At 47.0% G+C, this 57,671-nt stretch carries 50 protein-coding genes and 1 riboswitch (1 of these 51 running past the window's edge); of the genes, 16 read left to right on the forward strand and 34 right to left on the reverse strand.

The genetic code is table 11. The features are described 5' to 3' along the window. From JOE49_RS00005 to JOE49_RS00015, 3 genes are all read right to left on the reverse strand, one after another. A partial coding sequence (locus JOE49_RS00005; protein ID WP_209940349.1) for a glycosyltransferase family 2 protein occupies nt 1–549 on the reverse strand: 549 nt, incomplete at its 3' end. Beyond that, nucleotides 546–1,481, reverse strand: coding sequence for a glycosyltransferase family 2 protein (locus JOE49_RS00010; RefSeq protein ID WP_023990115.1), 936 nt, complete (start codon nt 1,479–1,481; stop codon nt 546–548). The genes JOE49_RS00010 and JOE49_RS00005, both read right to left, overlap by 4 nt. Next, nucleotides 1,478–2,416 (reverse strand): glycosyltransferase family 2 protein, encoded by a 939-nt coding sequence (locus tag JOE49_RS00015; protein WP_209940350.1) that lies wholly within the window; start codon nt 2,414–2,416, stop codon nt 1,478–1,480. The genes JOE49_RS00010 and JOE49_RS00015 overlap by 4 nt, the downstream gene beginning before the upstream one ends. A gap of 559 nt (nt 2,417–2,975) precedes the next feature. On the opposite strand from JOE49_RS00015, the gene JOE49_RS00020 reads away from it, so the two are divergent. Next, nucleotides 2,976–4,754 (forward strand): M4 family metallopeptidase, encoded by a 1,779-nt coding sequence (locus JOE49_RS00020; protein ID WP_023990117.1) that lies wholly within the window; start codon nt 2,976–2,978, stop codon nt 4,752–4,754. Nucleotides 4,755–5,221: 467 nt separating this feature from the next. Next, a complete protein-coding gene (locus JOE49_RS00025; RefSeq protein ID WP_028541467.1) occupies nt 5,222–7,021 on the forward strand; it encodes a M4 family metallopeptidase in 1,800 nt (599 codons plus the stop codon). 129 nt (nt 7,022–7,150) lie between these two features. On the opposite strand, the gene JOE49_RS00030 is transcribed toward JOE49_RS00025, so the two are convergent. Then, complete coding sequence (locus JOE49_RS00030) at nt 7,151–7,930, reverse strand: WIAG-tail domain (protein ID WP_209940351.1); 780 nt, start codon at nt 7,928–7,930, stop codon at nt 7,151–7,153. A gap of 113 nt (nt 7,931–8,043) precedes the next feature. Beyond that, the gene (locus JOE49_RS00035) at nt 8,044–9,207 is read right to left on the reverse strand and encodes a glycosyltransferase family 4 protein (RefSeq protein WP_209940352.1); all 1,164 of its coding nucleotides are present in this window, start codon (nt 9,205–9,207) and stop codon (nt 8,044–8,046) included. A 205-nt stretch (nt 9,208–9,412) separates the two neighbouring features. Between JOE49_RS00035 and JOE49_RS00040 the strand changes: the two genes are divergently transcribed. Together JOE49_RS00040 and asd are read left to right on the forward strand one after the other, a co-directional pair. Further along, complete coding sequence (locus JOE49_RS00040; protein ID WP_209940353.1) at nt 9,413–10,540, forward strand: YheC/YheD family endospore coat-associated protein; 1,128 nt, start codon at nt 9,413–9,415, stop codon at nt 10,538–10,540. Nucleotides 10,541–10,628: 88 nt separating this feature from the next. Further along, the gene (asd, locus tag JOE49_RS00045) at nt 10,629–11,426 is read left to right on the forward strand and encodes an archaetidylserine decarboxylase (protein WP_209940354.1); all 798 of its coding nucleotides are present in this window, start codon (nt 10,629–10,631) and stop codon (nt 11,424–11,426) included. A 184-nt stretch (nt 11,427–11,610) separates the two neighbouring features. Here asd and JOE49_RS00050 read toward each other — a convergent pair whose 3' ends face one another. Next, on the reverse strand, nt 11,611–12,396 hold the full coding sequence (locus JOE49_RS00050) for a helix-turn-helix domain-containing protein (RefSeq protein WP_209940355.1): 786 nt from the start codon (nt 12,394–12,396) through the stop codon (nt 11,611–11,613). A 179-nt stretch (nt 12,397–12,575) separates the two neighbouring features. On the opposite strand from JOE49_RS00050, the gene JOE49_RS00055 reads away from it, so the two are divergent. Then, the gene (locus JOE49_RS00055) at nt 12,576–13,874 is read left to right on the forward strand and encodes an aminotransferase class I/II-fold pyridoxal phosphate-dependent enzyme (RefSeq protein WP_023990124.1); all 1,299 of its coding nucleotides are present in this window, start codon (nt 12,576–12,578) and stop codon (nt 13,872–13,874) included. Nucleotides 13,875–13,974: 100 nt separating this feature from the next. Here the strand turns inward: JOE49_RS00055 and JOE49_RS00060 are convergent, their stop codons facing one another. Beyond that, nucleotides 13,975–15,252 carry a sensor histidine kinase gene (locus JOE49_RS00060; RefSeq protein ID WP_028541463.1) on the reverse strand — a complete coding sequence of 426 codons (1,278 nt, stop codon included), beginning with the start codon at nt 15,250–15,252 and terminating at the stop codon, nt 13,975–13,977. A gap of 206 nt (nt 15,253–15,458) precedes the next feature. Here JOE49_RS00060 and JOE49_RS00065 point away from each other — a divergent pair, with 206 nt between their 5' ends. Further along, nucleotides 15,459–15,575, forward strand: coding sequence for a hypothetical protein (locus tag JOE49_RS00065; RefSeq protein WP_023990126.1), 117 nt, complete (start codon nt 15,459–15,461; stop codon nt 15,573–15,575). Nucleotides 15,576–15,692: 117 nt separating this feature from the next. Here JOE49_RS00065 and JOE49_RS00070 read toward each other — a convergent pair whose 3' ends face one another. The 5 genes from JOE49_RS00070 to JOE49_RS00090 all read right to left on the reverse strand — a co-directional run bounded on the left by JOE49_RS00070 (nt 15,693) and on the right by JOE49_RS00090 (nt 20,475). After that, complete coding sequence (locus JOE49_RS00070; RefSeq protein ID WP_209940356.1) at nt 15,693–16,916, reverse strand: ABC transporter permease; 1,224 nt, start codon at nt 16,914–16,916, stop codon at nt 15,693–15,695. A gap of 2 nt (nt 16,917–16,918) precedes the next feature. After that, nucleotides 16,919–17,665 carry an ABC transporter ATP-binding protein gene (locus JOE49_RS00075; RefSeq protein WP_013311782.1) on the reverse strand — a complete coding sequence of 249 codons (747 nt, stop codon included), beginning with the start codon at nt 17,663–17,665 and terminating at the stop codon, nt 16,919–16,921. Nucleotides 17,666–17,683: 18 nt separating this feature from the next. Continuing rightward, nucleotides 17,684–19,075: a DEAD/DEAH box helicase gene (locus JOE49_RS00080; protein ID WP_209940357.1), complete on the reverse strand. Its 1,392-nt coding sequence runs from the start codon at nt 19,073–19,075 to the stop codon at nt 17,684–17,686. A gap of 122 nt (nt 19,076–19,197) precedes the next feature. Further along, nucleotides 19,198–19,977: an SDR family NAD(P)-dependent oxidoreductase gene (locus JOE49_RS00085; RefSeq protein ID WP_209940358.1), complete on the reverse strand. Its 780-nt coding sequence runs from the start codon at nt 19,975–19,977 to the stop codon at nt 19,198–19,200. A gap of 39 nt (nt 19,978–20,016) precedes the next feature. Further along, on the reverse strand, nt 20,017–20,475 hold the full coding sequence (locus JOE49_RS00090) for a chemotaxis protein CheX (RefSeq protein WP_023990131.1): 459 nt from the start codon (nt 20,473–20,475) through the stop codon (nt 20,017–20,019). Nucleotides 20,476–20,904: 429 nt separating this feature from the next. Here JOE49_RS00090 and JOE49_RS00095 point away from each other — a divergent pair, with 429 nt between their 5' ends. The 4 genes from JOE49_RS00095 (at nt 20,905) to JOE49_RS00110 (ending at nt 24,514) form a co-directional block, all read left to right on the forward strand. Continuing rightward, a complete protein-coding gene (locus tag JOE49_RS00095) occupies nt 20,905–21,807 on the forward strand; it encodes a LysR family transcriptional regulator (RefSeq protein ID WP_209940359.1) in 903 nt (300 codons plus the stop codon). Between the two features lie 60 nt (nt 21,808–21,867). Beyond that, nucleotides 21,868–22,677: a histidinol-phosphatase gene (locus JOE49_RS00100; protein ID WP_209940360.1), complete on the forward strand. Its 810-nt coding sequence runs from the start codon at nt 21,868–21,870 to the stop codon at nt 22,675–22,677. Between the two features lie 153 nt (nt 22,678–22,830). Beyond that, nucleotides 22,831–23,571, forward strand: coding sequence for a GTP pyrophosphokinase (locus JOE49_RS00105; RefSeq protein ID WP_068941817.1), 741 nt, complete (start codon nt 22,831–22,833; stop codon nt 23,569–23,571). A 370-nt stretch (nt 23,572–23,941) separates the two neighbouring features. Continuing rightward, a complete protein-coding gene (locus JOE49_RS00110; RefSeq protein ID WP_209940361.1) occupies nt 23,942–24,514 on the forward strand; it encodes a TetR/AcrR family transcriptional regulator in 573 nt (190 codons plus the stop codon). Between the two features lie 104 nt (nt 24,515–24,618). Here the strand turns inward: JOE49_RS00110 and JOE49_RS00115 are convergent, their stop codons facing one another. After that, a complete protein-coding gene (locus tag JOE49_RS00115; protein WP_209940362.1) occupies nt 24,619–26,871 on the reverse strand; it encodes a CDC48 family AAA ATPase in 2,253 nt (750 codons plus the stop codon). A 39-nt stretch (nt 26,872–26,910) separates the two neighbouring features. Beyond that, nucleotides 26,911–27,660, reverse strand: coding sequence for a hypothetical protein (locus JOE49_RS00120; protein ID WP_209940363.1), 750 nt, complete (start codon nt 27,658–27,660; stop codon nt 26,911–26,913). A 318-nt stretch (nt 27,661–27,978) separates the two neighbouring features. Between JOE49_RS00120 and JOE49_RS00125 the strand changes: the two genes are divergently transcribed. Next, nucleotides 27,979–28,203: a hypothetical protein gene (locus JOE49_RS00125; protein ID WP_209943719.1), complete on the forward strand. Its 225-nt coding sequence runs from the start codon at nt 27,979–27,981 to the stop codon at nt 28,201–28,203. A 177-nt stretch (nt 28,204–28,380) separates the two neighbouring features. Here JOE49_RS00125 and JOE49_RS00130 read toward each other — a convergent pair whose 3' ends face one another. The 7 genes from JOE49_RS00130 to JOE49_RS00160 form a co-directional block, all read right to left on the reverse strand. Beyond that, nucleotides 28,381–28,989: a GNAT family N-acetyltransferase gene (locus JOE49_RS00130; protein ID WP_209940364.1), complete on the reverse strand. Its 609-nt coding sequence runs from the start codon at nt 28,987–28,989 to the stop codon at nt 28,381–28,383. 51 nt (nt 28,990–29,040) lie between these two features. Continuing rightward, on the reverse strand, nt 29,041–29,781 hold the full coding sequence (locus JOE49_RS00135; RefSeq protein WP_023990140.1) for a metallophosphoesterase family protein: 741 nt from the start codon (nt 29,779–29,781) through the stop codon (nt 29,041–29,043). A 105-nt stretch (nt 29,782–29,886) separates the two neighbouring features. After that, nucleotides 29,887–30,831 carry a metallophosphoesterase gene (locus JOE49_RS00140; protein WP_076295555.1) on the reverse strand — a complete coding sequence of 315 codons (945 nt, stop codon included), beginning with the start codon at nt 30,829–30,831 and terminating at the stop codon, nt 29,887–29,889. Nucleotides 30,832–30,896: 65 nt separating this feature from the next. Continuing rightward, nucleotides 30,897–31,706 carry an AAC(3) family N-acetyltransferase gene (locus tag JOE49_RS00145; RefSeq protein WP_209943528.1) on the reverse strand — a complete coding sequence of 270 codons (810 nt, stop codon included), beginning with the start codon at nt 31,704–31,706 and terminating at the stop codon, nt 30,897–30,899. A 172-nt stretch (nt 31,707–31,878) separates the two neighbouring features. After that, nucleotides 31,879–32,646 carry a succinate dehydrogenase iron-sulfur subunit gene (sdhB, locus tag JOE49_RS00150; RefSeq protein ID WP_023990143.1) on the reverse strand — a complete coding sequence of 256 codons (768 nt, stop codon included), beginning with the start codon at nt 32,644–32,646 and terminating at the stop codon, nt 31,879–31,881. Nucleotides 32,647–32,665: 19 nt separating this feature from the next. Further along, nucleotides 32,666–34,411: a succinate dehydrogenase flavoprotein subunit gene (gene sdhA, locus JOE49_RS00155; protein WP_160789377.1), complete on the reverse strand. Its 1,746-nt coding sequence runs from the start codon at nt 34,409–34,411 to the stop codon at nt 32,666–32,668. A 93-nt stretch (nt 34,412–34,504) separates the two neighbouring features. Continuing rightward, the gene (locus JOE49_RS00160; protein ID WP_023990144.1) at nt 34,505–35,179 is read right to left on the reverse strand and encodes a succinate dehydrogenase cytochrome b558 subunit; all 675 of its coding nucleotides are present in this window, start codon (nt 35,177–35,179) and stop codon (nt 34,505–34,507) included. A gap of 225 nt (nt 35,180–35,404) precedes the next feature. Between JOE49_RS00160 and JOE49_RS00165 the strand changes: the two genes are divergently transcribed. Continuing rightward, on the forward strand, nt 35,405–36,310 hold the full coding sequence (locus tag JOE49_RS00165; RefSeq protein WP_013311798.1) for a LysR family transcriptional regulator: 906 nt from the start codon (nt 35,405–35,407) through the stop codon (nt 36,308–36,310). 4 nt (nt 36,311–36,314) lie between these two features. Here the strand turns inward: JOE49_RS00165 and JOE49_RS00170 are convergent, their stop codons facing one another. Both JOE49_RS00170 and JOE49_RS00175 read right to left on the reverse strand, forming a co-directional pair. Continuing rightward, the gene (locus JOE49_RS00170) at nt 36,315–36,992 is read right to left on the reverse strand and encodes a potassium channel family protein (protein WP_023990146.1); all 678 of its coding nucleotides are present in this window, start codon (nt 36,990–36,992) and stop codon (nt 36,315–36,317) included. Between the two features lie 203 nt (nt 36,993–37,195). Next, nucleotides 37,196–38,536, reverse strand: coding sequence for a TrkH family potassium uptake protein (locus JOE49_RS00175; protein ID WP_209940365.1), 1,341 nt, complete (start codon nt 38,534–38,536; stop codon nt 37,196–37,198). 587 nt (nt 38,537–39,123) lie between these two features. After that, nucleotides 39,124–39,276, reverse strand: a riboswitch (cyclic di-AMP (ydaO/yuaA leader). A gap of 261 nt (nt 39,277–39,537) precedes the next feature. Here JOE49_RS00175 and JOE49_RS00180 point away from each other — a divergent pair. After that, nucleotides 39,538–41,268: a CPBP family intramembrane glutamic endopeptidase gene (locus JOE49_RS00180; protein WP_209940366.1), complete on the forward strand. Its 1,731-nt coding sequence runs from the start codon at nt 39,538–39,540 to the stop codon at nt 41,266–41,268. Here JOE49_RS00180 and uvrC read toward each other — a convergent pair. The 4 genes from uvrC to JOE49_RS00200 all read right to left on the reverse strand — a co-directional run bounded on the left by uvrC (nt 41,237) and on the right by JOE49_RS00200 (nt 46,637). Beyond that, a complete protein-coding gene (gene uvrC, locus JOE49_RS00185) occupies nt 41,237–43,321 on the reverse strand; it encodes an excinuclease ABC subunit UvrC (RefSeq protein ID WP_160790335.1) in 2,085 nt (694 codons plus the stop codon). The two genes, JOE49_RS00180 and uvrC, sit on opposite strands and share 32 nt — an antisense overlap. Before the next feature lie 160 nt (nt 43,322–43,481). After that, nucleotides 43,482–43,799 carry a thioredoxin gene (gene trxA / locus JOE49_RS00190; RefSeq protein ID WP_010347861.1) on the reverse strand — a complete coding sequence of 106 codons (318 nt, stop codon included), beginning with the start codon at nt 43,797–43,799 and terminating at the stop codon, nt 43,482–43,484. Nucleotides 43,800–43,924: 125 nt separating this feature from the next. After that, nucleotides 43,925–44,872: a primosomal protein DnaI gene (gene dnaI / locus JOE49_RS00195; protein ID WP_209940367.1), complete on the reverse strand. Its 948-nt coding sequence runs from the start codon at nt 44,870–44,872 to the stop codon at nt 43,925–43,927. Between the two features lie 247 nt (nt 44,873–45,119). After that, entirely contained in the window at nt 45,120–46,637 is a 1,518-nt protein-coding gene (locus JOE49_RS00200; protein WP_028541451.1) for a replication initiation and membrane attachment family protein, read from the reverse strand. A gap of 344 nt (nt 46,638–46,981) precedes the next feature. Here JOE49_RS00200 and hemQ point away from each other — a divergent pair, with 344 nt between their 5' ends. After that, on the forward strand, nt 46,982–47,761 hold the full coding sequence (hemQ, locus tag JOE49_RS00205; protein ID WP_023990152.1) for a hydrogen peroxide-dependent heme synthase: 780 nt from the start codon (nt 46,982–46,984) through the stop codon (nt 47,759–47,761). A gap of 187 nt (nt 47,762–47,948) precedes the next feature. Here hemQ and JOE49_RS00210 read toward each other — a convergent pair whose 3' ends face one another. From JOE49_RS00210 to JOE49_RS00225, 4 genes are all read right to left on the reverse strand, one after another. Then, nucleotides 47,949–49,115 (reverse strand): ABC transporter permease, encoded by a 1,167-nt coding sequence (locus JOE49_RS00210; protein ID WP_160789619.1) that lies wholly within the window; start codon nt 49,113–49,115, stop codon nt 47,949–47,951. Next, a complete protein-coding gene (locus JOE49_RS00215; protein ID WP_209940368.1) occupies nt 49,112–50,449 on the reverse strand; it encodes an HlyD family secretion protein in 1,338 nt (445 codons plus the stop codon). Before JOE49_RS00215 ends, JOE49_RS00210 begins: the two co-directional genes overlap by 4 nt. A 113-nt stretch (nt 50,450–50,562) precedes the next feature. Next, complete coding sequence (locus tag JOE49_RS00220; RefSeq protein WP_209940369.1) at nt 50,563–51,069, reverse strand: MarR family winged helix-turn-helix transcriptional regulator; 507 nt, start codon at nt 51,067–51,069, stop codon at nt 50,563–50,565. A gap of 136 nt (nt 51,070–51,205) precedes the next feature. After that, complete coding sequence (locus tag JOE49_RS00225; protein WP_209940370.1) at nt 51,206–52,396, reverse strand: NAD(P)/FAD-dependent oxidoreductase; 1,191 nt, start codon at nt 52,394–52,396, stop codon at nt 51,206–51,208. Between the two features lie 237 nt (nt 52,397–52,633). Here JOE49_RS00225 and JOE49_RS00230 point away from each other — a divergent pair, with 237 nt between their 5' ends. Next, nucleotides 52,634–53,638: an NAD(P)/FAD-dependent oxidoreductase gene (locus tag JOE49_RS00230; RefSeq protein ID WP_023990157.1), complete on the forward strand. Its 1,005-nt coding sequence runs from the start codon at nt 52,634–52,636 to the stop codon at nt 53,636–53,638. Nucleotides 53,639–53,800: 162 nt separating this feature from the next. Here the strand turns inward: JOE49_RS00230 and sda are convergent, their stop codons facing one another. Together sda and JOE49_RS00240 are read right to left on the reverse strand one after the other, a co-directional pair. Continuing rightward, nucleotides 53,801–53,944, reverse strand: a complete 144-nt coding sequence (gene sda, locus JOE49_RS00235; RefSeq protein WP_007431918.1) for a sporulation histidine kinase inhibitor Sda — start codon at nt 53,942–53,944, stop codon at nt 53,801–53,803. A gap of 282 nt (nt 53,945–54,226) precedes the next feature. Next, on the reverse strand, nt 54,227–54,883 hold the full coding sequence (locus tag JOE49_RS00240) for a YheC/YheD family protein (RefSeq protein WP_209940371.1): 657 nt from the start codon (nt 54,881–54,883) through the stop codon (nt 54,227–54,229). Nucleotides 54,884–55,100: 217 nt separating this feature from the next. Between JOE49_RS00240 and JOE49_RS00245 the strand changes: the two genes are divergently transcribed. After that, nucleotides 55,101–56,636 carry a Ppx/GppA phosphatase family protein gene (locus JOE49_RS00245; protein WP_160789072.1) on the forward strand — a complete coding sequence of 512 codons (1,536 nt, stop codon included), beginning with the start codon at nt 55,101–55,103 and terminating at the stop codon, nt 56,634–56,636. Here JOE49_RS00245 and ppk1 read toward each other — a convergent pair. Then, nucleotides 56,596–57,671: the 3' portion of a polyphosphate kinase 1 gene (ppk1, locus tag JOE49_RS00250; protein ID WP_028541444.1), read on the reverse strand. 1,033 nt of this gene lie beyond the right edge of the window; the window shows 1,076 of its 2,109 coding nt (coding positions 1,034–2,109); the start codon falls outside the window, past its right edge; its stop codon occupies nt 56,596–56,598. The two genes, JOE49_RS00245 and ppk1, sit on opposite strands and share 41 nt — an antisense overlap.

The raw sequence follows: 57,671 nt of genomic DNA on the forward strand, positions 1-57,671 counted from the left end.
ATAATGTCCGGGGCTGAACCGTTCATCCAGCAATCCGATCCGTTCCATCAGATCGCGCCGGAACAACAAACAAAATCCGACCAACCGCTTGACCTCCTGCCATCTGGAGGGATTACTTGCATTATTCTGCTCCGCATATCTCAGACAACTGGCCAAATCTCCTTCTAATCCGTGTATCTGCTGAATACCGCTGACGTAATTCGTCACCGGTCCCACCAATCCCACTATGCTTTCGCTCTGCAATGCAGCCAACATATTCGATAGCCATCCCCGCGTAACCGTCACATCATTGTTTAAAATAACGAACTGGTCACCTGAAGCCAGCCGGAGCCCCGTATTACATGCTGCTGGAAAGCCTCTGTTTTCAGGAAGACGTATGCTGATCAGCCGCTCGGATGCGCAAAAATCATCCGTTCCGTCATTTGAGGCGTTGTCCACAACAATGATTTCATACGGTGCATCTATCGTATGTGTCCGAATCGCCTCAATGCACGGCTTTAACAGATGCAGGCCGTTATAAGTCGGAATAATGATGCTCGTCAGACTCATTGTGCATTCCTCCCTTTGGCAACGTCTACCCGTGTTGGAACAGGCCCGAGCGGGGAATACCCGGCTACCTGAAACACCGCCGTCAGTGCCTCTGCATGATCACCGACGATCAACTGTTCCATAGCGTTCCCTTTGCCAACATTGAAGGTCCGCTTACGGTTTGTTTTAATGACATCGACAGCATGTACTGCCGCCACGATCATGCCATGCAGAATTGCCATGGCGTGGGCTTTTGGCGGTACGGCAAGCACGGCTGAGCCAAGCTGATCCAGTAAACGCCGAGATAAGGCATGCGGTACGGCAGTCAATGAGCTTGCTCCCAGATCCGGCCTGCGTAGTACGCGATTCAGGAATGCTTTGCACCGTGTCACGCTGTCCTGCTGGGCATAGGGCGGCAAATGTCTGCCCAGATCATTAAGCGCAACATCCGTTCCCTGATCCACCGCGTGGAGAAAAGGTAACAAATCAGATGCTGGAATCGGCAAATCTCCGTCCACGAACAGCACAATATCAGCCTGCGTCATACGCGCGCCTACTGCACGGCCAACATCATGCCCCAGTCGATCCGGCACGTTGACGAGAGTCACACTGGGATGATGTTTGGCTACGGTGGAGCGCGTGCCGTCCGTGCAGCCGTTCAATACGACAATGATATCCGTAAACGGAAGTTTTTCCAGCTCGCCCAGTACCCGGTCAATCGTTGACTCTTCATTACAGGCGCTGACCACGGCCGCTGCCGTTCCCTGTAACACAATATCTCCCGGAACTTCGCGTTCCACAGGCGGAGTCACTTCGGTCATTCCTTTCGCCCGAGGTGTGGGCTTTCTCACCCTACGGCTATGCATTGAAGTCGTCGTTCCTCGTTTTCGCTGAACACGTCTGATCCCCCAGCTCGGTTCTTCACGCTTCCCTCTGCGATACTGTCTACTCACAGTTTCACCTCGTCTCTGATCCGTTTGCGCCCCAAATCCGTATATCCCGCACGCGTTCCCAGACGCGATGTAAGCCAGGCAATGGCATCCAGATGATCCTGAACAATTACATCTGCCAGCGGGTCCTTGCCGTTCTGTTTTTTACGTGTCGCATTTATTTTACCGACAGCTATTCCATATACAGTCACCACTCGTAACCCGGAGGCGATGGACATAGCTTGAAATAAAGGAGGTTTCTCCAAGGGCTTTAGACCTATTTCCTTTAGAGCCTTTTGACTTATGGCGTGTGGAATGCCAGTCATAGATGCTCCCCCTAAATCAGCACGATTCGACAAGATATTCAATACATGCTTTGCCTCCACTACAGGATGTACGGGCGTACGATTCACAGGTCCATGGTAATCATTCAGCACCACATCCGCCCCTGCACATATGGCGTGTATAAACGGCCGGAGTCTAACGCAGGGAATGACGATATCCCCATCCAGGAAAAGCAGGATCTGTCCGGATGCCGCCTCCGCTCCAATACGACGGCCAACATCATGTCCGAGCGGTTCCGGGAAAGAAAGTACACGAGCTCCCGCCGCTGCTGCCACCTTCGCCGTTCTATCGTGTGATCCGTTCTCAACGACGATAACCTCTGTATGTGGATGGACACGGCGCGCTTCGCGAATCACAGCTCCGATTGTTTTTTGCTCATTCATGGCCGGGATAATGACAGATACGAAAAACTTTCCCACTGATGACAGTTCAGATGGTCGCTCTTCTCCGCTCTGTGCCCCTCTCTCCGTGTCGAGTACCTCCCTCATGTCAGGGGCTACCGGATTCTTATGCATGTTCGGCATTCGTAACGGCAGCCACATCTTGGAATGATAGTAAGCGCCGGAATGCCGCCTCCGTTTGATCTTGTATCCAGCTCTTCCCTGCTTCTTCATGCTCCCGTCTCACCTCCCTTCCTGCTGTATAGATGGACAGCATGATTAGGACAGTTCAACATAACCTATGCGGTCCAAAAGCCGTCTGTAACGGCAATCGTGGAGTCTTTTCGACACAGCAATTTTCGACTTTATTTTACAAAACTTATTAATCCTATTAAATAAATGAGTTATTAGGGTCTAAAGAATCATTTTGGATAAATTTGTGACATAGATCTTCTCGTCCGTCATTCTCTGTGCTAATATCAGAGCCAGATGATGGGAGTTCAAAAAATCAACATTTGTTTTTTTTGCATAAGTCATTTTTTTCCATTATCCACCATTATTCTATTTTCTTTATATACGACAGGAAAGGAGGAGTTTGTCACCTTTTTAGGCTACATGCTTCATATTGCAGTACCCTCTTTTCACGTACGCTTCATGAAAAACACTTCGGTATTTCTCTTCATGTTCCATTTTCTTCTATTCCAGACGACAACACGACCTACATAAATGGCGCAATGCCTTATTCAAGACAGGATGATTCATCCTGACATTAATCGAGGAGAGTGAATTTTTAATGAAAAAAGTATGGGTTTCGCTTCTTGGAGGAGCTATGTTATTAGGGTCTGTCGCGTCTGGTGCATCAGCGGAGAGTTCCGTTTCGGGGCCAACTCAGCTTACACCGACCTTTCACGCCGAGCAATGGAAAGCCCCTTCCTCGGTATCGGGGGACGACATTGTATGGAGCTATTTGAATCGGCAAAAGAAATCGTTACTGGGTGCGGACGACTCTAGTGTACGTGAACAATTCCGAATCGTTGATCGCACAAGCGACAAGTCCGGTGTGAGCCATTATCGGCTGAAACAGTATGTAAACGGGATTCCCGTATATGGAGCTGAACAGACTATTCATGTGGGCAAATCTGGTGAGGTCACCTCTTACTTAGGAGCGGTGGTTACTGAGGATCAGCAAGCTGAAGCTACGCAAGGTACAACTCCAAAAATCAGCGCTTCTGAAGCGGTCTACACTGCATATAAAGAAGCAGCTGCACGGATTGAAGCCCTCCCTACCTCCGACGATACGATTTCTAAAGATGTTGAGGAACAAAGCAGTGTAAGCAAAGACACTTACGCCGAAGCAGCTAACAACGAAAAAACGCTATCTACTGATAAGGACGAGCTGAGTCTTGATAAAGCATCTGCCCTGAAAGATAGCAAAATTGAAGCGGTGGAAGCAGAAAAAAGTTCCATTGCCAAAATCGCTAATCTGCAGCCAGAAGTAGATCCTAAAGCCGATCTGTACTTCTATCCTAAAGGGGATGACCTGCAGCTGGTTTATGTAACAGAAGTCAATGTTTTAGAACCTGCCCCACTGCGTACTCGCTACATTATTGATGCCAATGATGGCAGCATCGTATTCCAGTATGACATCATTAATGAAGCGACAGGCACAGGTAAAGGTGTGCTTGGTGATACCAAATCATTCACCACAACTGCTTCCGGAAGTAGCTACCAGTTAAAAGATACAACACGCGGTAACGGGGTTGTGACCTACACGGCCTCCAACCGTCAAAGCATCCCAGGTACCATTCTGACCGATGCCGATAATGTATGGAATGATCCAGCCGGCGTGGATGCCCATACGTATGCTGCCAAAACATATGATTACTATAAGGCCAAATTTGGACGCAACAGCATTGACGGACGCGGGCTGCAACTCCGTTCGACAGTCCATTACGGTAGCCGTTACAACAACGCCTTCTGGAATGGCTCCCAAATGACTTATGGAGACGGGGACGGTAGCACATTTATCGCATTCAGCGGGGACCCCGATGTGGTAGGTCATGAACTTACGCACGGTGTCACAGAGTATACTTCGAATTTGGAGTATTACGGAGAGTCCGGTGCATTGAATGAGGCTTTCTCGGACGTCATCGGTAATGACATTCAGCGTAAAAATTGGCTTGTAGGCGATGATATTTATACGCCAAACATTGCAGGCGATGCTCTGCGCTCTATGTCCAATCCTACCCTGTACGATCAACCAGATCACTATTCCAACTTGTATACAGGCAGCTCCGATAACGGCGGCGTTCATACGAACAGCGGTATTATCAATAAAGCCTACTATCTGTTAGCACAAGGTGGTACTTTCCATGGCGTAACTGTAAATGGAATTGGCCGCGATGCAGCGGTTCAAATTTACTATAGTGCCTTTACGAACTACCTGACTTCTTCTTCCGACTTCTCCAACGCACGCGCTGCTGTGATCCAAGCAGCAAAAGATCAGTACGGTGCGAACTCAGCAGAAGCAACTGCAGCTGCCAAATCTTTTGACGCTGTAGGCGTAAACTAAATCATATACGCTATAATCCTCACATCCCGTCCATAGACCTTTGCCGTTATGCAACTGTTACTTGGCCCTGGCTCATACAATGGACGAAAAAATAGGGGTGCAGTGTACAAGTCTGCGCCCCTTCCCCCCTTATTTATGGCGTCCCCTCAAAGGGGCGCCCTTTTCTTGTTCATCGGGTCCCTTCGATCATTTTCGACTAAATAAGACAAATAAACAGTAAATCAGGGACTAAAGATTCATTTTGGGGTATTTTGTAAAATTAACCTTCTCGTTCGACAACCTCTGTGCTAATATCAGAGCCAAGACGATGAGATTGCAAAAAAATAAACCTTAATATTTTACATAAGGTAATTCTTATCCCATCCTCTTCACGTTTCAAAGGAGCAACAAGACTTACATATATGACGCAAGGCTTCTGCAAACAGGGTGTTTTTACCCCAACATTAATTAGGGAGAGTGAGTATGAATTGAAAAAAGTATGGGTTTCACTTCTAGGAGGAGCTATGTTATTAGGATCTATAGCACCGGGGGCCTCCGCAGCTGAAAATTCTGTTCCCGATCCGACTCAGTTTACGCCAACATTCCAAACGGTGAACTGGAAGTCCCCTTCAACGGTAACAGGCGACAATCTGGTCTGGAGCTTTTTAAATCGACAACAAAAAACATTATTGAGTCTGGACAATACCCACATCGGTTCCCATGTGCGCGAGCAATTTCGTATCGTGGATCGTACCAGTGACAAATTTGGTACAAAGCATTATCGGTTAAAACAATACGTAGACGGAATTCCCGTATTTGGAGCCGAACAGACCATCCATGTAAACAAGTCTGGTCAAATCACCTCTTATTTGGGAGCGGTCATTTCAGAAGATCAACAAGCCGATGCTAAAGAAAATACAACTCCAAAAATCAGTGCTACTGAGGCTGTATATACCGCATATGAAGATGCAGCTATACGGGTTCAATCTCTCTCTTCCTCCGTCCAAATCGTTCCTGAACCTTACGAGGATACAAGTAGTGTAAGTAAAGACACTTACGAAAAAGCATCTAACAATGAATTATCAATCTCTCTTGATAAGGACTCCTTGGATTTGGATAAAGCAGCTGAACTGGAGGACAGTAAATTGGAAGCGGTAGAGCCTGCATCCTCTATCCCCAAAATTGCCAATCTGGAACCAAGCGTGGACCCTAAAGCAGAACTGTATATCTATCCCGATGGAGACTCAACACGTCTAGTCTATGTAACCGAAGTTAATACTTTACAACCCACTCTGCTGCGCACACGTTACTTTATTGACGCTAATGATGGAAAAATCGTATTCAAGTATGACATCCTTAACGAAGTGATCGGCACAGGGCGCGGTGTATTCGGTGATACCAAAACATTTGAAACAACAGCTTCGGGCAAGAAGTATCAACTAAAGGATACGACTCGTGGTAAAGGAATCCTAACTTATAACGTCCACAACACCGAGACGCTCCCCGGCACCCTGTATACAGATTCAGATAACGTATGGGAAGATCCGGCTGCGGTGGATGCCCACGCTTACGCTATCCGCACTTACGATTATTACAAGGATAGATTTGGACGCGACAGCATTGACGGGCATGGCATGGCCATCGCTTCGGCAGTCCATTACGGCGCAAAGAACTACAATAATGCCCACTGGGGCGGCACTCATATGCTTTACGGAGACGGAGACGGCACGTTATTCGCCCCTTTCAGCAGCGACCTTGAAATTGTTGCCCATGAGCTGACACACGGTGTGACCGAGCATTCATCAGGGCTCGTGTATTTCGCTGAATCTGGTGCATTAAGTGAAGCCATCTCAGATATTATAGGCAACGACATTGAGCGTACCAATTGGGACTTCGGCAAAGTCGCTTATACCCCTAATATTAAGGGCGACGCCATTCGCTCCCTTTCCGATCCTGTCAAATACGGTCAAGTCGATCACTACAGCAATCTCTATCCTGATCCTAACAACGAGGATTATGGTGGAGCCCATATTAATAGTGGCATTATTAATAAAGCCTACTATCTACTGGCACAAGGAGGCACCTTCCATGGTGTCAAGGTAGATGGAATCGGACGTGATGCAGCCGTATATATTTATTATAATGCCTTCACCAATTATCTGACTTCCACGTCTAACTTCTCCACCGCGCGTGCCGCTGTGATCCAAGCGGCCAAAGATAGTTATGGTGAAAATTCAATAGCCGTAACCTCTGCTATTAAGTCTTTTGACGCTGTAGGTGTGAGATAAGTAATAAATACAAACTTCCCCGATATTACAAGTTTTCCCCCTTCCCTCTTATGTATACGGCGTCCCACTGTGGGACGCCTTTTTCTAGTATGAAGTTGATTATTGGCAACTTATATTCCTGGCTTCTTATTATTGCCCCATCGCAATCCAAAGGACCAACCCTTCACATATCGGACCTGAGTGTATGCGTTCCACAGTAAGTACTGTTGAATACCTCTGACGTTGTGTGACGGATACCAGCACTCCCGGTATACTCGCACTGGCAGTGATTACATATTGTGTATCTATAAAAGGCTTCTCAAATATAACGCTCACTTCGCCCCTATTCGCTCGTGCGGGGAGATGAAAAGAAATGCTCCCATATTGAGATGAAGCTATATGATCGTCAGAAGCCTCGTCACTGGTCGCTGATTCGTCGTGAATGGCATTCAAGTCTAATTCTTTCTCCGTATCGAAAGCTGGATCGATATCTTGCTCAGGCAAGACCACGCGTTGCTTTGGGCGGTGTCTTCCTTCCGCAATGTGAATACTGGTTATGGAACAATCCAGTAATGAATCTTGCTCTGCCTGATCTTCCGTCGTAATAGACGGTTTATCGTTATCCATCCTGCCTTCCGTATCTGACTCAGGCACAGACAACAGCAGTACAGATGCTCGATTCATCTGCATCGCTTCCTCTAGCGTTTTGGGAAGCTTATGCTTCTTCCATGCCGCTTCCTCTATAGCTTGAACCGAGGTATCCTTCTCTACGGGGGCAGGGACCGTTGCCGTCCCGCGCTGGCTCAGTCTATGACTGCCGGAGGTCGAAGCCGCTTTCTCCTTGTTAACACGGGGTGAGGGAACTGCATTGGAAAGGTTACGCCGCGCTGTTCTTTTATCCTTAGGGCTATGGTTCGTACGATGGTTCATGATGATCGCTCCTTTGGCACAGGAGTGAACCAGCGGTGGCCCCGCTTCATTCACCCGGCTGGAAATCATGGCTAATGCCTATAAGATAGCCTATGCGCGTAACAGCGCCTACGTCACTCCGTTGCGCAGTCCGTTATGATTTGTGCCCAGCGTTGTGCTGAGTGCTGCCATAAAAATCGTCTTCGTACCTCGTCAAGCCCGGCTTCTCCCATCCGTCGTCGCAAGCCAGGTTGCTGGAGCAGCCTGATGATGGCATCGGCCATTTCCTGCTCACCGTGAGACGGATACACAAGCCAGCCTGTCTCGCCGTGTTGTACAACTTCCGGAATACCGCCGATTCGTGAAGCGACCACAGGCACTCCTGCTGCCATGGCTTCCAGATTGACCAGCCCGAAGGCCTCATCCTTCACTGAAGGAACAACGGTCACATCGGCTAGCTGATATAGCGAGGCCAATGCTGGATGCGGAACATAGTCGAGGAATTGCACATGCTTCCCCAACCTTAGTTTATGCATCTGCCGATGCAACGACGCCGTGTACGGCGTGAGGCGGTCATGCCCGTAATAGGCACTACCTGCAATGAGCAGCAGTACGTCCGGGCATGCGCGGACGACATGCCGCAGGGCCTTGAGCAGTCGGTGAACGCCTTTTCCTGGCTTCAGTCTGCCCGCGAATAACACGATTTGGCGGCTTGACCAGCCGAAATCGTCCAATCGCGCCGATCTGGCCGCTTCTGCTGCAGGAGTCCACCTTGGCAGGAAATCGCCAGGATGGATACCCAGCTTGTTTATGACGATGCGTTCCCTGACCGCGTCGGGACAGTCAGAAGCTACGATTGCCCCCAAATACGCACTGTTCACGATAATGCGATCCATCGATGCCAGCAGCCTACCCATCTCCTCCCGTTTGAGGTGGGGCTCCCGGATGAACGTGGTCGAATGCAAAGTCAACACAACCCGACTATCGGGTAAAGCCTCGCGAATTGCATACGCAACTGCCGGACGGTTGTGTACATCTACTACCGCTGGTAACCATCTCTTTAAATCAGCAATCACCTCAGAAATATAACCTGCTCCCCGCTTATAACGCATGCAGGGAATTCCGTCGACATCGCCATGATCAGGTGCCTCTGCTCCCTTTATGCCATAGATCTGCGCTTGGAGCTCATGACTAGCCAGCGGTACCATGTGGGCAATTACCCGCTCCACAGAACTGCTGCGGGGCGAAGGTATAACAAAGGAGCCCGGTGTAACGACTGCTACCTTCGGCCTCTGCATCACCTCACCTACTTTCTGACCCTATTCCAACACTCTTCAACAATCATCTTGTATCATATCGTCTGCCTCCCTGAAAGGTGCCTCGCTTCTAACTTTGGGCTTACCGCAAGGCTAGCGTCCATGCCTGGCCGATCTTTGATACATATGATGGACTAGAATCACAGTATGATCAGTTGGAGTGACTACAAGGAGGGCGGACATACTCATGTTGCATGTCGGCGTCATGCTCAACCCGGCAACCTACCGGGGCATTCCCGCCATGAGGACGCGATATGAATCTATCGCCAATTACGAGGACGCCGGGTTAAGCTACGAGCTCATCCCCTGCTTTCTTCGTCTGGAGGATATTCATATAGCGACCGGAACATGCCGGGCTTTTGTTAAACACGGCAACGAGTATCGGCAGATGACTCTTCCGTTGCCGCCGGTCATCCACAATCGGACTCTCTATCGGCAAAATGAAAATGCTAGCGATATCAACAAGCTTGTACAAAAGGGATTCTATATTTTTAATGAACAAAACCGTTTCCACAAAGACCATATACATGCAATTCTGCAAGAAGACCCTTTGCTACGCATCCACCTCCCCAAAACATTGCAAGGCAACCTTTACTCCATCCATACCTTGATGGAGGAAACCGGAGATGTTGTAATTAAACCCAGTAGCGGTAGCGTAGGTAGAGGAATTATGCGTCTGCGGCATTCCCGCGGAGGCTGGACTTTGCAATGTGCTCATCCGGCTATACCTGAGCGTTGGTCCACACTACGTTTGAATGTTGGGGAACTCCCATTATTTCTACACAAACGACTGCTGCATGTGCCTCATATCGTACAGGAAACCATACCGCTTGCTTTGAACAATAATCGTCCGTTTGATGTCCGTGTGTCAGTTCAGCGCGGATATGGCGGTATCTGGGGTGTGACAGGCATGTATGCTAAAATTGCTCCTTCCCACACCTTCGTTTCCAATGTTGCACAGGGCGGTACGGCCCGTTCCCTACTGGAGGTATTATCACAAACCGAGACGGTTCAGACTTCGAACGCAGTCCGGCTGATGAATGAATTGGAGCGACTCTCGTTACAAATCGTGCACCGACTGGCACAAACCCTTCCCCGTCTCGCCGACGTCGGTCTGGATCTGGGAATTACCCATGAGGGCAAGATTGTTTTTATCGAATGCAACGGTCGTGATCAGCGCTATGGCTTCAGCCAGGCGGGCATGCACAATGTCTGGAAAGAAACATACACTCAGCCGATGGCTTACGCTCGTTGGCTTCTCGAACGGATGCCTTCGTCAGACACCGAACGTTCACCAGGCCGTCCACTGTATTGATTTACGTCACATTCTGTGTCAATATAGTTCAGAGCGGCCGGACAGGTTCCGGCCAAGACGGCTCGGAAATGAACAAGGGGGATCTGTAATGGCAAAACAGTGGCTGCGGCTCATGACGGAGCTATCATCGCGCAAGTGGGTGTGCCGGATTGTAGGCTCCTTCGCGCAAAGCGGTGCAAGCCGACTTTTTATCCCCACCTTTATACGTACGTACCAGATCCAGACGCATGAGGCGGAACAGGAATGGAAGGAATACCGTTCCCTGAACGCCTATTTTACACGCAAATTAAAAGCGGGCATGCGCCCGATTGATACGAACGCCGAGGTGATGACCAGTCCGGTGGATGCACGGATTACTTTCACTGGCCCAATTACGTCCGGCACTCTTTTGGATGTCAAAGGGCAGGACTATACGCTGGAAGAGCTTCTTAACCGCTCTCCGCGTCTTGAAAAATACACACACGGCTATGCTTTTGTACTCTATCTCAGCCCGACGGATTATCATCGCATTCATGCACCAGTATCCGGTACGCTGGTAGAAAAAGAACATCTGCGCGGCAAGGTATACCCAGTGAATGAATTCGGCTTGCAACATATGCGAGCAGTTCTTAGCCGCAATGAACGACAGATTACGTACATTGCCCATGAATATGGTGAGGTGGCGGTCGTCAAGGTTGGCGCAATGAATGTGAGTAGCATCAAATATACGGATGATAAAGCCGTCTCATGGACAAAAGGAGACGATCTCGCCTATTTCGAATTTGGATCAACTGTCGTTTTGCTAACTGAAAACGGCACGTTTGATCCAGACCCCGCATTGAAGCCGGGGGATGCAGTGAAAATGGGACAACGTCTGGGTTGCTTTCGACATGATCCCAAAGCATAAGTGAATTTACCGTAACCGTATTATAGCTACACATATGAGCATCGGGATCGGATGATGCAAAATGCTCATAAAAAAAGGACCCGGCGTAACTGCTCGGGTCCTTTTTGGAATTTATCCTTTATATTCGTTATTCGTTAATCCCATTACGCCTAAATCCGAAACAGCTTGTCCACCGTCCATAGCATTACCGGATCTCAGACGGACTTTTCCCCGTATACTGCTTGAATTGGCGGCTGAAAAAAAAGATGTCACGATACCCCAGAGCCTCTGCCACCTCGGTCACATTCATTCCGGCATGTAGTAATAGATGCTGTGCACGCTCAATCCGCATACTGATAATATGAGATTGCGCGGACACACCCAGCAGCTCCTTGAATTTAATCGAAAAATAACGCGGTGACAGCCCCGCCCGTGCAGCCAAATCCTCAACGCGATGAGGAAGTCCCGGATGCTGACGCACATAGTTGGCCGTTTCCCGAATGACCTCGGTGAGCTGGTTACTGGCCTGTTGCTCCTGAGGCTCCTTGCGGTCCGCACGCAGCAGATGAATCATCAGTTGTTTCAGGATCAGCTTGCCTTCCTCGTCAGCTCCGTAAGCACGCTCCAGACGTAGTCGAACGTATCTGGCAAGCATATGCTCTACCTCGAACGTTTCCTCCAGCATACGGTAGCTTGCAGGGATAAGCTTTGGCTGTTCGATAAGATCAAAATGAATATAGGTAAGTATGAGCGGCTTTTGCGGGTTATGCGTGGCACGGGTATCATCCCCCGGCTTGAACAGGAAGCAACTCCCCTTGCTTACCGGATACGACGTCCCGTTTAAGATCACTATTCCTTCTCCGCTCCATACATAAAATAAATCATAGTTTGGCATCGGCTTCTCGCGTACCTGCCACTTCCAGCCCGGCTCGCACACAATTTTGGCGAAAGCCGACAACAGGATAAACGATGACGCAGATGTATCCAGCAAAATCTGCACCTCCTCTTGTTCATCTTTGGTTGTCCTTTATCCCGTTAATTTATAATATAAGCTCAGCGCCGTCATTAAGCAAAAAAATGCGCTTTTATGTTCCAGATGCTTTTGCGTGACGCTTACCGTGTGTAATGCTATAATATGTAATCAAAATGACTTGGAAGGATGAAACGGGAATGAATCCACTGGCAGCGCAGTTAAACCAAAACATTCAGACAGGCAACGAGCATGTATATCAAATGCTTTCTCTTTTAGGGAAAGAAATTTATTTCCCAAAAGAAGGGATTTTGAGTCAATCCGCAGAAGCAGGGAAGCTTGCTAAAAAGTACAACGCCACGATTGGCATTGCTACTGAAGGCAATGGTCCTATGCATTTGGAGGTCATTCAGGAGAAGTTGTCCGCTTACAATCCCAAGGATTTATACCCTTACGCTCCCCCTGCGGGCAAACCTGAACTTCGTAGTGTATGGCGTGACAAAATGCTGAAGGAAAACCCTTCATTGGCTGGGAAAAATTACGGCCTTCCCGTAGTTACGAACGCGCTGACCCACGGTTTGAGCATCGTTGCCGACCTGTTCACGGATGAAGGGGACGCTGTCATTTATCCAGACAAAAACTGGGAAAACTATGAGCTGACTTTCGGTATTCGCCGTCATGGACGTTTGGTGAATTTCCCGTTGTTCACAGAGGATCAACGTTTTAATAGTGAAGGATTACGCGACGCGCTACTGGCACAGAAAGAATACGGCAAAGCGATCGTTGTGCTGAACTTCCCGAATAACCCAACAGGCTACACACCGGGAGTGGAAGAGGGTAAAGCAATTGTTGCTGCCATCCAGGAAGCCGCGGAAGCGGGCATCAATGTCGTAGTTGTGACGGATGACGCTTATTTTGGTCTGTTCTTCGAGGACTCCCTGCATGAATCACTATTCGGTCAGTTAGCTGGACTTCATCCGAGAATTCTACCCGTCAAAATTGACGGAGCTACCAAGGAAGAATTCGTTTGGGGCTTCCGTGTCGGATTTATTACCTTTGCTTCGGAACATCAGGATGTACTGAGCGCACTGGAACAAAAAACATTAGGGATTATTCGGGCAACGATTTCGAGCGGTCCTCACCCATCTCAAACCTTCGTCCTGGATGCCCTCAAGTCAACGGACTTTGAACAACAGAAGAAAGAAAAGTTCCAGATTATGAAGGGACGGGCTAACAAAGTCAAAGCGTTGCTCGATAGTGGAAAATACGGAGATGTATGGAGCTACTATCCTTTCAATTCGGGTTATTTTATGTGTCTCAAGCTGAACGGCTTGTCCGCTGAACGACTGCGCACACATTTGCTGGAACAATATGGGGTAGGAACAATTGCGCTGGGTGAATATGACCTCCGAATCGCATTCTCATGTATCGAGGAAGAGTATCTGGAAGACCTGTATGACATTGTTTACCGTGGCGCACAAGATTTGTTGAACACCTAATATGTAACAGATTAAATATAGCATCATTAGCGGTATGCCAGATGTTGCGCATACCGCTTTTTAATGGGCTGAACCATTGTGAATGACACTTCGCAACAAACTATCCTTCAGCAGCGAGCAAAGATTTCTGTGCGAGTGGCAGCAGGATGACTACCTCGGTTCCGACTCCGGGCTCACTCTCATAGTGTATACTTCCGTTCATAGCTTCAATGATTCGAAAGGAGACGACCGTTCCCAGTCCCGTTCCTACCTCTTTGGTTGAAAAAAACAAAGTACCCACTCGCTCCAGATGCTCCTGACTCATGCCTTTTCCGGTATCCCTAATATGCAGACATGCCTTCTCTTCCTGAATCGCCAGCTTTATGTATACCCTGCCCCCATCATCCGCAGCTTCGATCGCATTTTTCGTCACATGTATTAACGCCTGTAACAGCTGATTACGATCCATATGTACGTATATTTCATTCCTTAGCTCAGTATACAGTCTTACTCCTTGCTTGGTCGCCATCGGTTTCAAAAGCAAAACAATCTGTTGAACCATGCCAGACAGATCCATCAGCTCTGTGTTCCCAATCTGCGGTCTGGATAAGTTCAGATAGTCGCTAATAATTCTTTCAGCCCGATCGACCTCTGCTAGTGCCAAAGCAATATATCTGCGATTTTTCCCTTCTAGCCCTGACTGAACCATTTGCAGGAACCCTTTAACAACAGTCAACGGATTCCGTACTTCATGAGCCATAGAGGCAGCCAGTTCACCTAAGGTATTCAGATGCTCAGCATATTTAATCTTTCTTCTCATTTCTTCCCGTTCCAAACTAAACTCCATCCAGAAAGAGGAGGCTCCAATGCTTAGGAATTGAATCACACCGAACCAGAGTATTGCCCGGATCAGCTCGACCTCATCCTTATCCAGCCTGCCATTGGCCCAGGAATGTATTAACAAAAATATAAGCATGGCAATATTGGTCCATATACTCATTAGCATATTCATGCCCACCCGAAGCAACATACTATTGAGCTGCATAAACTTTTTTCTTACCAAGAGAGGGCCCAAATAACACAACATCATGCTGGGAAAGCTCACCACCATAGACTCAGGATCTATATACATACGAGCCATCACTATCAGCGTTATATTCAGAAGCCCTGCCTTAGGACCAAAATATAAAACAGAGAGGATCAAAGGAACATATCGGAGATCCCAATATAATCCATACCAAATGTACGAAAACATAAGGCAAAGCACAGAAGACACACCCAACACCCCTCCCATAAGCAACGGGGTATGTTTCCTATGCCGATGATCTGACAAAGCGCTATATACTAATAACGGTACAAACACAAGAAATATGTTCACGAGCAGCTTATCTACCAGCATCTCGTCTTTCCCACTTTCCAAGTGATAATGACTACGTACTTCTTCTATTCTCGATAATACGTGTCTTTTCCTCTATCCTCCCCTACATCTGATGAAAAATATAAGGCGATTCGGCAACACACCTGAGCATTGGCCCACGCAATCTGAAAATCCACTTCATAAGATACGATGTATCCTTTATCACAATGACCGAGAGGAGAATGAGCATGGGAGCAGAAGAAACAAGAGGCGGTTACGGTGGTTACGGCGCATTCACAAGCACAGGAACAATTCTGGTACTGTTCATTTTATTAGTTATCATCAGCAAAACGATCTTTATATAAGCAGACGGATATCTGCACCCACGGCTACGATAGCAGTGAGCTTACAAAAAAAGGCTAATTCGCAGACAGCTCTTGCTGCTTGCGAATTAGCCTTTACTTTATTCACATAGATACACATTACACTTCTTCTTCATCCTGCCCGTCCAAACGCCATTTTTTGGCTTGAGCGCCTCGTAACAGGAACACTACTGCAACTCCCCCAAGCAGCGTGAGCAGTGTAGACAGTAGATCTTCCTTTCCTTTTGCCAGAAAAGGAAGCCACAGAACCACAGCAGCCGGCAACGTCAACCGAACAACAAAGTCGAGAAAAGACGCACGACGACTATGCGCAGGAATCGGATATAACTGAAGCCATAACGAATCCTTGTGATACTGCCTTAGTGAAGTGACCTGTACACCAATGAGGAATATGAAAAATAAATATACTGCAATACCAATCCAGCTAGCATGGGTGATATATATAATTAACAACCCCAGAATTCCAAGCCGAATGACAATACCTGCTGGCTCTGTACGCAGGAACGTCTTAAACAGCAGGTAACGATACGCTCCCCTTCTGTTCCAAGGTATGTTACCTCCCAACCAGGACAGCCAACGACGTGGCGTCACTCTCTGCGTAAGGGCGGGCACATCGACAAACCAGCCCAAAGTGCGCATCACCCGAGCAGCCTGCATACCCTCTGTACGAATCAGCTTTTCCCAAGCCACTAGCAGCTTGACCGGAAAACGCAGAACAAGCACATACACCACACCGACCAATATGATAAATGGCACGCTGTGTAGTGGAGGCTGCCATAGCCATGCGGCTACCATCAGCACAGCCAACACCCACCGAAGCAGACGATAGCCTACACTTCCGCCAATCGATACCATGCGAAGCTCTTGCCAGCCGCCATAGCTGAATAGCAGCTTTAACAGCACGAACAGTAGCAGGGTCAGTAGCAGCGGCTTAGGCGCGGCATCACTGCGAATATACAGCGGCCACACGATAATAGACAGCAATAGCAAACCGAATATTTTATACACCACACCCCGAATCCGGCTGGCCTTAAAATAATCGTGCATCGCGTGCTCCTGTGGACGGAGGAAAACAATATCCGCCGCGTTTAAATACGTACGAAAGCTCGCATGAGCAATCGGAATAGCCACTATAAGCATGATCCAGCGGATGGGCAAATCCGGTGGAGTATGCATCAGCAGCGACGTGTACCATGCGGCAAAGGCAATCAGTGCAAAGCCGAAGACCACCGCCAGACCGCTCTGAATGACATAGCCCAGATAGGGCAGTACCTGTCCCCAGAACGCTACACGTCTTTCTTTATGCAAACGTTGCAAATCCATGCTCATTCCCTGCCCTGTACCAGCTCATAAAATGCATCTTCCAGCGGCATGCCCGGCTTACCCGCCTGTGCAGTCACTTCGTCCAGCGTACCCTGTGCAATGATGGCACCCTGATGAAGTACAATGAAACGATCGCAATAATTTTCAATCGTGGACAAAATATGAGAACTGAGCAGAATGGACGAACCCGAACGCTTCATCTCTAACATAAAGTCAAGCAGGGAACGAATACCAAGCGGGTCCAAACCCAAAAAAGGCTCATCTATGACATACAACGGCGGTCCCGCTAAAAATGCGCACATAATCATCACTTTCTGGCGCATCCCTTTAGACAGGTGCATCGACATACTTCCACTTTTATCCCGCATACGAAACAAGTCCAGCATTTGATCACTACGTGTGCGGAAATCTGCTTCGCTAACTCCGTACGCTCTGGCCGTGAATTCCATATGCTCCATCACCGTCATTTCAGGATACAGCTCTGGAGATTCAGGTACAAAAGCAATGGCTCCCTGATACTCCTCGGGATTTTCATCCTGCTTATGACCCTGCACACGAATTTCTCCGGCCTGCGGTGTCATCAGGCCCAAAATATGCTTCATGGTCGTACTTTTCCCGGCCCCGTTCAGACCGATCAATCCTACCATTTCGCCCGGTTTCACATCCAGCGAAATCTGATGCAGCACCGGGCGCTTGGCGCTATATCCGCCGGTCAGTCCGTTAATTTGCAACACAGGCTGTTGTTCCATGGCTCCCCCTCTTCTCCCTTACTCGTTCGGTTTTGATCCTTTTTCCTTCAGCCATCTTGGTGCACCCTTGTTTTTGCGATCACGCTCACGCTGTGCTTTTCCTGCTTTGGACAAGGCTGCTCCTTTGCTCTTGCCTGGAGCTGAACCGTTCGCGGAATTCCTGCCAAGACGTCCGTTTTCGGTACGAACAGGTGCCTTACGGTTTTCCGTCTGTGCTCCGTCAGACATGGATCTGGCCTCGGATGGTCTTACAGGTGCACGCTTGGCATCCGCCGGACGCGGCACAACTACTCGACCTCCGTGCAACGCACGCTCTGCGATCTCAATGCCCAGTTCACGGGAGAACTTACGCATGATGAACGTTTCACGGTCGGTGACAACCGACGCCACCAATCCTTTGCGTCCCATCCGTCCTGTCCGTCCTGCACGGTGAACATAAGCTTGACTATCCGTAGCCGGGTCAAAATGAATGACCATTTCAAGGCCCTCAATATCCAGACCACGGGCTGCCACATCCGAAGCGACCAGCACTTTGAGCTTGTCCTCGCGGAATCGGGCCAACACGTTGCTACGCGTGACTTTATCCGCATCTCCATACAAGGACGCCGTAGTCAGCCCCATATGCTTGAGCTTGGCTTCAATCTCCCCGATGGCATTGGTTGTATTCACGAACACCAGCGCTTTTCTTGGATTAAAATGACGCACTAGACGGCGCAGCATATCCACCTTATCCCGTTCTTCAGATACAAAGTAATAGTGTTCCAGTCCACTGGCCGTCTTCTGGTCGGGATCAATCCCAATTTCTACATATTCACGCATCTCTCGTTTCGCCAGCGACTGAATCTCATCGTTCAGCGTTGCGGACAGGAATACCAATTGACGATCACGTTGGGCGGTGCCCAATATGTTTGTTACATCGCCTGCTCCGCCGAGCTGGAACATCTGATCCACCTCATCAATAACAATGGCTGTAATATTGTGCATTTTCAACTTTTTCGAAGCGATGAGTTCCCGTACACGTCCTGGTGTGCCCACGACAAGCTGTGGATGATCCTTGAGCTTTTCGATTTGACGTTTGATAGCCGCCCCACCAATCAGACCGAGTACACGGATTCCACGATGCTCTCCGTAGCGCTGACCCTCACGTACAATTTGCATGGCCAGTTCCTGGCTTGGAGCTAGTATCAGCTTTTGTGTAGCCTTTTTCTGTGGATCAATCGCTTGCAACAGCGGCAACAAATAAGCCAGTGTCTTGCCTGTGCCAGTTTGTGAACGCGCCAAAACATGCTTTCCCTTCATTATTTCCGGTATAGCCTCTGCCTGGACTGGCGAAGGCTGTGTAATTTCATGCTCAGTCAGTTTGTCCAACAGATCTTGTTCAACGCCGAGCGATTCAAAATTCAATGTCATGAAAAGGTCCAACCCCTATACGTAAATTCGTTACTCTCCATTATATGCGAAAATAGCCCTGTTACCAAATCACAAAAATAAAAGATGTCCCTCACCATAGCTAATGGCTTACGGGACATCTTTTATTTCTTATTCATCACACCATGACCCAGCCTATCGGTTAGTCTGGGAGCTAACTGATACAGCTTGAGAAAAGGAGATACCCACCGTGGCAGATTAACCTCCTCTTTGCCAAGCTCCATCGCTCTCACGATATGCCGTGCTACCTTATCAGGTTGTAGCATAAACCAGCTTACATTTCGAACATATCCTCCTGAAGGATCTGCCAGCTCAAAAAACGGTGTGTCGATCGGCCCCGGGTTAATCGTCGTTACAGTCACTCCACTCCCGCGCAGCTCTTGCCTGAGCGCATTGCTGAAACCAAGCAACGCATGCTTCGTCGCCGTGTAAGAGGACGATTTGGCTGTCCCGATTTTCCCGGCCATCGATGCTACATTGACAATCTGTCCATGGCCCCGCTCTGTCATTTGCGGCAGAAACGCCTTGATGCAGCGAACAACACCCATGTAGTTCACGTCCATCATTTGTTCAAACTCCGTCAGGTCGGTTTCATTAAAATACTCAAACTTTCCGTAGCCCGCATTGTTAAGCAATATATCGACCCGTCCGTACTGTTCCAATACTCGTGCAGCAACAGCCTCTACCTGCTCCTGGCGGGTGACGTCCAGTTGGATAAGCTCATGCCTGCCGCTGATTCCCGCAGATACTTGCTTCAGTCGCTCCTGCGAGCGTGCTGTTAAAATAGGAATCGCGCCCTTTTCGCTTAACAACTGAGCGCAAAGGGCGCCAATTCCACTAGATGCACCTGTAATCACAACTATCTTGTCCCGTAGTATACTCACGGTCATCCCTCCACATTAAAGAAACTTGCTCCTTTAATATTAAGAGATCATCACCTGAATATCCAGCTCACCGATTCCTTCCACTGTGAGCGGAATATAAAGGGCACGCTGAGGCACAAAAGTGGTCAAGTTTTCTGATTTCATGACCTGCGGAGGCGTAATATCCACGACAATTCCCTGATTGGACAAAATCGTACTGGCATTACCACTAATCATATTGCCCAATTCTGAAATTGCGCTTTTTCCCATCTCATCAATTTCAGTCAACACAAATCCGCCCATCATCGCTGATACCATACGTAGCGCCACCTGTTCATTCAGGCCGAACACAATATTTCCGCTAAGCTGTCCGGTCATCCCGATCATAATCCAGATGTGGTCGTCCACCAGCTCGACATTTTTCACACCAAGATTTCCGGGTGAAGGAGATACTTGGATCAATTGTTCAATGACCCGTCGCGCCGACTCCAAAAAAGGATTTATCACTTCTGCCTTCACGATCAAAGCGCCCCTTTACGATGGGCTTTTAGACATACAACAAAAGTCCCATTTAAATTAGAATTTTTTAATTAAATATTACTGTAAAACGCATCGATCCTCAACAAAATGCTCTCTCTATCACTTATCGACAGCTGCCCGGTAATTTTTTATAGCTAAACCACAAAAAATGTGAATAATGTCCTATATCTTTGCTTCTTACCGGTTTTAGACTGATTATTTTTGAAGGATATCAGGACTTTAGTCTTTATTTCCCAATATACCACACTTTAAGGTGCTCTGCTTCGATTCATTGCCCTTCCTGCTCGAATAACCTATAATTTAATGAAATAAAGCATAACGACGGTTTTACATATGAACCTATGGATTGGCTAAAAATATTCATTCTATACAGCTGCGACAAGATTAAGAAAAGAGAGGAGGAACTTCATGAACATCAGTCAACTTGAAACACTTATCATGATTTCCAAAACAATGAGCTTCCGCAAAGCCGGAGAACTTCTCAATTTGACGCAGCCGGCGGTGTCCGCCCAAATTAAAAGTCTAGAGGATGAGTTCAAAACCATTCTGATTGACCGCAATCAGCCCGTCACCCTGACCGACCGGGGAGCTGTTTTTTTGGAACACGCCGAGCGCATATTGGAGGTTGTTGAGGAATTAAGACAAAAATTGTACGATCTAAACGAAACACCGCAGGGTCACATTGCGCTGGGTACCACAACATCCATCGCTATTCAAATTTTACCGCGCGTGCTTTCCTACTTTCAGGATCAGTTCCCTCTCATCAAAACCTCCATTCAATCCATGGCTTCCTCAATGATTTATCAGCAGGTGGAGAACGGACTTATTGATGTTGGCATCGGCTATCTGATCGAACGTAATCCCAATTTAAGCACTTCGGTTCTGTATTACGATTCCTTCGAACTAGTCGTGTCTCCTACTCATCCGCTGGCCTCACAACCACATGCTACCATTGAAGCCCTTCGGGAAATTCCGCTTATTCTGCTCTCTCCCGATACGGTGGGACGAAAATTCGTGGACGATGTATTTAAAAAGCACCAAATCGTACCTCATGTCGTGATCGAGTTGTCCAGCAGTGAGGAAGTCAAACGGATGGTCGAAATTAATCTCGGTGCTGCCATTATTTCCAGACTGTCGGTCACTTCGGAACTGCGTGCTGGCACATTAAAAATGATTCACATTACCGAATTGGAAGTTAGCCACCCGGTAGGGGTGATTTATAAATCCGGCCGGTATTTAAACTCAGCCATGCAGCAATTTTTAAGCGATCTGAAGGGGATGCCGGAGACGAATTTTATCAGTTCTGAATAACGTAATTCGCTATGAACAACATACGCAATATAAACCTTGGTTACGAAAGGAAGACAGACTATGAAATTTGATCTGCACACCCATCATTTCCGCTGCGGTCATGCAGACGGCAACATTCGGGATTATATTGAAGCAGGTATTCAATCTGGCTTACAAGCGATTGGTATTTCGGATCATTCCCCCTTTCTATGCAGCGAACAGGATCAGGCTTTTCCTAAAATTTATATGGCTAAGTCACAGCTTGCTGAATACGTAGAAGAGGTACAACAGCTCAAAAAGGAATACAAAGGCCGTATTGACGTGCTCCTCGGATTGGAAACGGATTATTTTCCTGATTTCGCTGAATTATATCGTTCCACTCTGGCTCCTTATCCATTTGATTACCTTATTGGGTCGATTCACAATGTCGAAGGGGATAGCATTTTTAACCGTAACCGTTGGAACAAATTAAGCGACGCTCGTAAAATTGAGGTCAAACAAGCCTACTATGCGCTCATTCAGGAATCTGCGCGAAGTGGCATGTTTCAGATTTTGGGTCATATTGACGCAATGAAGGGGAACTTCCCTGCTTTTTCAGACATTCCTGCCGATACAGCCATTGATGAAACCTTGCGGGTAATTGCGGAATCCAATGTGGCGATTGAAATTAACACTTCGGGTAAAACCAAGCTGAGTGGCGGATGGTACCCGTCTGCTTCTATTTTAGAAAGAGCGCACCATTTTGGTGTGGAGGTCACTTTTGGTTCGGATGCCCATAAGCCTTCGCGGGTAGGCGATGATTGGGAAGAAGTAAAGGCAATGCTGAAGGATATCGGCTTCCGGGAATGGGTCTATTTTAAAGAAAAACGTAAAATTCCTGTGGCGCTTTAAAATTTAAGGTGGGAATTACCGCTCAAAATCATTTGAGCTTACGATCGCTACTGCAATGGGATTGTTGGGAATTGTAATTTATATGGTGATAATTCCATTGCAAAGGCGAACGCTTAGCAAGATTATGACATCTATGTGTGAGGAGAATTACATATGCACTTGGAAGATCCTATGGACAAGATCAAAAAGCTAAAGCATGACATCACGCGATTTATGCTAATCTATAAATTTGCGCTGGACGAAATGGAAACCAAGATTGAAATATTAAAACAGGAATTTCAAGCATTGCACGATTACAGCCCTATTGAGCATACCAAATCACGCCTTAAATCTCCTGAGAGCATCATGAACAAAATGCTTCGTAAAAATAGCGAGTTATCCCTGGATGCTGTCAAAAATCATATTAAGGATATCGCCGGCTTACGTATTACTTGCTCTTTTATTTCTGACATTTATGATGTCAGTAACATGCTTCAGAGACAAAGTGACTTGAAGGTGCTGGAAATTAAGGATTACATCAAGAATCCCAAGCCGAACGGTTACCAGAGCCTGCATTTGCTGGTTCAAGTCCCTGTATTCATGTCGGATTGTGAGGAGCTAGTCTGCGTAGAGGTGCAAATTCGAACCATTGCGATGGATTTCTGGGCCAGCCTGGAGCATAAAATCTTTTATAAGTACAACCAGTCTGTGCCCGAAAGTCTGACACGTGAATTAAAGAGCGCAGCAGATTCCGCTAATGCGCTAGATCTCCAAATGGAGCGTCTACATCGTGAGATCAAGGAAATTAAAGACGCTAGAGGTGAAGAGGACTCCATAGAGGAGCTTCGGAAGATTATGATTAATAATCAGCAAATTACGGTGCCGGCCAATTTCTTGAAGCTTCTAGGGGAATAAATGGATAGGCTTCGACGGTGATCCACCGCTATGCGAATGATTTGATCTTACAATCGCTGTTGCAACGGGATTTTCTGGATTATATAAGCCCTTTAAAGGGTAGAATCCCATTGCAAAGGCGAACGCTTGCGCTTCTCCAGATTCAAATCCTTGCTCAGCTGCCAATCGCCTCTTAGCTCTCTTAAGCATATTCCCCCCCTATAAAATCGATTTTCAATAAGCATCTGCAGGCTGATCCAATCACCTTTAAGTGTCTTTAGAAACAGTTTAACTTCTTGTTGGTTGCCGCTATGGATAATTGACAGGGTTAGAATAAAATTTTATACTTTTCTTGCACGGACGACCGAATTTAAATGAAGGGGATTTCTACATGACTGAGGGAGGAAATGGTACATCTGATAAAATACTCGCTGCTGCATTTAAATGTATATCTGCCAAAGGTTATGCTAACGTTTCCATGCGTGATATAGCTGAAGAAGCAGGCGTAGTATTAAGTCAATTAAATTATTACTTCAATAATAAAGAAGGATTATTCAAGGAGCTTCTTAAATCTGTAAAGCAAGAATATTTGAATAATATCGAAAATAAATTACAGAACATAGACACGACTTCAGAAAAGGTATCCTTTTTGGTTGAGTACTGCCAGGAATTGATCAAGGAAAACACGGATCTATACCGTTTGCTACTAGATTTCTTTAATATGGCCATGTGGTCCACATCATTTAACAAAGAGTTAAGCGCCTTTTTTAAGGAAGTTTCGGATGTGATTGGAAAGTACATTGCCAGTGATTATTCGATCAATGAGAATGTACAAGCTTCTCCCAAATTAATCACTCGAATGGTTATTGGCTCGATATTCGGCATTGCCATTCAATATATATTAGACCCGGATGACGAGAAGGTTTTAGATGGCTTGAATATTATTCATGCCGTCATTAAATAACTTTTTACAGAAAGCGTTAAGCCAAATGAGGCCATGTTACGTTCCATTGCAGGGACGAAAGCATGGCCTTTTGGATTGGAGCATATTGACTTTTAAACGTTGGCTTATTCTAAAATCGTCTTGCTGACGAACTTGCCTAAGCCCCTAAGGGCAGTATCAAAATGACGTTGCTCAATATGAAAACGTGAGAACCGTTTTTCGGGATACTGCTCAATAGATTCCTTAATCGCAAGCATAGCTGACCGCTGACAAAGCGCCTCCAGATCAGCCCCTGTCATTCCCTCGGTTACTTTGGCAAGACTGGCAAACGAAACATCCTCCCCCAGTGCCCCCCCTTGGCAACGTACCTGAAGAATAGACAACCGTGTATCATAATCAGGAATAGGTAGTTCAACAATAAAGTCAAAGCGTCCAGGTCTGAGCAAGGCCTTATCTAATAGATCCGGACGGTTGGTGGCTGCAAGTATTAACACCCCCTGCAAGTCCTCTATATTGTCCATTTCCAAAAGAAATTGGCCGACCATACGCTCACTCACCTGTGAACCTCCATCCCCTTTACCACGTGCGGGAACGATAGCATCAATTTCGTCGAAGAAAATGATCGAAGGTGCAGACTGACGGGCTTTTTTAAAAATCTCACGAATTCCTCGTTCCGATTCACCCACCCATTTAGAGAGCAGCTCAGGTCCCTTCACTGAAATAAAATTCACTTCACTCTCCGTCGCTACAGCTTTAGCCATCAATGTTTTGCCCGTCCCTGGAGCACCTGTGAGAAGAATACCTTTGGGGGGTCTTGTATGAGCATACTCAAAACGATCACTGTATTTCAAGGGCAGTTCCACCGCTTCGCGGAGAATATCCTTTACTTCCTCCAAACCACCAATGTCCTGCCATCTCACATCCACAACTTCGGTTGAAACCTGCCGGATCGTTGAAAGTTCAATCTCATTCAAAGCCATATCAAAATGCTTCATGCTGACCTTAATATCGGCAAGTTGCTCACCTGAAAGCTGGGAGTGAATAAAATCAATGCGGGGCAGAGCCTCACGAATGCACACCATAACAGCCTCGCGGCATAGTGCAGCAAGATCAGCACCCAGAAAACCATGCGTCATTGCGGCTACCCGTTCCATATGGACATCATCAGCCAACAGCATTTTCCGAGTGTGAATATTCAGGATCTCAAGCCGCCCTTCCTTGTCTGGAGAATTTATACCAATTTCCCGATCAAATCGACCCGGACGCCGCAGCGCAGGATCAACATTGTTAGGAAGATTAGTAGCCGCAATAACAATGATCCTACCACGCGATGTAAGGCCATCCATGAGGGCAAGAAGCTGGGCGACCACCCGTTTTTCCATATCACCGAGCACGGTATCCCGATTAGGAGCCAACGCATCAATTTCATCGAAAAAGATGATCGCTGCCGAATGCTCCTGCGCATCCTCGAAGATTCTCCGTAGCATTTGCTCCGACTCACCATAATGTTGCTGAATGATCTCAGGGCCGTTGACATGGATAAAATAAACGCCTGATTCTTGAGCAACCGTCCGGGCAATGAGCGTTTTGCCACACCCCGGAGGGCCATACAAAAGCAATCCTCTGGGGGGATCGACACCCAACTGCTCAAATAACTGAGGATAGCGCAATGGAAGCTCCACCATTTCCCGAACTCTGGAAACCTCCTTGCTAAGTCCACCTATATCCTCATAGGAAATCGTTGCCCCTTGCGCACGTAACTTAGTCCCACCTATGATGGATATTACTGTTGAATCATTAAACACAACAACCCCCTCAGGAACCGTTTCTACAACTTTAAAATCAAATGAACGACCAAAAAGCTCCACACATATCCGTTCTCCCTTGAGTGTTGGCAATCCATCGACTACACGCCGATACATCCGAATATCCTCTCCACTTTCCTGCTTTTCTTTTTCTCTTGGACGAATTTTTCTGATGAAGCGTGTGAAAAAGCCTTGGTCCTGATCCTCCTCTATAAAATAGGACTGGGTATGGGAGGATGGAATCAATGTAACGTAACGAGCCGGTGTATGAGTTACCTTGGTAACATGTACCTGTTCACCGATATCCACTCCAACATTTTTCCGCAGAATACCGTCCATCTGAATCTCTCCTTCCCCGGCATCCAGCTCCGAGAGTTTGAGGAGAGCAACATTTTGACGCTTGCCTGTGACAACAACGATATCCCCATGGCTCAGACCCAAACGGACCATATCTGCCTGATTCATACGGACAATACCGTGCCCTTCATTTTTCGTGCGATCCTCTATAACACATAACATGTATGGTTTAACCGGCGTAACTTGGACGAATTCAGGCTCCATTTGTAAGTTCATATCATAACACCTTCACTCTATTAATTTCATAGCTGCCGCTTAGTCAAAATGCTGGTGGCTCACGGCTTGCCCAATGCCTGGCGCAGAGGTAACTTTAGCCCTCTTTAAATCCTTAGCCATATAGTAGCTGACTACAAATGTGAACAAACCATATGAAATAAAGGCAACGTGGTAAGACCAGTAACCATTGAGCGCAAATATGCCTTCTTTAAAATAGGGTAAAAAGGTGAGGGGCAGAAAGGAAACTCCAGTGAATATCGACAAGTAAGCAGTCCAGCGAGGCATAATAGCAGGTTTTTTCTTATCCAAAAATATAAACAAAGCAATAGCAAAGGATTGAATCGTCGTAATCATGTATGTCATATCGTAAGTATACCAGCCTATAAAGTGAACAGCCTTAATCAGCTCTGGATCTGCTGTTCCCGCCATTTCAGCACACCAAACCCAAAGCACCGGGCCAAAGGAGAGCACCCAAGCAGTCAACAGCCCCCCCGTGAGATTCAACAACGACAAGATCGGTGTCTTCTCCCTTTTCCACATTTGTACCGTCAATTGACAGGACCAAGTGAGATAAAACATCCCAAAAAAAGTAGATAAGGATTGCCCTAATAAAATAGTATCGCGGTGCGGGAAATAAAAGTTTGCCACAAGCTCTGCTCCAGTGAACTTCGGATCTGGCGGCGGATAGTTATGTCCCAATATCACCCAGGTAAAACCATAGAAAATGACAAAAGCCGCTCCAGACCACGCACACCACGTTTGAATTCGGTTAACCATACGTTCGTTCACAGTTCTCTCTCCTCTCGGTATAACAGGTAAATCATTTTTGCTGTCCAACATTTAATTCGGACGTACGACCTAATATCAAAAATACAAGATCGTACTAATGATGTCAATACTTAATCTTGAGTACATATTGAGCTGCTAAAACAACCTGTCTAGGTAACTCCCACATCTTTATTCTCACTCTTCTTGGTTTTCAATCATATAACGTGCTGAAAGATCTGTTTGTCCAGTCGTAAAATTGGGTTATTATCGTTTCGTACCCTTTGGGATCATTATTTCGTCTACCTTAACAAAACTAATTCCTAGAGGAGTGATCAACGTATGGGAAAAATACTGGTGCTGGGTGAAACGGCTGCTGGAGGAATCCGAAAACTCCGTTACGATCCTCACACGAGGACAAACAAGCGATCGTTCGGTGACTGTGTTCAACGGATCTGTGCAGATCGTACCGATTCGAAAGCGCTGGCAGAGGGGTATTCGTTTCTTTCCCTACATGAATGGCTTCCAGAGCTGGTAGCCAGCTTGAACCGTTCCTATGAATCATAGGAATCGCCAGTAATCGTAGGTAGCTGCAATAGAAACACAAAAAAAGAGGACCCGAATCATCGGGCCCAGCAACATATATTATTCAAAAGGGGGTCATGTCTGTATTGTACCCGTCCTGTGTTAGAGTTGTTTTGCAGTTATATTTCATCTTTGTAACAAAATATTCCATTGTCATTTCTACGCATAATCCCCTTGGGTCATCGAAAATACCAATACACTCGGTACCACTCCTGAGGGATCATAAGCACCAATGGTACGCAGCAGGCGCATCTTATTTTTAATAAGCACGCGCATGGAAGCCTGATTATCCTCTTGGCAACGACTTTCGATCCGCTTGAGCTTCAAAGATCCGAAACCAAAATTCAGCATTTCTCCTACCATTTCTGTAGCCAGCCCCTGTCCCCAAAAAGGACGATCCAGAATATAGCCCAGTTGTGCCTCACCCGTTCTTTCATTCCATTGCTGAAAAGAGACGATACCGAGCAACGGTGAGGAGGTAAGCTCATTGGATTCACTAAGTAAATTGCTTTCTCCTGTATTTCTCTGATGCCATTCCACCGCAAAATGCAGGGAATCTAGTGAATCAGCAGATATTTTAATTTGCGCAACCAGACGCCGCATTCGTGTATAGACTGGCTTGCGAATTCGATTCACATATTGGATCACCAATGGATCGGATAGGATCCGTTCCAGCGCGGGATAATCCTCCGCTCTTAACTGGCGCAATCGGACTCGACGGGTGTAAAGCTCCGGTAGCCCAAGACGAAGCATTTCTCTGGTCAGCACAATGTTCCCTCCTGCGGATGGATTGGCTTTTAGAAATGAATGTTTCCATACTTAATCCAGGTCCTGAATCCCCCGATAAATTCCTGTGCGCAGCTCTCGAATATAATACGGCAAAGAAGGTACAGCAGCTTCCTCCGCTTGTTTTACCGCCAGTTCTATATCATAAGGTACACGTACAAAATGAATGGAGAAGGACGTAGGCTGCTCCTCTCCCATCTCCCCCTCTAAAATGCAGTAGGAAGCCTGCGTAACATCTAACGGATTCCCGACACTACCGACGTTAAAAAGTGTTTTTCCCTGAAAATGCTGGATAAAAGCATTGTGCACATCACCATATCCCACGACATCCGGAGCAAAAACAACTTTTCCATTTTCTTCTGCTAACGGATCGAACATGGCAAGCCGTTTTTCCGGCTCATCCCATGGCTGCACACGGTGATATACACTTTGCGGCGAGGCATGCACCAGACGGATACGGCGTCCGCTCATTCTGAAATCATAATGAAACGGTAACTGTGCCAAATACTGCACTCGTTCTGCCCCCAAGCGTTCGGCTTGCCAGCTAAAATTGAGATCATCCGTAATACTAACCAGCTCATCCCAATTCCCCCGCACGACCACTTCACAACGTTGACGGACAGCATCCAGAACCTCGCACGGGCTAGGCCCTTTGCCGATCAGATCCCCCAAACAAAACACACGGCTAATGCCTCGGGAAGCAATATCCTCCAGCACCGCCTCACAGGCAGGCCAATTGCCATGAATATCTGAAATGACAGCAATACGATCCATCTGAACCTCACTCCTTTGTCCGAAACGACTACATCTCTACACTACATTCGAGCCATCTTTATGTAGTTCCAACATATATGATAAAGATGAAAAAAAGATCATGGCCTATTGGCCGGATTTTAACGTAATGACACTAAGCTCCGGTCTGCACAGCACGCGAATCGGCAGATGTGTCATGCCAATGCCTCGGCTGACATACAGCGGCATTCTCTCCGTTCCCACATGAAATAGTCCCTGGATGTACTTGCGTCCACCTGGAGGCGGCATCGGCGCTCCAATGACCGGCAAGCGTACCTGTCCTCCATGCGTATGCCCTGACAGTTGAAGATCAAAGGACATTTGCGCCGCCACATCTGCATAGTCCGGCTCATGCATCAGCAGGAGCTTGCACATCTCATCAGGTAGTCCGTGAATGGCACGCTGCGGATTGGGCTTGCCCATGATGTTATCCTCTAAACCGACCAAGGCTACACGCTGTCCCGCAAGCTCTACAATCGCATGCTCGTTTCTCAGCAACGTAAACCCGGTTTTCGGATACAATTCCTGTACTCCGGCTGGTAAGCCTCTATAATCATGATTGCCCAGAATAGCAAATTTGCCAAGTGTGGCGTGCATAGAAGCCATAACTGGAACAGCAGCCTTCATGGATACTGCATAGTCATCCACAATATCGCCTGTAAAACAGAGCAAATCTGGCTTCAGACCTGCTATACGGTCCGCAAGCTCGCGTAGATCCTGCTCATCCATGTGAAAACCCAAGTGCACATCACTAAAATGTACGACCCTGATTCCGTCAAAAGCAGACGGAAGACGAGGGAGAAACAAGTTGAAGCGTGTAATTTCCAAATGATTAGGCTCCCATAAGGAAGCATATCCTCCAGCCAGAAGCGCGGTTCCGGCTGTGGCTAAAGCCGCTTTTTTCAAAAAATGGCGGCGCGAAGGATTGGCTGGTTCATTTGAAATGGAACGCCGCGAAGAACCGGGAGGGATAGCGGACCCCTGATGCGGGCCATCCTGACTCTCGCGGCGGGTGTGCGGCGTCTTCTCCATATGCATTCCCCCCTGCAATCTATTCCTTGATCTCACTTTTTAGAAATTCTTACTGTCCAGAAGCTTTAGCGGTAGTTGGACAACCACTGCTCCGCATAGTCTACCAAATCACGTTGCCTCGCGAAAAAACATGAAGCCTCCCCAATGTTCACCCGCATAAAGGCTGAGGGACAGTCCCGTTCAAAATCAAGTCCCAGCTTCTCAAAGTCATCTGAGGTAATATTAAAATCCTGAAAAGATACCCACGCTTTTGCTCCATCCACCATCATAGGAGCTTGATGCGTGATCACTTCTCGTCCATTATAGGCTGTTCGATATTCCGCCAAATGCAAGGACGTGTTGCTGTCATGTTCGCAGCCCAACAGCAGTACATAGGCATCTGCCTCATACAGCTTTGCCAAGGGCGAATGCTCACCCAGCCCAAAATCAAGCTCATGCGCCTCCAGCAAGTCTGAAGCAGCAGGTCCACGTGCCGCCAGAGAAACATGCGGATGTCCGCTGCGCTTGGTTCCTGGCAGACCACGGAACGTTTCTACAATGACGCCCATCCCTCCGGTCAGCGTCCAGGCCGGATCATAAGCGGGCATTTCCTCGCGTACCAGTTCCCACCATGACTCATCCAGAGGAGGGTTCATCCAAGTCGAGGGATCAGTCAAGTCATGAGACTGTGTCGGCATTACCAGCGTCCCTTCCGGGCCAACCGCTTCGGTTAGCGCGGCAAGAATGGCCGAGGCCCCGCCTGGAACAAAGCGTCCAAAGCTGCGCATCGACGAGTGAACAAGCAATGTCATGCCGCTCTGAACTCCCAGATCCTGTAATCCCTTCATTACATCCGACCTAGTGACAGGTCGATTCGTTATCGGTTGCACAGTCACCTGTCCAGCCTCCTTTTCACCAAAAACGATACACAATACCATAATTATACCATAACTGCTATCCCGCGCTCCTTTCTCCATGTTACCCTCCATCATTCCTGAGCGCAAAAAAACAGGCTTTCTCCAGTTTGAGAAAAAGCCTGTTTGTGCATAACCTATTCGCTGTCTAGTGCTATACAGTCAGCCAGCGCTTGAACATATGCTTGGTCGTTTCCTTGTTCATTTCGGCAATAGAAGTTGTCAACGGAATGCCTTTCGGGCAAGAGCGTACGCAGTTTTGCGAGTTCCCGCACCCTTCCAGCCCGTCGTCCGTCATCAACGCCTCCAGCCGCTCTTCCTGATTCATTTCCCCTGTCGGATGGCTGTTGAACAGGCGAACCTGAGAAATCGCCGCAGGTCCGATGAACGTCGTCTTCTCGTTGACGTTCGGGCAAGCTTCCAGACAGACACCGCAGGTCATGCACTTGGACAGCTCATACGCCCACTGACGCTTTTTCTCTGCCATTCTAGGACCAGGACCCAGATCGTAGGTACCGTCAATCGGAATCCACGCTTTGACCTTCTTGAGCGCATTAAACATCCGGCTGCGGTCGATGACCAAATCCCGAACTACCGGGAACGTGCTCATCGGCGCGATCGTAATTGGCTGCTCCAGCTTATCGACGAGCGCTGCACAGGCCTGACGCGGCTTGCCGTTAATCACCATGGAGCATGCTCCGCATACTTCCTCCAGGCAATTCGACTCCCAGCACACCGGAGCCGTCTCTTTACCGTGGCTGTCCACCGGGTTACGCTGAATTTCCATCAGCGCGCTAATCACATTCATCCCCGGACGATAAGCCAATTCGAATTCTTCCGTATAGGAACTGGCTTTAGGATCAGCTTGACGGGTCACAACGAACTTCACTGTTTTATTCGACTTCACTGCTTGCTCCGACATCTAAATACACTCCCTTCCGTTATTTGTTCTTGGAATAATCCCGAATACGCGGCTTGATCAGCGAAACATCCACCGCTTCATACGAGATTTGTGGTCCTTCCGGTGTCCAGTCCGCAATCGTCGTTTTCAGGAAATCCTCATCGTTGCGATCCGGGAAGTCTGGTTTGTAATGGGCCCCGCGGCTTTCGTTGCGCAATAGCGCACCTTTGGTCATCGCTTCGGCCAGCTCCATCATATTCCACAGTTGCCGTGTAAACGCCGCACCCGCATTGTTCCAGCGCGAAGCGTCATTGATGTTAATGTTAGAGTAACGCTCCTTCAGCTCCTTGATCTTGTGGATCGTAGCTTCCAGCTTGTCATTATAACGAACCACAGTCATGTTGTTCGTCATCCACTCGCCCAGCTCTTTATGAAGAACATAAGCATTTTCTTTTCCGTCCATATGCAAAATACCCTCATACTTCTCCGTCTGCTGATTAACTGCCGCATCAAATACGGAAGTAGCTATATCCCGTGCAGATTTTTTCAAGCCTTTGATATATTCCACAGCCTTAGGTCCAGCTACCATCCCGCCGTAAATGGCTGACAGCAACGAGTTCGCACCCAAACGGTTCGCACCGTGATATTGGAATTCACACTCACCAGCCGCGAACAAGCCCGGTATATTCGTCATCTGATTGTAATCGACCCACATGCCGCCCATTGAATAATGAACAGCCGGGAATATTTTCATCGGGATTTTGCGCGGATCGTCACCGACGAATTTTTCATAGATTTCAATAATGCCGCCCAGCTTTACATCCAGCTCTTTCGGGTCCTTGTGGGACAGATCGAGGTAGACCATGTTCTCGCCATTAATACCCAGTCCATCATCAACGCATACACTGAATATTTCACGTGTTGCAATATCGCGAGGGACCAGATTTCCGTAAGCCGGATACTTTTCTTCGAGGAAATACCATGGCTTACCGTCCTTATACGTCCAAATACGACCGCCTTCTCCCCGTGCCGACTCGGACATGAGACGCAGCTTGTCATCCCCTGGTATAGCCGTCGGATGAATCTGGATAAACTCACCGTTCGCATAGCGTACGCCTTGCTGATACACCGCACCAGCAGCTGTGCCCGTATTAATGACGGAATTCGTGGTTTTACCGAAAATAATCCCGGGGCCACCAGACGCCAAAATAACTGCATCCGCTGCAAAAGTCTTCACTTCCATCGTACGCAAATCCTGCCCGCAAATCCCTCGACAGATGCCTTCATCATCCAGTACAGCCTGTAAAAACTCCCAATTTTCATACTTGGTCACCAAACCAGCAGATTCCCAGCGCCGTACCTGCTCATCGAGAGCGTACAGAAGCTGCTGTCCTGTCGTCGCACCAGCAAAGGCGGTCCGATGATGCTGGGTACCGCCGAAGCGGCGGAAGTCCAGCAGTCCTTCCGGTGTCCGGTTAAACATGACGCCCATGCGGTCCATGAGATGAATGATCCCTGGAGCCGCTTCGCACATCGCTTTTACCGGAGGCTGGTTGGCCAGAAAGTCCCCGCCATAGACCGAATCATCAAAGTGAATCCAGGGTGAGTCTCCCTCACCCTTTGTATTTACCGCACCATTGATGCCGCCTTGAGCACAAACGGAGTGGGACCTTTTGACCGGAACCAAAGAAAATAAATGAACGTGAACTCCCGCCTCTGCCGCCTTGATCGTAGCCATTAGACCTGCCAGACCGCCGCCCACGACAATAATGTTGGATGCTGCCATTTCTGCTCACTCCTTTTTTTCAGGATTTTAACCAAATCCCCTTTTACGTTTAAAAATAGAATCTCAACACGATGTATAATGGATATGACTCATTTACAGTAGCTGTTTAAAAGCGCTGCATTGCACCAAGGCAGTTGCCGTTTCCTGAAATTCCGCGCTGCGGAATGCAAGCAGGGAAGCGATGAAGCCGATAGACACCACCACGAACAGGGTCATACAGATATAAGAAGATACTTTTTGCGCACGCGGTCCCACAGTAATCCCCCAACTGACCATAAATGCCCACAGTCCGTTAGCAAAGTGAAAGGATGCCGAAACGACACTGATTAAATACAAAATGAAATAAACCGGGTTCGTCACAATGCCATGCATAACGCCGCCTAGCTCCTCATGAGTTACTTTACCCAGAGCTACCTGAAAGCGTGTGTCGTATACGTGCCAGATAATAAATACAAATGTAATGACGCCAGAAATACGCTGGAACAGAAAGCGCCAGTTACGTGAATAGCCGAACCTTTTGACATTCGGGTCAGCCTGATAAGCGATATACAAGCCATAAATCCCGTGGAACAGTAATGGCAAGTAGATGAATAACGTTTCTAGCACAATAACCAGCGGCAAACCATTCAGGAAGGCCACGCTGCGATTAAATCCTTCCTTGCCGCCCTCCACCGCTGTGAAGTTCGTCACCAAATGCTCAACAAAAAATAGAGCCAACGGAATGACGCCAAGAAGCGAATGCAGCTTTCTGGAATAAAATCCTCTCATCTAGGTCATGCTCCCTTCTCCCAATAATAGCGTTTTCAATAGTAATATAACATATAAAATGACAGTTCCCGACAGGAAATGTCCAACAAGGTGTCCCTTATAAGGAAAAACAAAAGTGTGAACATCTTGTGTCGCTTTCATGTTACTCCTTTTCGGCTTATAATGGAATTGCAATATACGTATTAATTATTATGTCTTTTTTGCATATAGAGAGGAAGTGATGATTTGTTTGAGGATTTGAACGCTTTTGCCGTCATTGTCGAGCAGTCCAGCCTGAATAAAGCCTCTAAACTGCTGAATCTGTCCCAACCTGCCCTGTCTCGCAAAATTGCCAAGCTGGAGGAAGAGCTGGGTGTGAATCTCTTTGATCGTCGGGGCAAACGGCTCGAAATTACGTCCACTGGCCGATTTGTTTATACATTCGCACTAGAGCAACGGCAACGACAGCTTCGCTTTTTACAAAAGCTGTCCCAGCACAAAAATGAAGCCCAGAGTATGCTTACACTCGGCGCAAGCCTCACGACACTCCAAACGACGCTGCCTACCCTCGTCGAAGCTTTCATGAGCAAGCATCCTCAAACCGAGCTGAAGCTGCTCACCGGTAAAACCCATGAAATCGTCGCCTTTGTACGTGATAAAAAAGCAGACGCCGGTATTGTCGGGTCTGCCATTCATGAAGCTGGACTGCGTTGCATTCCGCTATTTGATGATCATTTGGAGCTTGTTGTTCCCATTGGACATGAATTAACCGTCAAGACAGAAACGGCCTCGATGAAAGATCTGCAAGGATTGCCGATGATTATATTCTCCAAAGGAACCTGGTACCGCAGTCTGACGGATGACTTGTTCCAGCGCAGCGGCATCATGCCGGATATCCGAATGGAAATCGACTCCTTTGAGGCGATTGTACGCCTGCTTCCAACCTGTAAGGCTTCTGCCTTGCTACCCAAATCCTATTTGCGCAGCGAACTGCTGCGGGATAATGGACTCACTGCATTGTACTTGCCCGATTTGAAGGAGACACGCCGAACGACCTCCCTCATTTACTCGGAGACGACCGATCTCGGTCCGACAGCACGACGCTGGATTAGCGAGACACGTGCGTCGTTTGCAGGCTACCGTATGGTGTAGAGGGTTAACCCTCTTCATTAACATTAACAACCTCATCCTCAAAGCGACCGATATTGTCATTCGAGCCGATGATGACCATAATATCGTCTGCTTTTAGCCGATCCATAGCCGTCGGTGCGATCAGGATACCGTTCGCCGTATGAAGCGCCACGACACTACAACCAAAGCGAGTACGGGCATTTAGCTCTGCTAGCGTTTTTCCATTCAGACATGCAGGTACATTGAGTTCCACAATACTGTATTCTTTGGACAACTCCAAATAATCGAGCAAATTAGGCGTGACTAGCTGATGAGCCACCCGGATACCCATATCCCGTTCTGGATAAATGATCCGGTCCACACCGAGCTTCTCTAACGCACGCCCGTGCAGCACAGATATGGCTTTGGCTACGACTTTTTTCACACCCAGCTCCTTCAGCAAAATGGCGGTCAGGATGCTTACCTGAATGTCATCACCAATAGCAACAATGCCGCAATCGAAATTACGGATGCCCAGTGATCGCAATGAGTCTTCATCGGTAGCGTCCGCCACGACAGTATGTGTCAACATCTCACTCATACTGTCCACCACATCCTCATTCCGGTCAATGCCTAGCACCTCGCACCCCATATCCACCAATTGCAAAGCCAGGCTTGAGCCAAACCGCCCCAAGCCAATAACTACAAACTGCTGCGTTTTCATATCTACTCGAAAACTCCCTTATCTGAATCAATTTCATAAATGAGGATTTTGCAAAAATCCCATAAGCGACTTCCAATGAAGAAGATATAGATCGAAATGGTTTAGTTCGTCTATATCTTGACTTCGGAGCGACTGGTATCGAATTTTGCAAAATCCTGAAATGATTAAACCCACGAAATGTATACTACATATCATGAAATGATTCATCCTATAATCATTTTGCCTTCCGGATGACGATATAATTCTTTACCCTTTTTCGGCCCCAGTGCATAAGCTAGCGTGAGTGGCCCCAGTCTACCTGCAAACATCGTCAGGGTAATCACCAGCTTACCTATGACTGTCAAATCAGGTGTAAGCCCCATCGACAGCCCCACCGTACCAAACGCAGACACCGTCTCGAACAAGATCATCAGAAAATGATGATCTTCGGTTGCCGACAAAATCATGGTCACCCCGATCACGAACAGCAGCCCCAGCAGTGTAATGGTCAAAGCCTTGTAAATTCGTCCCTGCGCAAGTCGGTACCTGAACAGCACAATATCTTCACGCCCCCGTATCATCGAAATCACGGCTCCAATGAGCAGCGCGAATGTTGTGGTCTTAATCCCGCCTCCAGTAGAGCCAGGAGAAGCCCCGATAAACATGAGTATGATGATAAAAAACTGCGTAGCCTGCCGCAAGCCTGCAATGTCCAGTGTATTGGCACCTGCGGTACGAGGGGTTACGGACTGGAATAAAGATCCCAGCAGTTTCCCACCCCAATCAAGCGAGCCAAGAGTCTTTGGATTCGTAAACTCAAATACAAAAATCACGAGCGTGCCGACTACAATCAGAGCGCCCGTCATGCTGAGTACCACCTTAGTATGCAAGGACAGTCTCTTGCGCTTGCGATATTCTGCCAGATCCGACATCACTACAAAACCAATGCCGCCTGAAATAATCAGGAACATAGCTGTAAAATTAACAATCGGATCATATACATAACCTGTCAGGCTGCGAAAGTGCCCGAATAAGTCAAAACCAGCATTGTTAAACATGGAGATGGCATGCCAAATCCCAAAATAAATCGCCCTGCCTACAGGCATATCAAACGACCAGCGAATCGCAAATATTGCAGCACATACGCCCTCAATGACCAGCGAGTACAGCAGCACCTTACGAATCAATCCGACAATTCCTTCGACAGAGGTCTGATTCATCGCTTCCTGTAAAATGAGGCGCTCCCGTAAGGAAATCCGACGTTTGAACACCAGCGCGATCAAGGTAGCCATAGTCATAAAGCCCAGGCCGCCGATCTGAATGAGCGCAACGATAACAACTTGACCAAAGGTTGTAAAAAAGGTCCCCGTATCCTTTACGACAAGCCCTGTAACACAGGTCGCGGAAGCGGCAGTAAACAAAGCGTCTATAAACGCAAGTGGCTTTCCTGTTGTATTGGAGATCGGCAGCATTAACAATAAACTACCTATTAGAATGATAATGGCAAAGCCCGCAACGAATATCTGCGGTGGAGAAAGCCGGAGCCAGCTTGCATTGGGATTCATCTATTCATCACTTCTCTCCTACTTGGTGAATTATGAGCATGGAGATCGCTCCGGGTGCAGATTATTCTTCCGATTGCTGTTACCCCCGGATACTTTTCTAATTCTATAAGCCCTTTAATGGTTAAAATCCGGTGATAGCTTATACTTACGATGCGAGCTTTCCTACGGAAAGCTTTCAGGCAAACGCTTCGCTTCTTCAGAACAATTCTGCCCCCTCCGCTACTGTCATCTCATAAAATCACCAATCTCTTTTCAGTTTCTTTCGTCCGTTTCTTTTATAAAACAGAAAAGTATCCGCAAAGCGGGATACTTTTGCCTTTCAATACTCACTACTTCATACCTCACTACCTAATGAAACGTTTGGTGACTTTAAGGCAGGCAGCAGCGCAGCGGTCCATTTGGATCTGGAGAAGCGGTAGCGCTCGCCTTTGAGTCTGAATTTTAACCTTATTAGGGTTTCCTAATTCAATAAAATTCAGAGTCAACAGCGATCGGAAGATCAAATGGAACGCGCAGCGACTTAACTAGCAAACTTTTACACGCACATATACACACAAAAAAAGACACCGGAAAACCGAGTGCCTGACTTGGTCCCTGCTCACAGCCTACGAGGTTAGCTGACGGATTCGGGCAGCACAGTATGCCCTATTTACACATCCAATCCAGCAGGATCGGCTGTAAAATTCACCCCAGTAACATGGTTCCCCCGTTTTCCCATAGAAATTCGGCTCAACTGTATATCATTACCTATGTATTTTATAGGCATTGCCTCAAGATTATAATCCTTCTATATCCAGATCACAAAACCGATTTCGCCGAAAAAACGTGAAATTGGCTTTATTTTGCGAATGGGCATCGTTTAATCGCAGCTTATCTTATTTTATTGGAACTTTAAAGTGCTTTCACTCTATTTTCATGAATATCGCTGGTCTGTTGGCGGGAACCTGTGCAGTATGATATCTTTAATGGATGTTCTTATTTACAGATTAAGGAGGAAACTCATGAATCCTATCGGGAAACCGGTCGTGCTCACGGCCAACTTCAAAAAATTAGGCTTGCTGGGCGGGATTGGCCTGATTTGCTTTTTTATCTTTCAATTGCTTATTCCCTCGCTTAGTAATCCGAGTCCAGAATCAGTAATGAACGCAAAGGTCATCAGCAAACAAGAAGCGGTCATACACGCATTGGACTTTGCCCGCTCCGAGTTGGGCTATACTGAATCACAGCCAGAGGAGCCTGTCGTGACCTATCAGGCCGAAACAGATTTGTACGGTTATTTATCTAGAGAAAAACTGCTTCAACAGTACGACCGTACATGGAAGAAAAATTACCCTTACGAAACCTTTCGGGTTGATCTGCCTGAATCCTCAGCGAAAAGCAAACTGCAAATTCATGTGGATTTATCCACTGGGAAGGTCGTTAGCTTTAAACGGATCACCTCCAGTACCAATTACACACAGGCTGATATTTCTACGGATGAAGAAGCACGTAACAGGCTTATACGTGTAGCTGAGGACGGCATGACGCTTGAAGCCAAGGAGCAGGCGGCCGCAGTATGGGTTAAGCGCTTTGGTTTTAAGCCGTCGGACTTGAAGCTCGCCACCACTGAAAAAGAAGGTGGATTAAAGTATACCGTAGACGATAAAAAAATCGGCGTCTCGGTACTTACATTGGCTTTTACTTTCGAAGACGGTGATGTTCGCTCCTTCTCTCAAAGCTTTTCGGCCCCGTCGTCCTATACCGATTATATCGAAAAGCAAACATTTTGGGCGAATTGGATGACCTATGCGGGTTATGCCCTATTTAGCTTTGTGCTGGGTGTTCTTGCCATTGTGTATGCGTCACTCACCCGACGACATACTTCATTTGTACGCGGCATTGTTCTGTCCGTTATATACTTTATTGCAAGTATAGCTGGGACAATGAACATGCTGCCTTTATTGCAAGCAGAAGCAGGCGGTAAGGGCATGCTTATATTTCTTATGGTGTTCCAGATTGGTGTTACCTTCTTCATGGCAGTAGCGCTCTACTTCTCCTTGGTCGGCGGTGACGGACTTATGCGTCAGGTTGGACTGAATGCATGGCCGCGTGCGAAAGAGCCGGGCTACGGGCTGTATGTGCTTCGCAGTATGTATGTTGGCTACTTGTGGGCCTTTATTTTACTCGGGGTACAATCCATCTTATTCTTTATACTGGAGCGCACATTTAATACATTCTCCACAACAGATGCCACGCAATCCCCTTACAATATGGCTTATCCATGGTTACTGCCGATTATGGCCTGGATGGCAGGTATTGGAGAAGAGACTGTCTACCGTCTGTTTGGTATTCCGATGGTCAAAAAAATAGTGAAAAACACTTTTGTTGCTTGTCTGATCACCACGCTGATTTGGGCACTGGGACATACACTTTATCCAATCTATCCGGTGATTTCCAGACCTATTGAGCTGACTTTTCTTGGCTTGCTGTTCAGTTTTGTGTTCCTGCGTTACGGTTTTATTGCCGCCATGTTCAGCCACGTTATTTTTGACAGCATTCTAATGGGGCTTAGTGTAATGAGTCTGGGAGACACTGTGAATGTGAGCGCTGGTCTATTCTGGATCTTACTTCCAGCCATTGTGGGTTACATCATTTATTGGTTTAGTCCTAAAAAGCCAAATCGAATTATGTTTGAACCTATTAAAAAAGAGGAGCCGTATTCTACGACTCCTCCTCCCGAAGGGCAGCTATAATCTGACGCGCAAGCTTATCCCCAATAGAGAGAGGCCGGAATTCTTCAACGCTGGCCTCTCTTATTTTTTTGAGTGATCCAAAATGCTTGAGCAGTAACTTACGCCGTTTCTCGCCGATGCCTGGAATAGAGTCCAACCGAGAAGTCACCATAGATTTGCCGCGTTGCTCGCGGTGGAACGTGATGGCAAAACGGTGAACCTCGTCCTGAATCCGTTGCAGCAGATAAAATTCTTCGCTATTGCGTGCAAGTGTCACGGCCTCAGAGGACTCTCCCACTAATAGTTGGGAAGTTCTATGTTTGGCATCCTTCACCAGACCACACACAGGAATGAACAAACCCAGCTCATTTTGCAGTACATCGGTCGCCGCCTTAATTTGTCCACGTCCACCATCCACAACGATCAAGTCGGGACGTTCCAGATTTTCCTTAAGCACACGTTCATATCTACGCCGAATAACCTCACGCATCGTTTCATAATCATCGGGTCCCTGCACAGAACGGATCTTATATTTTCGATACTCCTTCTTGGCAGGCTTGCCATCAATAAACACGATCATGGCGGAGACTGGATCGGAACCCTGGATGTTGGAGTTATCAAACGCCTCCACCCGGTGCAAGCTATCCAGCCCAATGGCACGTCCGAGATTGCTTGCAGCTTTGGATGTCCGTTCCTCATCCCGCTCGATCAGCTTAAACTTCTCATCCAAAGCAACACGTGCATTTTCCGTCGCCATGCCTGTCATTTGCTTTTTCAGTCCACGCTGCGGTACAAGTACCTTAACATCCAACCATTCAGCCAGAGCGAGAGCCGCCGTAGCTGGGTCCTCCAGTCCACCGGATAGTTGGGTTTCTGTTTCCTTTATCTCTGCATCTTGGTCACCAACTTGACCTTGATTCGTTGCTGCTGCATAAGCTGCTCGTTCTTCAGCCACCAGCAATGAGTCAGCAGAATGCTCTGTCTCCGTTTGTATCGCTTTGTCATCTGTCTGTCCGGTAGCATCGGCTGTAGGTGCACTGTGAAGTGCAGTTTCTGCCGCAACCGGTTGATCGACATTGACCTGTTCCGCCTGCATCATCTTAGGAGAATCCGGCAGCAATATTTCCTGCGGCACTGCTGGGTTGTCACTATAATATTGCGTCACATAGGACATAAAATCACTGTAAGCCTCACCGTAGAAAGGAAAAGTTGACATATGGCGCTCGATCATTTTACCTTTGCGGACATATAGGATCTGTACACACATCCAGCCCTTATCTACTGAAAAACCGAATACATCTCGATCTTTCGCATCCGATGTGGTGATTTTCTGCTTTTCCATCATCGCGTCGATGCTGATAATCTGATCTCGCAGCTCCTTGGCCCGCTCAAAATACAATTCCTCTGCGGCCTCCTGCATTTTACGCTGAAGATCCTTTTTAATTTCCTCATGTCCCCCGCTCAAAAAGGAACCAATCTCCTGACCAATCTGGTCATACGTTTCCTTCTCGACCTCTTTCACACAAGGCCCCAAACATTGATGCATGTGATAATACAGACACACTTCTTTTGGCATCACACCACACTTGCGTAACGGATACATACGATCCAGCAGCTTCTTCGTCTGATGTGCCGCGTAGGAATTGGGGTACGGTCCAAAATATTTTGCTTTATCTTTCAGAACGCGACGGGTCACCTCCAGCTTGGGGTGTGCCTCGTTCGTAATTTTCAAATACGGAAAGGTTTTATCATCCTTCAATAGCACGTTATAGCGCGGCTGGTACTTTTTAATGAGGTTGCACTCCAAAATGAGCGCCTCCATATTACTGCCTGTAACGATATATTCAAAATCACGGATATCGGAAACCAGTCGCTGCGTCTTGCCGTTATGGCTACCTGTAAAATAGGAACGGACCCGGTTTTTCAACACTTTGGCCTTGCCGACATAAATGATGGTGCCTTCGCTGTTCTTCATCAGGTAACAGCCTGATGCATCCGGCAGTAACGCTAATTTGTGCCGTATGTTTTCCAGCGCCTTCTCCTGATTCTGCAAGTCCTCCGCATAAGGTTTCATTCGCCCGGTTCCTCCTTCCATTCTTAATGACTGCTCAACTAACTACTTATAATATATAGGAATAATACACAAAAACGCCCCCGGTATTTACAACCGGAGGCATTGACCTTTCATGGCCGCTCCACCAAGCCCCCGCGGGAGCATGGGTCACATGCGATGATTATTGGTGTTTAGTAAGCATGCTTTTCAGCGCTTCTTTGGAGTTCAGACCTACCACTTTATCAACAGGCTGTCCGTCTTTGAAAACGATCAGGGTAGGAATACTCATCACGCCGAAACGGGAAGCAGACTCTGGATTTTCATCCACGTTCACCTTCGCGATTTTGACGCTGTCGCCAACTTCTGTGGACAGATCCTCCAGAATGGGAGCGATCATTTTGCAAGGACCGCACCATGGCGCCCAAAAATCAACCAAAACGGTTCCTGTGCCTTCGACTTCTGCGTTGAAGGATTGATCGGACACGTTAACAATTGCCATTGTATGTTCCTCCTTTATAGAAAAGTCAAGATTATTATAACCTGTAATGTCTGTTTCGACACCTTTTAATTATATCACAATAGTCTTTTAATTGTAAGATATCAAAATAGCAGACGGATAAACGCTTACCCCCGCTGATTTTTTCCCTTTACGGTAATGACATCTACAAAAGGACGAATCCGGTCCATCAAGCGTTGTCCTTTGTACATTTCCTCTCCGTCCTTGCTCGTAAAGCTAAGATGCTTCTCCAGCCCCTGCAATGAATAATTGGAAGTATAAAAGGTCGGTTTGCGATTCATTCGGTAATTCAGTATGGAGCCCATCACATGGTCCCGTACCCACGGGCTTAAATTTTCAGCACCAATATCGTCAAATACGAGCAGATCACAATTTTTGAGCATTTCGGTCGTTTCCTTCAGCTTCTGCCCGTCCTGAATCATAGACTTTAAGTCCTCCACAAAATCAGGCATATACACGATCACACCGTTCAGACCCGACAGAGCCAGCTCGTGCAATAGATAGCCCATCAAAAAAGTTTTACCCGTACCAAACGTACCCTCCAGATACAGTCCTTTTTTGGATAGACCCTGACTTTTCGTTTCTTCAATATAACGGAATAGCTGTGTGACGGCAGGCATACGTTGTGAATCTTTGCGCGCAATTTCAAGAGCGTTATATCCCTCCAGAAGGGCGCGTTCATCCACATAAAAGCTTTTAATTCGCTGACGCACCCGTTGTTCATGTTGGGAAGCAACCAACTTCGCACATGGGGTCCGAATGTCCACGATTTCGGCTGTTCCATTCGGATATTCCACGGCCAGCTTACAAAAGTGGCCCTGAAAATCGTTAGGACACCGTTCCAGCCCCGGACAATTGTCGCAATTTCGACGATCCCGGGCATACTGAAAGAGCATGCTCATGTTGAGTCGCAATTGTGTTTCGTCCACATCAGGATGCGCAGCACAAAACTCCTGCACGAGCGGATCATTTAGAACTTGATCGGCTACATTGCGAGTGCGCTGGCGAAACGAAGGGTTCTGCATCTGCTGTAGCAAATCGCCCAGTGATTCCAAGAACGCTCCTCCTTTCTAAAATGTGCAGAGTTATGGGGGAGACGCTTCGCGGATGGATCATTCTTACGATCGCTGTTGCCACCAGATTTTTTCTATCGTAATAGAAATTTAAAGGTGAAAATCCGGTGGCAAAGGCGAACGCTATCGCTTCTCCAGAACGATTCCATCCGCTCCGCTACTGACCGCCATAAAGTCGACATCTATTTGAATTGGCTTCGCTTAATAGTTTCATAAAACCTAAAATTCACTAGACTTTTTTCTGTTTTCCGGATTGCATTCGTTCGGCCAGACGCAGCAGTTCATCCAATTCTTCCTCAGATACAGACTCCTCGGAAGGGTGATCCTGAACGATTGGAATGGATGGCTTGGCTGGCCCGTTATTTTTGGCATATGCGCGGGATCGACCGCCGGAAGGAGAAGCAGAGGACTGTTTTCCTTTTACCTTGGCTTGATCCCTTATATATTGAACGGCTTTTTCGTAAGTGTTTACCTGCTTAAGCAGCATGTTGGAAGCAACGGCCTCGACAAAGTTTCGGTTAATTCGCTGATCGCTCCCCGATACGAGCAGTGACATCAAATAATGGATCAGCACATTGATGACTTCACCGGGCAGCTTATAGCTGATATCAATCTTCTCAAATATATCCAGCAGGTTACCGGGAACCGTGCCGGGGAAAAAGGTTTGCAGCAAACGGCGATAAGGCTCGTTGCGCAACATCATATTATATTGGTGAATGTCACACTTGGCTGTGAATTGTGGTGGAACCTCCACATAAAATTCCATTTCCACAGCCTGTTCTGCAGGCGGCTCTTCAGGTGTGGAAGCTTCTCTTTGGCGCAAGGCGACCACTTTGGCGGCCTGTACCTGCTGTTCCTCCTGACGCTTCCGATCCTGTCTGGAGTGCTGACTAGCCCGAAGCTGAAGCTCGTCAAGCAACAAGTCGCCTGCTTCGGTAAAAATACCATCCTCATCCAGCAAGCGACTAATATCCTGTACAGAAAGGTCAAATTTGCGAACAACGTAATTGACCATGCCTAACTGCTCGTGTTCAAACCGGAGACGCTCCACGTGCTTGCGATTGGCAGATTCACGCGGAAAACGGAGAATAATATCTGCATAATTCAATGCTTCCTCCGATTCTGACGCTAGTGGTCCAGTCTGACGGCTAGTGGACACCTCGGACAGCGCCTGTTCCAGTTCATAATCTATAACATGGGTATTCAATTCAAATAACTCGTAGAAAGGAATCGAAATATTTTCTTTATTATAGGAAGATTGCGACCATTCGCTAGATTCCCTACTCCACAACGATTCTCTCAGAGAAAGCACTGCAAACTTACCGATTTTGTCTCTCAACAAAAGGGTGAGATGCTGCGTTCTGAAAAATTCAGCAGGTGCGAGCGGCGGCTGCATCTCATATTCATACATATAGTCGTCCGTTTCGGGTGCATACAGCCTGGACGTCTGTAATAGACCGACGGCCTCCAGCTTGGAGGTCTGTTCAATCAAATACTTGCGTCCCTTCTCACTCGGCTCCAGTCCCAGTGTCAGAAAAAGGCGACGCTGCTGTTCCAACGGCGAATAACCGACTTGTCCGACTGGCACATGCTGGAACAACAGTCGATACAGACTGACCGCAAATGCGCCTACCATCGGCTGATAGACGCTTCCCAGCATCAATTCATCCAGTGCGCTCAAGCCAAATTCCCGATAAACGCAGTAGCGGTGGTTCTCAGTATAGTGCAGCAGGTTTTTCATCCGCATTCCAACATTCTTCCTTTCCTGACATAACGGTCTCCAAGATGTTTTTCTATTCTATCATACTTGCCTTCTCGTGGGACCAACAAAATAAGGGCAATTGTTCTCCTTTTTGGCAGCCGTATTCGTCTGACTTCTACTTTTTTCGAGAATACTAACTATTTTAAGACTTTGTGACCTGTATCATGGTAAAAATAAAATTCTTCACACTTCTTTCATTGGTGAAAAGCTTTACTTTGAGCTACAATATAATGGTTAAGCATCACGTATTGGATACAGGAATGATATAAGGAAGTACACATATTTCGGCTAAGCTGATTATCATTTACAGACGTAAAGGAGTGTAGATCGTGAGTCAACATCAACCTCAACAAACCCCAGCAACTCCCAACGAAGTAGCCTCCACACTGGAAGGCTGGTATGCGCTTCACGATTTCCGGTCCATCAACTGGACAGCATGGAAGACCGCAGACGATGAAGAGCGCGCCGGAGCACTGGACGAGCTTCAAGAGTTTATGAAGGAATGGAACGTTACCGAGGAAGCGGGTCTGGGCAGTTCAGCTGTCTATACTGTTGTCGGACAAAAGGCTGATTTTGTCATGATGCACCTGCGCGAAACGCTGGAAGACCTCAATAAACTGGAAAATGATTTTAACAAAACAACCTTCGCCAAATATACAACCAAAACCTATTCTTATGTGAGTGTGGTGGAACTAAGTAATTATTTGAGCAAAGATGAAGATCCAATGCAAAATCCACAAATCGTCGCACGCTTGAAGCCTGTATTAAACAAGGCCCGTTATATTTGTTTCTATCCAATGAACAAAAAACGTGACCTGGACGACAACTGGTATATGCTTTCGATGGACGAGCGTCGCACCTTGATGCGCAGCCACGGTTTAATTGGACGCAGCTATGCTGGCAAAGTAAAGCAAATTATTTCCGGTTCCGTCGGCTTTGACGATTGGGAATGGGGCGTAACACTGTTCTCCGATGACGCACTTCAGTTCAAGAAGCTAATCTACGAAATGCGTTTTGATGAAGTCAGTGCCCGTTACGGTGAATTCGGCTCCTTCTATGTCGGCAGTGTGTTAAATGAAGAGACATTTGAAGACATGTTGAAGCTGTAAACCATAAGCGTCGGAACTATGTCGCAACATACAATCAAGGATTCCGCGAACTCCCACTTTCGGGACGACGGAATCCTTTTTTATAAGACCTAAAGCTATAATAGAAGAGAAAAGGCCCCTCACGGGTGCCTGATTAAATCGTATTCTTTATGATTGCCAGGTCATAACCAAGGAATGATATCTCTGATTATTGCAGCACAGGCTCGCCCCCTACGGATGTATCCTCACTTTTCGCCAGCTTTCTTTTCTCCAAAGCGATCAGGATAAAGATAATAAGCAGCAAACCACTTAGTAAGATCAAAAAGCCTCCCAACTCGGGAATAAAATATTTTAAGCTTCCACCTTTAAAGCCCATACCTCTCAAAAACTTGAAATGCCAGGTCAATGGGAGAATGTTACTTACATATTGCAGCGATGGAGGCAGCATAGCCACTGGCAATTGAGCGCCGCTCAGTAAAAACGAAGGCAGTATAATTAGCATGAGGCGTGGGGAAGCTTTTCCAGGATTGGCCGCATTCCACCCTAAAGCCATCGCAAACAAACCCAACGTAATCGTGTAGAGGAGAAATGGAATACTGAGCTGCCATACATTCGCTTCAAAGCGTAGTCCGCCAATTTGCTTGAGCAAACCAATGGACAGGTAAAAGGACACACATCCTACTAACGCATACGGCAACACCCTAAGAATCAAGCTATACGAATGCTGAAGCTCCTCTTTTAATCTTCCTTGCTCCCGCAATCGCGGGACAATTGTCAGTACAGTAGCACCAATCAGTGAAATCATGACCGTATTAATGAACCCCATAACCGAGGTCATCAAAGTAGCATTGGTAGGATTATATAACAGGCGCTGCTGAAGCAGCATATTGGAAGTAAGCCCTGTAACCTGACTGTCACTCATTCCCATACCCTTTAATCCACCACCAGCCAGCATCGCATTTTCCGTCGCCATAATCTCTGTGACTGCCGAGCGTAGATTTCCAGTAGCCTGACCTACCGTATTATCTACATAAAAACCGATGTTGCTCTGAACTCCTTTAATCCTATTTTCCTCCAACCCAGCTGGAAGGTAAATCACCGCAAAAAACTTTTCATTATATAAAAGTAAATTCGGATCGGTTTCGTTCTCTTGCACATGGCGTACATCAATATACTGCGATGCATCTAATTTATTAATAAGCTGTCGGCTATAACTGCTATGATCTAAATCGACTACAGCTACAGAGGCATCGTTAAGCTGATTATTTTTAAAAACAAATCCAAAGGCTACAGCTACTACGATAGGAACGAGCAGCATGATAAAAACCATCTTGCCGCTGATCATCAGCTTCCATTCTTCTATAAACGCCTTCATTTCGTCACAACCTCTACCGTCATTCCAGGCAATAATTCAGATGTGCGCTGGACATCCACCCGTACTTGGAAGGAGCTTATATCCGACAGACCTTTGTCCCGACTCATTCTCATGTTGGTATACTGAGGGGCAGAAGTAATGTACCTCACCTTGCCTTGGACATCTTTATCTAAAGCTACAACGTGCGAAGTCACATTTTCCCCAGCTTTAAACTGTGATATGGAATCCTCGCCCACATAAATATCGTAGTATAGCTGATTGGTTTCAATAACGGCGCCCGTTGCCCCCGTAGAAACGATCTCTCCCATTTTAGGTACAATACGTGCCACTTTACCATCTGTAGATGCCTTCAGCACCATACGTCCGCGCTGCAATTCCAAAGTTTTGAGTTGAACACTCAATGCCTGCTTTTGTTGAGCCAGAAGATCCACATTGTATTCGCTATTCTTAACATCTTTTCGTGTTTGCGAGGTTTGAGTCAAGGCTTCCTTGGCTTTTTCTGTTTTGATACGAGCCTGCTGGCGTTCCTCAGCAGTCGCGCCAGCCTCCATTTTATCCAAAGCGGTTTGCTGCTGAGCGATCCCATTTTTAGCAATGTCCGATTGTTTGCTAGCCGCTGTAATCTGGTTATTGGCAATTTCAACCTGATCCTTAGCTGTATCTAACGCGATTTGGGCATTATCCAGTTGGTTTTTGGCGTTATCCAGTTCTGCTTTGGTTCCAGCTCCTGCATCATATAACGCTTTGATACGGTTGTAATTCACTTTAGCCAAGTCCAGAGCCTGTTGTCTGGATGATACTGTTTTTTGTGCGATTTCCGCATTTCTTTTGGCTGTCTCTACTCCTGTCAGAGCTGCGTCCAACGATTGCTGTGCTGCTTCAATAGCCAGCTTTTGTCTTACAATATCCTCCGCACGTGTGCCTTGGTTTAATAAGGACTCTCCCGCTTGCGCGGCTTGAATGTCCAATTGCCCCTGTTTTTCTGAATTCGAAATTTTCTCCGACTGATTTTGCAACCCGTCTTTAGCCTGTTTTATTTTCACATCAGCCTGTGCGATATCCGTTTTTAATTTCTCAATTTGCAAATCAAGGTCTACAGGATCGAGGGTCATGAGCACATCCCCTTTTTTCACCTGTTGTTCTTCCCTCACCTCAATCGTGTTTACTCTTCCCCCTACGCCCTGAAAAGCAACATTCACGGTATCTGCCGTAAGCAGTGTATTTTTTTGTTGGGCTGCCATACTCACAGCATCCTTGCCGCTCATTGCCATTAGCGTACCCCCGGTACCTAACGCGACAACAAGTAAAACGTACACGATGATCTTTTTGTTCATTACAATAAACTCTCCTTCATGATGATTTAGCCAATGATAGTTAAAAATAATAGTCAAAAACAAATAAGGAGCCTGATAGTACGACGTCTAACTATTTAAGCCGGGAAATTTGATTATTCCTGTTTTATCCGTTCAACACCTGAGGAAAGCTTCTGTAAGAGTGTTGCAAAAAGATCATGATCCTCCTGCGTAAATTCATTCATCAAATCCGAAAAAAGCTGAATGAACAGTGGAATTCTTTCCGTCATTAACTGTTTTCCTTCATCAGTCAAAGAAATCGCGGTCATACGTCGATCCGACAACGTACTTCTTCGGATGATCCCGTCCCGTTCCAGCTTGTCAATTACGCTGGTTACTGTTGAACGTGTAACTCCGGAATACTCAGCCAACTCGGACGGAGTTAATGAATGGTCATACAAATACAAAGGCATTAGAATTTTAAGATTTCCAATAGATACCCCATACTCAGACAGTCTGGAAGACACCCCATTGTACACCTCGTGAGCTGTCTGCACGAAAAGTACTAACGTATTCAACGATCGGGAATCCACATTTGGAAACTTTTCAGTCAATAAATTTATTTTCCTGGGATCAGCATTGATGTTAAAATCAGAATTCAACGTGAAGGTCCCCCTCTATAATTTGTAACCATACTATACGTCGCCATATAGTTATAAGTCAATACCTTTTTTTTGATTACCTCTACTTAAAAAGGTCTCCAAGCTCCTGTATTGGAGTCGTGGAAACCTTTCTGCCTTAGAAAAACCGTCCCTTTTTCAGCACTAGCGGAATCCCGCCAATGATGAACAGATAGCGGATATCTACGATTTTTTTCAACTGTGCTGCGATCCAGCCTTTTATTTTGCGTTTGCCCACCACGGCGACGGCTTCGCCTTTTCCAAGAGAAGCAACCGTCCCTTTGTTGGAAAATACAAACTTGTGCAATTCCTTTTTGCGAAGAGTAGCTGCCAGATTCTTGGCACAAAGGACCCCTTGCTGCATCGCAATTTGAGCTGTCGGTGGATAGGGGCGTCCTTCAGGATTAAACATCAGGGAGCTGTCCCCGATAATGAAAATGTCATCATGTTCCGGTGCACGCAGAAAATCGTCAATTTTCACCCTACCACGCATCACTTCAAATCCGGCTTTCTCGATTAATCCGTTTCCACGGATCCCTCCCGTCCAGACCACCGTGCACGCTTCGATTTTCTCACCCTCACCAACGATTACACCATCCTGCAAGCATTCCTTAATCGGAATTCCAATGCGGAAGGTGACCCCCTTGCGCTTAAGGACATCCATCGCATATTCCACCAGCTCAGGATCGAACCCTGGCAGTGCCGTAGGAGCTGCCTCGACGTTAATGATTTGAATCCGGTTAAAATCGATGTCATACGCTCTAGCCAGCTGTGGCAAACGATCCGCCAACTCCGCTACAAACTCAATGCCGCTGAAACCAGCGCCCCCAACTATAAAATTGAGGCGACCTGGCTTACCGTCATTTTTATACAAGGCCAGCTGGTATTCAATATGCTCACGAATCAGGCGAACCGAGTTAATACTGCGAATCGTCAGCGCGAACTTATCCATCCCCGGAATACCGAATGTTTCGGGCTCCCCGCCTAGTCCGATGACCAAATAATCGTAGGACAGCGAGCCATCCTCCAGCACGATTTTTTTCTCCTTTGGTATGATTTCCTTAACCGTTCCTTTGACTAAATCCACCTTGAACTCATCGATTAGCTGCGCAATTGGAATCCTTGAATGTTCAATCGTATCTGTACCTGCCGCAGGCATATGAAGATGTGTCGTAATATAGTGGTAATCATGACGGTTGATCAGCGTGACATCCGCCTCATTGTGCTTGAGCTCCTTTTGCAATTGCTGTGCCGTCAATATACCGCCATATCCGGCGCCCACAATGACAATTTTGGGAATACTGCTCATGCTTCTACCCCTTCCGATATACATAATCATTAATTGTTCACAGCTGTTCTCTCAAAACGGTTAATTTATACTCACAGAAAAGTCTTCATCAAATATTAACCGCTTTAACTTTGCAAGCGGAACCCAGCAGTTTATAATGATAAACAGTGAATCATGCGTTCGGCGGCTATCTGAACCTCTATGCGGCTGATTCAATATCTACAAATCCCATACTATCCCTTTCGGAGGTGTTTTAGAGTGACAGCTCAATCCACAGGTGCGGAAATCCGCGATCTGATTATTATCGGAGGCGGTCCAGCCGGTATTTTCGCCGCTTTTTACGGGGGAATGCGTCAGGCGTCCGTCACCTTAATTGAAAGTATGCCCCAACTGGGCGGCCAGCTTGCAGCCCTTTATCCTGAAAAATATATCTATGACGTCGCTGGCTTTCCTAAAGTGACTGCACAGGAACTGGTTAACAATTTGGTTCAACAAATGAACCACTTTAATCCAGAGGTGCAGCTAGAAGAGAAAGTCGTATCATTAGAGAAAAAGGAAGAACGCCACTTCATCGTAAAAACAGACAAAGGTGGCGAGTATCATGGTAAAGCGGTTATTATTACCGCTGGTGTGGGTGCTTTCGAGCCGCGCAGACTGGAGCTTCCAGGTGCCGAACGTTTTGAAAAAACGAACCTGCATTACTTTGTCAGCGACCTGAGCAAATTTGCAGGCCGAAAAGTGCTAATTAGCGGTGGTGGTGACTCTGCTGTAGACTGGGCACTTATGCTGGAACCGATTGCAGAACAGGTTACATTGATTCACCGCCGTGACAAATTCCGTGCGCATGAACACAGTGTCGAAAACCTCCTCGCTTCCAAAGTAAACGTTATTACACCAACGGAAATTACAGAATTGCATGGAGAAGACACGATTACCAAAGTCACTCTTGCTCATGTAAAAACCAAAGAAACACAGGAAATTGAAGTGGACGATGTGATCGTTAACTTTGGATTTGTATCCACACTTGGCCCGATTGCTGAATGGGGAATTGAAATCGAAAGTAACTCTATCGTGGTCGACTCTCGCCAGGAAACAAATATTCCCGGCATTTTCGCCGCAGGGGACATTACGACCTATCCAGGCAAGCTCAAGCTGATTGCGGTCGGCTTTGGTGAAGCTCCTACGGCAGTCAACAACGCCAAGGTCTATGTAGATCCAGATGCCAAGTTGTCTCCCGGCCACAGCAGTAACATGAAATTGTAGTGTCTAGTTTAGACTATGACAAAAAAGGGTATTTTACTCCAAATTTGAATCTTTGGAGTGAAATACCCTTTTTTACGGTGTGCCTATTCGTTGCAGTGATTGTCTGTAAAGTCATTCGAACCCTGAATGACTTTACAGTCGCAGTACGAGAGCTTGTCCGGTCTAATGAAGGACTACGGCTGTATTCATCTCTAGATTTCTTTTGTGAATCTCAGCCAGCAACAGTGCAATGAAGTCACATTCAAGTTTAAGCTCGATTGCCATCTGATAGGAATCCAAAAGCATTTCATCCGTCAGCATAGCCATCCTCGACACAACCTTTCCTTTTATTTCAAAATCTATTCTATCAAAATACCAAAATCGGAACAAGCGTTCTGTTATCCACAGTCAATTGTGGAGATCCTGTGTATAAATTGTTGGTAAGTGTCGTTAACCCATATATGTGACAGGGGATAATGTGGACAATATTTATACACAGAATTTTGACGCTCGAACACAAAAAAAATATTTTTATTATTTATATAAATATATTATATTTAGCGTCTTGTTAATAGATTATATTGGAATTTTTTTAAAGAAATCAGAAATTTATTGAGGTCTTGTATTAACCTCTAAAATCCATACCCGTCCACTCTGATCAAGCCCGTAATCAAATCCCAGTTGTCCGATCCCAGGAAATCTTCTTTCCAGTACAGGAATACAGCGCTGTGTAAGTTGAATGATTTCGCGCCGCTTTTGAATAGCAAGCCGCCGGGGATATATCATCCGAAGCGCCTCTGTTCCCTTCAGCAAAGTTCCCCCTTTGCACAGATTTGTAATGACCAGTCCGGGACGAGCATGACGTGCAACCACCGCACGAAAATCCCATGTCTGCCCTTCCTTCACGACTTTGACTCGATAGTCGACAGGTCTACCTTGAATACTTGCCAGTTGGATGCCTTGTTGAATGAGATATGGACGTTGGATTCGGAGCTTATGGATTCCGAATACAAGTGCTCTAAAATGACTGAACCGATGTGTATGCTCCATACGCGTACAGGCGTATCCTCTACGCTCCTTTGCCACACGCATGACTCCGATTCCTCCGCCTCCTTTTACAGGTTTTATAAATACAAAAGCATGCCGCCGCAGCATCATGCGCAATTGATCTTCACTATATAGACAGGTTTCCGGTATATAAACGGCGGTATGTGGATCGTGCAGCAGCGCCTTCGTCTTTAGCCATTTGCTTGCAAGTTGTCTCATCTAACCCTCTCCTTTCGCCGTCAGGTATACTTATACATACTCAACAGGAATGTTCTATTCTTGGATGATTGTCCGCGGCATGTGTCTATTTCGACAAGATCATGGCGAACGGTAGCATGCACCGAACATCACTGATACAATGACAATAATCTACTACCATTTGCACGGAGCAGCGGAAATTACCGGCAAATCGTTTTTTCAACAAGGAGGTCAACTCATGAATAGCAAAATTGGCATCATGGACATTGGCTCAAACTCCATACGTCTGGTGATCTATGAAATGACAGAGACAGGAGCCTATCGAATTGTGCAGGAATGCAAAGAAGCTGCCCGACTGAGCGAAAAGGTTGGGGCCAACGGCCGTATGGAACGGGAGGCGATTCGAAGCATCGCTCCATTGCTGCGCCAATTTATGGCGGTATGCCATATGCACGGGGTTGTCCGTATGCGTGCAGCAGCAACAGCAGCCATCCGCAATGCCACGAATTCGGACGAAATCGTCCAATGGATCGCGGAGGAGACAAATTTAACACTGGAAATACTGAGCGGAGAGCAAGAAGGCTATGCCGGTTTTCTGGGAGTAGTGAACACTATGAATGTGAGTGACGGAATCATTATTGACATCGGGGGTGGCAGTACCGAAATTACGTTGTTCCGCGATCGAGAACGACTGCATACTGTGTCATTTCCCTTTGGCGCCGTCAATATGAATTGGCGCTTTGGACGTGAGGTCAAGAATGGCGAATGGTCTCCTCAGCAGATTGAGGAAATGGAGAGCTTTGTCCGTTCTTCCCTGCAAAATCATGATTGGATCTTCTCCAATCCGGGTCTGCCATTCATCGGGCTAGGTGGAACCCTGCGTACTTTGGCTAAAATCAATCAGAAACGACTGGATTACTCACTTCCTGTGACGCACCATTACGAAATGACGATAGAAGATGTCGATTACTTCTATGGCAGTCTGCCCCATCTGCCCTATGAAAAACGCAAAAAAACAGCCGGCCTGTCCAAGGACAGAGCCGACATCATTGTACCGGGTCTTATTATATTGAAAACGATATTTGAAGCTGCTCAAGGCTCCGCGTATTTGGTCAGTGGAGCGGGTCTGCGAGACGGCCTATTTCATGAGCTGGTCAACGCTGAACAGCCCGTGGTAGCTAATCCGCTTATCACATCCATTCGCAATATCCTTTCGTTTGCTGTCCCGGTTAGCGAAGCGCATGTCAAGCGGGTTAACGAGTACGCCGTCCGTCTTTATGACACATTAGCTAACGGAACCTCAGCTGCTATGGACAAGCGCTTGTTACTGACCGCAGCAACTCTTTACAAGACGGGGGCTGCCTTGAATTATTATCATTTCCGCCAGAATTCCGTGTTCTGGATTTTACATGCAGGCATTGGCGGTTTATCCCATAGGGAAACGGTACTAGCCGCGTTGATCGCGGATTACCATCCCAAGAACCGGACTCCCCGTTTGCTACGCACACATGCCGATATTTTGGAGCCTTCCGACGAGGAACGTGTACATCGGCTCGGCTCGCTGCTCCAGCTCGCGATTGGCATGGATCGGAGTGAGTCGGGAATGATTACCAGCATCAATCCCACTACAGGGGATGACGCACTGCATCTTCGTCTGGAAAGCAAGAGTGAACCCATATTAGAACAACGGGAGCTAGAATCGGTTGCCAAGGATTTCCAAAAGGCATGGAATCTTACATTGTCGTGGTCCATTCTACCTTCTTCCAATTTCTAACCTTCATCGCTTCAGATTGGCTCCTGATGGGAGCCTCTTTGTCGTTTCTGGACACAAATTGATAGCTGCCGTTAGGCATAAGCTGGCGTGCCTTCACATTATCTCTTAACGATAAATGCAGAATATCTGCCAGCATTTCTTTGATCCCGTCATCATAAATCGGGCACATCAGTTCAATTCGGCGGGTCAAATTGCGCGTCATCCAATCTGCGCTGGACAGAAACAACTCGGAATTGCCTCCATTTTCAAAATAAAACAATCTGGAATGCTCCAGGAAGCGGTCTACAATACTGATGACACGTATGTTCTCGCTGAATCCTTCCACACCCGGACGCAAACAGCAGACCCCTCTAATGATAAGATCAATCTTCACACCTGCTTGGGAAGCCGCATATAGTTCATCGATCATCTCCTGATTGGATAAGGAGTTGATCTTGGCAATAATCCGGGCGGGCTTACCTGCCAATGCTTGCTCAGCTTCCCTACGGATGAGTTCAAACAGCTTGTTCTTCATTCCCGTTGGAGCCACCGTAAAAGCTTGCAAAGTCTTGAGCGCAGAGAATCCCGTGATTTCATTAAACAGTTCGGAAGCATCCTCGCCAAGTACCGGATCTGACGTAAACAATCCGATATCCGTATACACGCGCGCCGTGCTTTCATTATAATTGCCTGTGCCTACGTGCACATATCGTTTGAGTGCGTTGCGCTCATGACGTATGACAAGAATGATTTTGGCGTGCGTCTTCAAGCCAACCAGCCCATACACTACGTGACAGCCTGCTTTTTCAAGCGTACGCGCCCAGGCAATATTACGTTCCTCGTCAAAACGGGCTTTCAGCTCCACCACCACCGTTACCTGCTTGCCCGATTCGGCCGCACGTGCCAATGCCGGAATCAACTTCGATTCCCCGTTGACACGGTACAGGGTCATTTTGATTGCCATCACATCCGGGTCCTCTGATGCCTCAATGATAAAATCAGTTACCGCATCGAATGATTCATATGGATGGTACACGAGCACGTCCCGTTTGCGAA

The organism is Paenibacillus sp. PvR133 (assembly GCF_017833155.1).
Classification (GTDB): domain Bacteria; phylum Bacillota; class Bacilli; order Paenibacillales; family Paenibacillaceae; genus Paenibacillus; species Paenibacillus polymyxa_B.

Bases quoted from the DNA above. Each gene is read 5' to 3' on its own strand.
- JOE49_RS00015 (WP_209940350.1), bottom strand. From the start codon at position 2,416: ATGAAGAAGCAGGGAAGAGCTGGATACAAGATCAAACGGAGGCGGCAT.
- JOE49_RS00020 (WP_023990117.1), top strand. From the start codon at position 2,976: ATGAAAAAAGTATGGGTTTCGCTTCTTGGAGGAGCTATGTTATTAGGG.
- JOE49_RS00030 (WP_209940351.1), bottom strand. From the start codon at position 7,930: ATGAACCATCGTACGAACCATAGCCCTAAGGATAAAAGAACAGCGCGG.
- JOE49_RS00035 (WP_209940352.1), bottom strand. From the start codon at position 9,207: ATGCAGAGGCCGAAGGTAGCAGTCGTTACACCGGGCTCCTTTGTTATA.
- JOE49_RS00040 (WP_209940353.1), top strand. From the start codon at position 9,413: ATGTTGCATGTCGGCGTCATGCTCAACCCGGCAACCTACCGGGGCATT.
- asd (WP_209940354.1), top strand. From the start codon at position 10,629: ATGGCAAAACAGTGGCTGCGGCTCATGACGGAGCTATCATCGCGCAAG.
- JOE49_RS00055 (WP_023990124.1), top strand. From the start codon at position 12,576: ATGAATCCACTGGCAGCGCAGTTAAACCAAAACATTCAGACAGGCAAC.
- JOE49_RS00060 (WP_028541463.1), bottom strand. From the start codon at position 15,252: ATGCTGGTAGATAAGCTGCTCGTGAACATATTTCTTGTGTTTGTACCG.
- JOE49_RS00065 (WP_023990126.1), top strand. From the start codon at position 15,459: ATGGGAGCAGAAGAAACAAGAGGCGGTTACGGTGGTTACGGCGCATTC.
- JOE49_RS00070 (WP_209940356.1), bottom strand. From the start codon at position 16,916: ATGGATTTGCAACGTTTGCATAAAGAAAGACGTGTAGCGTTCTGGGGA.
- JOE49_RS00075 (WP_013311782.1), bottom strand. From the start codon at position 17,665: ATGGAACAACAGCCTGTGTTGCAAATTAACGGACTGACCGGCGGATAT.
- JOE49_RS00080 (WP_209940357.1), bottom strand. From the start codon at position 19,075: ATGACATTGAATTTTGAATCGCTCGGCGTTGAACAAGATCTGTTGGAC.
- JOE49_RS00095 (WP_209940359.1), top strand. From the start codon at position 20,905: ATGAACATCAGTCAACTTGAAACACTTATCATGATTTCCAAAACAATG.
- JOE49_RS00100 (WP_209940360.1), top strand. From the start codon at position 21,868: ATGAAATTTGATCTGCACACCCATCATTTCCGCTGCGGTCATGCAGAC.
- JOE49_RS00105 (WP_068941817.1), top strand. From the start codon at position 22,831: ATGCACTTGGAAGATCCTATGGACAAGATCAAAAAGCTAAAGCATGAC.
- JOE49_RS00110 (WP_209940361.1), top strand. From the start codon at position 23,942: ATGACTGAGGGAGGAAATGGTACATCTGATAAAATACTCGCTGCTGCA.
- JOE49_RS00115 (WP_209940362.1), bottom strand. From the start codon at position 26,871: ATGAACTTACAAATGGAGCCTGAATTCGTCCAAGTTACGCCGGTTAAA.
- JOE49_RS00125 (WP_209943719.1), top strand. From the start codon at position 27,979: ATGGGAAAAATACTGGTGCTGGGTGAAACGGCTGCTGGAGGAATCCGA.
- JOE49_RS00135 (WP_023990140.1), bottom strand. From the start codon at position 29,781: ATGGATCGTATTGCTGTCATTTCAGATATTCATGGCAATTGGCCTGCC.
- JOE49_RS00140 (WP_076295555.1), bottom strand. From the start codon at position 30,831: ATGGAGAAGACGCCGCACACCCGCCGCGAGAGTCAGGATGGCCCGCAT.
- sdhB (WP_023990143.1), bottom strand. From the start codon at position 32,646: ATGTCGGAGCAAGCAGTGAAGTCGAATAAAACAGTGAAGTTCGTTGTG.
- sdhA (WP_160789377.1), bottom strand. From the start codon at position 34,411: ATGGCAGCATCCAACATTATTGTCGTGGGCGGCGGTCTGGCAGGTCTA.
- JOE49_RS00160 (WP_023990144.1), bottom strand. From the start codon at position 35,179: ATGAGAGGATTTTATTCCAGAAAGCTGCATTCGCTTCTTGGCGTCATT.
- JOE49_RS00170 (WP_023990146.1), bottom strand. From the start codon at position 36,992: ATGAAAACGCAGCAGTTTGTAGTTATTGGCTTGGGGCGGTTTGGCTCA.
- JOE49_RS00175 (WP_209940365.1), bottom strand. From the start codon at position 38,536: ATGAATCCCAATGCAAGCTGGCTCCGGCTTTCTCCACCGCAGATATTC.
- JOE49_RS00180 (WP_209940366.1), top strand. From the start codon at position 39,538: ATGAATCCTATCGGGAAACCGGTCGTGCTCACGGCCAACTTCAAAAAA.
- uvrC (WP_160790335.1), bottom strand. From the start codon at position 43,321: ATGAAACCTTATGCGGAGGACTTGCAGAATCAGGAGAAGGCGCTGGAA.
- trxA (WP_010347861.1), bottom strand. From the start codon at position 43,799: ATGGCAATTGTTAACGTGTCCGATCAATCCTTCAACGCAGAAGTCGAA.
- JOE49_RS00200 (WP_028541451.1), bottom strand. From the start codon at position 46,637: ATGCGGATGAAAAACCTGCTGCACTATACTGAGAACCACCGCTACTGC.
- JOE49_RS00210 (WP_160789619.1), bottom strand. From the start codon at position 49,115: ATGAAGGCGTTTATAGAAGAATGGAAGCTGATGATCAGCGGCAAGATG.
- JOE49_RS00215 (WP_209940368.1), bottom strand. From the start codon at position 50,449: ATGAACAAAAAGATCATCGTGTACGTTTTACTTGTTGTCGCGTTAGGT.
- JOE49_RS00225 (WP_209940370.1), bottom strand. From the start codon at position 52,396: ATGAGCAGTATTCCCAAAATTGTCATTGTGGGCGCCGGATATGGCGGT.
- sda (WP_007431918.1), bottom strand. From the start codon at position 53,944: ATGGCTATGCTGACGGATGAAATGCTTTTGGATTCCTATCAGATGGCA.
- JOE49_RS00240 (WP_209940371.1), bottom strand. From the start codon at position 54,883: ATGAGACAACTTGCAAGCAAATGGCTAAAGACGAAGGCGCTGCTGCAC.
- JOE49_RS00245 (WP_160789072.1), top strand. From the start codon at position 55,101: ATGAATAGCAAAATTGGCATCATGGACATTGGCTCAAACTCCATACGT.